55 protein-coding genes, 4 pseudogenes and 1 riboswitch (1 of these 60 running past the window's edge) are annotated in these 57,671 nt (G+C 31.0%); of the genes and pseudogenes, 12 read left to right on the top strand and 47 right to left on the bottom strand.

Translation table 11 applies throughout. The features are described 5' to 3' along the window. From BD821_RS00280 to BD821_RS13745, 3 genes are all read right to left on the bottom strand, one after another. Nucleotides 1-121 carry the 5' portion of an ABC transporter permease/substrate-binding protein gene (locus BD821_RS00280; protein ID WP_104408810.1) on the bottom strand. The gene continues 1,304 nt to the left of window position 1, outside the view, so the window shows 121 of its 1,425 coding nt (coding positions 1-121); its start codon is at nucleotides 119-121; its stop codon lies off the left edge, out of view. Between the two features lie 307 nt (nucleotides 122-428). Beyond that, nucleotides 429-632, bottom strand: coding sequence for a hypothetical protein (locus tag BD821_RS13750; RefSeq protein WP_278335132.1), 204 nt, complete (start codon nucleotides 630-632; stop codon nucleotides 429-431). A 57-nt stretch (nucleotides 633-689) separates the two neighbouring features. Continuing rightward, the gene (locus BD821_RS13745) at nucleotides 690-1,109 is read right to left on the bottom strand and encodes an ATP-binding cassette domain-containing protein (RefSeq protein WP_278335131.1); all 420 of its coding nucleotides are present in this window, start codon (nucleotides 1,107-1,109) and stop codon (nucleotides 690-692) included. A gap of 48 nt (nucleotides 1,110-1,157) precedes the next feature. Between BD821_RS13745 and BD821_RS00270 the strand changes: the two genes are divergently transcribed. Continuing rightward, a complete protein-coding gene (locus tag BD821_RS00270) occupies nucleotides 1,158-1,595 on the top strand; it encodes a hemerythrin domain-containing protein (RefSeq protein WP_104408809.1) in 438 nt (145 codons plus the stop codon). 80 nt (nucleotides 1,596-1,675) lie between these two features. On the opposite strand, the gene BD821_RS00265 is transcribed toward BD821_RS00270, so the two are convergent. From BD821_RS00265 to BD821_RS00205, 13 genes and pseudogenes are all read right to left on the bottom strand, one after another. After that, complete coding sequence (locus tag BD821_RS00265; RefSeq protein ID WP_104408808.1) at nucleotides 1,676-2,215, bottom strand: phosphatase PAP2 family protein; 540 nt, start codon at nucleotides 2,213-2,215, stop codon at nucleotides 1,676-1,678. A 56-nt stretch (nucleotides 2,216-2,271) separates the two neighbouring features. Then, nucleotides 2,272-3,114 carry a HAMP domain-containing sensor histidine kinase gene (locus tag BD821_RS00260; protein ID WP_242971435.1) on the bottom strand — a complete coding sequence of 281 codons (843 nt, stop codon included), beginning with the start codon at nucleotides 3,112-3,114 and terminating at the stop codon, nucleotides 2,272-2,274. A gap of 102 nt (nucleotides 3,115-3,216) precedes the next feature. After that, nucleotides 3,217-3,620, bottom strand: a pseudogene (locus BD821_RS00255) (response regulator transcription factor). A 75-nt stretch (nucleotides 3,621-3,695) separates the two neighbouring features. Continuing rightward, on the bottom strand, nucleotides 3,696-4,094 hold the full coding sequence (locus BD821_RS00250; RefSeq protein ID WP_104408806.1) for a PepSY domain-containing protein: 399 nt from the start codon (nucleotides 4,092-4,094) through the stop codon (nucleotides 3,696-3,698). 170 nt (nucleotides 4,095-4,264) lie between these two features. Then, nucleotides 4,265-4,894, bottom strand: a complete 630-nt coding sequence (locus BD821_RS00245; protein ID WP_104408805.1) for an HAD family hydrolase — start codon at nucleotides 4,892-4,894, stop codon at nucleotides 4,265-4,267. Nucleotides 4,895-4,954: 60 nt separating this feature from the next. Further along, nucleotides 4,955-5,746: an EFR1 family ferrodoxin gene (locus BD821_RS00240; RefSeq protein WP_104408804.1), complete on the bottom strand. Its 792-nt coding sequence runs from the start codon at nucleotides 5,744-5,746 to the stop codon at nucleotides 4,955-4,957. Nucleotides 5,747-5,957: 211 nt separating this feature from the next. Next, a complete protein-coding gene (locus BD821_RS00235) occupies nucleotides 5,958-7,127 on the bottom strand; it encodes a hypothetical protein (protein ID WP_104408803.1) in 1,170 nt (389 codons plus the stop codon). A gap of 302 nt (nucleotides 7,128-7,429) precedes the next feature. Then, nucleotides 7,430-8,602: a MalY/PatB family protein gene (locus BD821_RS00230; RefSeq protein WP_104408802.1), complete on the bottom strand. Its 1,173-nt coding sequence runs from the start codon at nucleotides 8,600-8,602 to the stop codon at nucleotides 7,430-7,432. A gap of 4 nt (nucleotides 8,603-8,606) precedes the next feature. Then, complete coding sequence (gene nhaC, locus BD821_RS00225) at nucleotides 8,607-10,076, bottom strand: Na+/H+ antiporter NhaC (RefSeq protein WP_104408801.1); 1,470 nt, start codon at nucleotides 10,074-10,076, stop codon at nucleotides 8,607-8,609. A 1-nt stretch (nucleotide 10,077) separates the two neighbouring features. Beyond that, entirely contained in the window at nucleotides 10,078-11,103 is a 1,026-nt protein-coding gene (locus BD821_RS00220) for an aldose epimerase family protein (RefSeq protein WP_104408800.1), read from the bottom strand. Between the two features lie 14 nt (nucleotides 11,104-11,117). Next, entirely contained in the window at nucleotides 11,118-12,623 is a 1,506-nt protein-coding gene (gene xylB, locus BD821_RS00215; protein ID WP_207655256.1) for a xylulokinase, read from the bottom strand. Nucleotides 12,624-12,682: 59 nt separating this feature from the next. Next, nucleotides 12,683-13,996, bottom strand: a complete 1,314-nt coding sequence (gene xylA, locus BD821_RS00210) for a xylose isomerase (RefSeq protein ID WP_104408799.1) — start codon at nucleotides 13,994-13,996, stop codon at nucleotides 12,683-12,685. Between the two features lie 117 nt (nucleotides 13,997-14,113). Continuing rightward, complete coding sequence (locus tag BD821_RS00205) at nucleotides 14,114-15,091, bottom strand: LacI family DNA-binding transcriptional regulator (protein WP_104408798.1); 978 nt, start codon at nucleotides 15,089-15,091, stop codon at nucleotides 14,114-14,116. Between the two features lie 914 nt (nucleotides 15,092-16,005). Between BD821_RS00205 and BD821_RS13600 the strand changes: the two genes are divergently transcribed. Then, a complete protein-coding gene (locus tag BD821_RS13600) occupies nucleotides 16,006-16,875 on the top strand; it encodes a PLL family lectin (protein ID WP_479723203.1) in 870 nt (289 codons plus the stop codon). A gap of 70 nt (nucleotides 16,876-16,945) precedes the next feature. Here BD821_RS13600 and BD821_RS00195 read toward each other — a convergent pair whose 3' ends face one another. Further along, complete coding sequence (locus BD821_RS00195) at nucleotides 16,946-17,923, bottom strand: CAP domain-containing protein (protein ID WP_226104479.1); 978 nt, start codon at nucleotides 17,921-17,923, stop codon at nucleotides 16,946-16,948. 335 nt (nucleotides 17,924-18,258) lie between these two features. Continuing rightward, nucleotides 18,259-18,708, bottom strand: a complete 450-nt coding sequence (locus tag BD821_RS00190) for a DUF2680 domain-containing protein (protein ID WP_104408797.1) — start codon at nucleotides 18,706-18,708, stop codon at nucleotides 18,259-18,261. 198 nt (nucleotides 18,709-18,906) lie between these two features. Here BD821_RS00190 and BD821_RS00185 point away from each other — a divergent pair, with 198 nt between their 5' ends. The 3 genes from BD821_RS00185 (at nucleotide 18,907) to BD821_RS00175 (ending at nucleotide 23,426) form a co-directional block, all read left to right on the top strand. Next, on the top strand, nucleotides 18,907-19,602 hold the full coding sequence (locus BD821_RS00185; RefSeq protein WP_104408796.1) for a response regulator transcription factor: 696 nt from the start codon (nucleotides 18,907-18,909) through the stop codon (nucleotides 19,600-19,602). Beyond that, nucleotides 19,592-21,028: a sensor histidine kinase gene (locus tag BD821_RS00180; protein ID WP_104408795.1), complete on the top strand. Its 1,437-nt coding sequence runs from the start codon at nucleotides 19,592-19,594 to the stop codon at nucleotides 21,026-21,028. The genes BD821_RS00185 and BD821_RS00180 overlap by 11 nt, the downstream gene beginning before the upstream one ends. Before the next feature lie 346 nt (nucleotides 21,029-21,374). Further along, complete coding sequence (locus tag BD821_RS00175; RefSeq protein WP_104408794.1) at nucleotides 21,375-23,426, top strand: bifunctional metallophosphatase/5'-nucleotidase; 2,052 nt, start codon at nucleotides 21,375-21,377, stop codon at nucleotides 23,424-23,426. Nucleotides 23,427-23,570: 144 nt separating this feature from the next. On the opposite strand, the gene BD821_RS00170 is transcribed toward BD821_RS00175, so the two are convergent. From BD821_RS00170 to BD821_RS00045, 28 genes and pseudogenes are all read right to left on the bottom strand, one after another. Next, nucleotides 23,571-24,179 (bottom strand): acetate uptake transporter, encoded by a 609-nt coding sequence (locus BD821_RS00170; protein WP_029450686.1) that lies wholly within the window; start codon nucleotides 24,177-24,179, stop codon nucleotides 23,571-23,573. 251 nt (nucleotides 24,180-24,430) lie between these two features. After that, nucleotides 24,431-26,416 (bottom strand): methyl-accepting chemotaxis protein, encoded by a 1,986-nt coding sequence (locus BD821_RS00165; protein ID WP_104408793.1) that lies wholly within the window; start codon nucleotides 26,414-26,416, stop codon nucleotides 24,431-24,433. A 197-nt stretch (nucleotides 26,417-26,613) separates the two neighbouring features. Then, nucleotides 26,614-27,348 carry an amino acid ABC transporter ATP-binding protein gene (locus BD821_RS00160; protein WP_104408792.1) on the bottom strand — a complete coding sequence of 245 codons (735 nt, stop codon included), beginning with the start codon at nucleotides 27,346-27,348 and terminating at the stop codon, nucleotides 26,614-26,616. Beyond that, nucleotides 27,338-28,120: an amino acid ABC transporter permease gene (locus BD821_RS00155; protein ID WP_104408791.1), complete on the bottom strand. Its 783-nt coding sequence runs from the start codon at nucleotides 28,118-28,120 to the stop codon at nucleotides 27,338-27,340. Before BD821_RS00155 ends, BD821_RS00160 begins: the two co-directional genes overlap by 11 nt. Before the next feature lie 80 nt (nucleotides 28,121-28,200). After that, nucleotides 28,201-29,016: a transporter substrate-binding domain-containing protein gene (locus tag BD821_RS00150; RefSeq protein ID WP_104408790.1), complete on the bottom strand. Its 816-nt coding sequence runs from the start codon at nucleotides 29,014-29,016 to the stop codon at nucleotides 28,201-28,203. A 329-nt stretch (nucleotides 29,017-29,345) separates the two neighbouring features. Continuing rightward, nucleotides 29,346-30,206: a PKD domain-containing protein gene (locus BD821_RS00145; protein WP_104408789.1), complete on the bottom strand. Its 861-nt coding sequence runs from the start codon at nucleotides 30,204-30,206 to the stop codon at nucleotides 29,346-29,348. A gap of 117 nt (nucleotides 30,207-30,323) precedes the next feature. Beyond that, entirely contained in the window at nucleotides 30,324-31,448 is a 1,125-nt protein-coding gene (locus tag BD821_RS00140; protein WP_104408788.1) for an NADH-dependent flavin oxidoreductase, read from the bottom strand. 41 nt (nucleotides 31,449-31,489) lie between these two features. Next, entirely contained in the window at nucleotides 31,490-31,777 is a 288-nt protein-coding gene (locus BD821_RS00135) for a putative quinol monooxygenase (RefSeq protein ID WP_104408787.1), read from the bottom strand. Between the two features lie 22 nt (nucleotides 31,778-31,799). Then, nucleotides 31,800-34,181, bottom strand: a complete 2,382-nt coding sequence (gene lon / locus BD821_RS00130; protein ID WP_104408786.1) for an endopeptidase La — start codon at nucleotides 34,179-34,181, stop codon at nucleotides 31,800-31,802. Nucleotides 34,182-34,322: 141 nt separating this feature from the next. Continuing rightward, complete coding sequence (locus tag BD821_RS00125; protein WP_104408785.1) at nucleotides 34,323-34,739, bottom strand: MarR family winged helix-turn-helix transcriptional regulator; 417 nt, start codon at nucleotides 34,737-34,739, stop codon at nucleotides 34,323-34,325. An 81-nt stretch (nucleotides 34,740-34,820) separates the two neighbouring features. Further along, complete coding sequence (locus BD821_RS00120; RefSeq protein WP_104408784.1) at nucleotides 34,821-35,798, bottom strand: helix-turn-helix transcriptional regulator; 978 nt, start codon at nucleotides 35,796-35,798, stop codon at nucleotides 34,821-34,823. A gap of 37 nt (nucleotides 35,799-35,835) precedes the next feature. Next, nucleotides 35,836-36,408 (bottom strand): GGDEF domain-containing protein, encoded by a 573-nt coding sequence (locus tag BD821_RS00115; protein WP_104408783.1) that lies wholly within the window; start codon nucleotides 36,406-36,408, stop codon nucleotides 35,836-35,838. Nucleotides 36,409-36,521: 113 nt separating this feature from the next. Continuing rightward, on the bottom strand, nucleotides 36,522-36,662 hold the full coding sequence (locus BD821_RS13350; protein WP_169993869.1) for a hypothetical protein: 141 nt from the start codon (nucleotides 36,660-36,662) through the stop codon (nucleotides 36,522-36,524). 170 nt (nucleotides 36,663-36,832) lie between these two features. Beyond that, entirely contained in the window at nucleotides 36,833-38,146 is a 1,314-nt protein-coding gene (thiC, locus tag BD821_RS00110) for a phosphomethylpyrimidine synthase ThiC (RefSeq protein ID WP_104408782.1), read from the bottom strand. 243 nt (nucleotides 38,147-38,389) lie between these two features. After that, nucleotides 38,390-38,498, bottom strand: a riboswitch (TPP riboswitch). A gap of 165 nt (nucleotides 38,499-38,663) precedes the next feature. Continuing rightward, nucleotides 38,664-39,485 carry a 3-deoxy-7-phosphoheptulonate synthase gene (aroF, locus tag BD821_RS00105; RefSeq protein ID WP_104408781.1) on the bottom strand — a complete coding sequence of 274 codons (822 nt, stop codon included), beginning with the start codon at nucleotides 39,483-39,485 and terminating at the stop codon, nucleotides 38,664-38,666. Between the two features lie 11 nt (nucleotides 39,486-39,496). Continuing rightward, nucleotides 39,497-40,294 (bottom strand): tryptophan synthase subunit alpha, encoded by a 798-nt coding sequence (gene trpA, locus BD821_RS00100; RefSeq protein ID WP_104408780.1) that lies wholly within the window; start codon nucleotides 40,292-40,294, stop codon nucleotides 39,497-39,499. After that, complete coding sequence (trpB, locus tag BD821_RS00095; protein WP_029450705.1) at nucleotides 40,284-41,465, bottom strand: tryptophan synthase subunit beta; 1,182 nt, start codon at nucleotides 41,463-41,465, stop codon at nucleotides 40,284-40,286. The genes trpA and trpB overlap by 11 nt, the downstream gene beginning before the upstream one ends. A gap of 5 nt (nucleotides 41,466-41,470) precedes the next feature. Then, nucleotides 41,471-42,073 carry a phosphoribosylanthranilate isomerase gene (locus tag BD821_RS00090; protein WP_104408779.1) on the bottom strand — a complete coding sequence of 201 codons (603 nt, stop codon included), beginning with the start codon at nucleotides 42,071-42,073 and terminating at the stop codon, nucleotides 41,471-41,473. Nucleotide 42,074: 1 nt separating this feature from the next. Continuing rightward, the gene (gene trpC, locus BD821_RS00085) at nucleotides 42,075-42,848 is read right to left on the bottom strand and encodes an indole-3-glycerol phosphate synthase TrpC (protein ID WP_104408778.1); all 774 of its coding nucleotides are present in this window, start codon (nucleotides 42,846-42,848) and stop codon (nucleotides 42,075-42,077) included. Next, a complete protein-coding gene (gene trpD / locus BD821_RS00080) occupies nucleotides 42,845-43,861 on the bottom strand; it encodes an anthranilate phosphoribosyltransferase (protein WP_029450708.1) in 1,017 nt (338 codons plus the stop codon). Before trpD ends, trpC begins: the two co-directional genes overlap by 4 nt. Before the next feature lie 3 nt (nucleotides 43,862-43,864). Then, nucleotides 43,865-44,275: pseudogene (locus BD821_RS00075) on the bottom strand (chorismate-binding protein); the annotation flags it as partial. Then, nucleotides 44,257-44,916 carry a hypothetical protein gene (locus BD821_RS00070; protein ID WP_423236754.1) on the bottom strand — a complete coding sequence of 220 codons (660 nt, stop codon included), beginning with the start codon at nucleotides 44,914-44,916 and terminating at the stop codon, nucleotides 44,257-44,259. The gene BD821_RS00070 and the pseudogene BD821_RS00075, both read right to left, overlap by 19 nt. A 518-nt stretch (nucleotides 44,917-45,434) precedes the next feature. Next, nucleotides 45,435-45,881, bottom strand: coding sequence for a threonine/serine exporter family protein (locus tag BD821_RS00065; protein ID WP_029450710.1), 447 nt, complete (start codon nucleotides 45,879-45,881; stop codon nucleotides 45,435-45,437). Further along, complete coding sequence (locus BD821_RS00060; protein WP_104408775.1) at nucleotides 45,878-46,657, bottom strand: threonine/serine exporter family protein; 780 nt, start codon at nucleotides 46,655-46,657, stop codon at nucleotides 45,878-45,880. The genes BD821_RS00065 and BD821_RS00060 overlap by 4 nt, the downstream gene beginning before the upstream one ends. Nucleotides 46,658-46,903: 246 nt before the next feature. Continuing rightward, a complete protein-coding gene (locus BD821_RS00055; RefSeq protein WP_104408774.1) occupies nucleotides 46,904-47,389 on the bottom strand; it encodes an ABC transporter ATP-binding protein/permease in 486 nt (161 codons plus the stop codon). A gap of 144 nt (nucleotides 47,390-47,533) precedes the next feature. Then, nucleotides 47,534-47,851: pseudogene (locus BD821_RS00050) on the bottom strand (peroxiredoxin family protein); the annotation flags it as partial. Between the two features lie 12 nt (nucleotides 47,852-47,863). Then, complete coding sequence (locus BD821_RS13895) at nucleotides 47,864-47,995, bottom strand: thioredoxin domain-containing protein (RefSeq protein WP_278335129.1); 132 nt, start codon at nucleotides 47,993-47,995, stop codon at nucleotides 47,864-47,866. Between the two features lie 87 nt (nucleotides 47,996-48,082). Beyond that, nucleotides 48,083-48,925 carry a nitroreductase family protein gene (locus BD821_RS00045; protein WP_104408772.1) on the bottom strand — a complete coding sequence of 281 codons (843 nt, stop codon included), beginning with the start codon at nucleotides 48,923-48,925 and terminating at the stop codon, nucleotides 48,083-48,085. A gap of 213 nt (nucleotides 48,926-49,138) precedes the next feature. Between BD821_RS00045 and BD821_RS00040 the strand changes: the two genes are divergently transcribed. The 6 genes from BD821_RS00040 to BD821_RS00015 all read left to right on the top strand — a co-directional run bounded on the left by BD821_RS00040 (nucleotide 49,139) and on the right by BD821_RS00015 (nucleotide 54,942). After that, nucleotides 49,139-49,510 (top strand): winged helix-turn-helix transcriptional regulator, encoded by a 372-nt coding sequence (locus BD821_RS00040; RefSeq protein WP_104408771.1) that lies wholly within the window; start codon nucleotides 49,139-49,141, stop codon nucleotides 49,508-49,510. Nucleotides 49,511-49,938: 428 nt separating this feature from the next. Beyond that, nucleotides 49,939-50,631, top strand: a complete 693-nt coding sequence (locus tag BD821_RS00035; protein ID WP_104408770.1) for a FadR/GntR family transcriptional regulator — start codon at nucleotides 49,939-49,941, stop codon at nucleotides 50,629-50,631. 221 nt (nucleotides 50,632-50,852) lie between these two features. Further along, on the top strand, nucleotides 50,853-51,641 hold the full coding sequence (locus tag BD821_RS00030) for an electron transfer flavoprotein subunit beta/FixA family protein (RefSeq protein ID WP_104408769.1): 789 nt from the start codon (nucleotides 50,853-50,855) through the stop codon (nucleotides 51,639-51,641). 17 nt (nucleotides 51,642-51,658) lie between these two features. After that, nucleotides 51,659-52,852, top strand: a complete 1,194-nt coding sequence (locus tag BD821_RS00025) for an electron transfer flavoprotein subunit alpha/FixB family protein (protein WP_104408768.1) — start codon at nucleotides 51,659-51,661, stop codon at nucleotides 52,850-52,852. 25 nt (nucleotides 52,853-52,877) lie between these two features. Beyond that, complete coding sequence (locus BD821_RS00020; protein ID WP_029450718.1) at nucleotides 52,878-54,275, top strand: FAD-binding oxidoreductase; 1,398 nt, start codon at nucleotides 52,878-52,880, stop codon at nucleotides 54,273-54,275. 304 nt (nucleotides 54,276-54,579) lie between these two features. After that, entirely contained in the window at nucleotides 54,580-54,942 is a 363-nt protein-coding gene (locus BD821_RS00015; protein ID WP_104408767.1) for a winged helix-turn-helix transcriptional regulator, read from the top strand. Nucleotides 54,943-55,086: 144 nt separating this feature from the next. On the opposite strand, the gene BD821_RS00010 is transcribed toward BD821_RS00015, so the two are convergent. Beyond that, complete coding sequence (locus tag BD821_RS00010) at nucleotides 55,087-56,238, bottom strand: iron-containing alcohol dehydrogenase (RefSeq protein WP_104408766.1); 1,152 nt, start codon at nucleotides 56,236-56,238, stop codon at nucleotides 55,087-55,089. A gap of 403 nt (nucleotides 56,239-56,641) precedes the next feature. On the opposite strand from BD821_RS00010, the pseudogene BD821_RS00005 reads away from it, so the two are divergent. Next, nucleotides 56,642-57,671, top strand: a pseudogene (locus tag BD821_RS00005) (hypothetical protein); the annotation flags it as partial.

Genomic DNA, 57,671 nt, shown 5'->3' with positions numbered 1-57,671 from the left:
CAAGAGGAACCGCAATAAGTACAGCTATAAATATTGAAATAAAGGAAATCTGCATATGTTGAAAAAGCGCAGTTACTAATTGTTCTTTACGTTCTTCAAGAGTTGAAATTAATGTAACCATTAAACATCACCGCCTTTTTCAAGTTGCATAGATATAAATTTAACCACATTATTAGAATCAATTGTTCCAATGATTTCTCCTTTATGCCTTACCAAAATTAATTCCTCATCTTTTAATAACTTAAGTAAATCTTCAAAGGATGATTCATCATCTATGCTTATATTATTATTTTGAGTTTTGTATTTATAATGATTATAAAGTTCTATATCAATTAAGTCCTTTACCTTATACTCTCCTTTTAGAACACATGTATTATATGCATTTCCTGACTTAAAAAAGTTTTCTACAAAATCATTTTTAGGGTTACTTATAATGTTTGTTGGTGTATCGTATCACATTGAACCACTTCTCCATCTTTCATGACACAAATTCTATCTCCAAGGGCCAAAGCTTCTTGCATATCATGGGTTACAAAAACAATAGTCTTTTTAATCTTTTTTTGAAGTTTTACTATGTCTTGTTGAAGTTTTTGTCTACTAATTGGATCTAATGCACTAAAAGGCTCATCCATTAAAATTATCTTAGGATCACCAGCAAGAGCCCTAACTACACCTACACGTTGTTGTTCTCATCCTGAAAGCTCTGATGGCTTCCTTTTACGATACTTATCAGGTTCAAGTCCAACACTTTCTAGAAGCTCCGTTATTCTTCCATTAACCTTTTTCTTATCCCATTTTTTAAGTTCTGGAACAATAGCTATATTCTCCTCAATAGTCATGTGAGGAAAAAGTCCTATTTGTTGAAGTACATATCCTATATCCCATCTTAATTCATGAATATTATACTCACTTATTTTTTTATTATTTATATAAATAGTACCCTCGCTAATATCTACTAACCTATTAATCATTTTAAGTGTAGTAGTTTTACCACAACCACTAGGCCCTATAAGTACAAAAAGCTCTCCATCTCTAATGTTTAAATTTAAAGATTTCACAGCTACATTATCATCAGGATAATGTTTAGATACATTTTCAAATTTAATCATATGACTGCTCCTTACATTTTTATTTAGATAAATAAAGTGAGGGGTAGTATGGATATTTTGTCAGAAATTAAAAAAGAGCACGAAAACTTTAGAAAAATTGCAGATGAGATTAGTAAAACTACATCCAGAGCTGAAAAGACTAGGGAAAAAAAGTTTAAAAAACTAAAAGATGACGTAAAAGCTCATCATGAATCTGAAGAATATGTGTTATTTCCTGATTTAAAAAATCATACTGAATCTAAAGAAATTACTCTTGAAGGAATTGAAGAGCATAAAGTTATTCATTATCTACTAGATGAAATTGACAAGATTAAAACTACTGATGAAACCTTTAGTGCAAAGTTCTCAGTTTTTAAGGAAATACTAGAACATCATATGGATGAAGAAGAAAAAGATCTTTTCGAAAAGGCAAGGAAAGTTTTAAGTAAAGATAAACTCGAGGAAATGAAAGATAGTTTTGAATCTAAAAAAACAATTGAAAAATAATAAATGTTCAAATATCAACTAAATGTAATGCTCACTGTAATAAGTGAGTGTTACATTTAATTTTATTTATTGTCCTTTATTTAATCATGTTTATAAATTGTTCTTTCAAAAACGTGATTTATTACCCAGCTACATAGTAACCCTAAAATTATACCAACTAAAACATCTGTAGGGTAATGTACATATAAATACAACCTAGAAAAAGCTATCAACGATGCTAATGCAAAGAATCCCACTGCATACTTTTTAAAATGCTTTGATAAAACACCTGCAACAGCAAATGAAGATGTGGTATGACCTGATGGAAATGAATAAGATAAAGGCTTTGCAATTAAAATATTAATAACATTAATATCACTTGATGGTCTCATACGGTGAACTGCATGTTTTAATATTCCTTCTCCTAAAATCGTACTTAGCCCTAATGCTGCTAAAGCCATAATCCCTATTTTCCTATACTTTTTATTAATAATTAAGGCTAATGCTATTATTATCCATATCATACCCATATCACCAAGCTGTGTGACCATAACCATGGCTCTATCCATAACAGGTCCATTTATGTTATCTTTTATAAAAATCAATATTGATCTATCAAATTTTTGTATTAAAGATATCATTTTTATTATTCCTCCTTTTATTTCTAAACAGTATCTCAAAGTACTTCTTACAAAACTTATAAAGTTTCTAATATAACCGTTACTTGTGTTCCTTTACCTTCTTCACTTTGTACATTTACCTCTCCCTTGTGTACATCTATAATCCATTTAGCAATAGATAGTCCTAACCCAGTACCAGCAATATCTTTTGATCTTGATTTGTCTGCAGTATAAAATCTTTCAAATATATTTTGTATTTCATCTTTTGGTATTCCTATACCGCTATCACTAATAATAATTTTTACTCTTTTGTCTTTTGTTTCTAAACTTATATCGATGTTCCCTTGTGCTGGTGTAAATTTAATACTGTTATCAACGAATATTCTAACCATCTGCTTTATCATTTTATAGTCTGCAAATATACTAACATTATTATTTTTTTCACTGGATATTGTATGATTTTTATCTATAAGGTTAGTTTCTGTAACCACTTCATAAATGAGTTCATTAAGCAAAAATTCCTTTTTCTCTATCCTTTGATTTTCAGTATCTCCTAATCTTTTAAGTTCATCATTTGGCCCGGTAATCTCAATTCTTTCTTTTAAATTATTAATACTGATATTATCAGCTGCTTTAATTATATGGTCTATAGGTCTTAACATTCTTTTACTTACAAAGTAGCCTACTATAATTGAAGCGATAATACCTATAAAATCACTGATAAGCATAAAAACAAATAAAATCTTCATAAAATCATATTCATTATCCATGTCTTTTATTATTTGAATGTATATAACACCATATTCCTTAGTTTCACTTCTCAAATTTTTATATATCAAGTGTTCATCATCGTATTTAAATTTCTTTGTTTTATTAAAAGGTTCTTTAATTTTAATATTATAATTAAATTTGTCTGACAAATTTAGTATCTTTCCATCTTCTTGTACTACCTTTATAAATATATTTTCTTTAGATGATACATTGTAACCAAGTTCTTTATCTAATAATTCTAAAATTCATAATTAATCACCTTCAATAACATACCCTACTCCCCTTACAGTATTTATAAGTTTATCTTCAAATCCATCATCTATTTTAATACGCAAATATCTTATAAACACATCAACTACATTAGTATCTCCTATATCAAGTCCTAAAACCTTATCTGATACATCATCTTTTGCTGTAAGCATAATTATAGGAACCTTGGAAAACTTTCTTATTCTTCTACAAACTTCAATTCCATTTAATTTAGGTATCATAATATCAAGAAGTATTAAATCATATTCTATTTCCTCTGATAAATTTAAACCTTCTCTTCCATCATAAGCTACATCACCGTATATTCTTCATGATTTAATTCCATTTTAATAAACATTGACATTTGCCTTTCATCTTCTACTAAAAGAATTTTAAAGTTCTTCAAATTAAACCCTTCCTTTCATAGCAAAATAGTGAGCTATTAGCTCACTATATATTTATAATATACACTATCTTTTTACTATTCACCATGCTGGTTATTATTTTTTCCATCTCTATTTTTATTTTCCCCTTTATCTTTTTGATTGTGTACTTTTAATATTGCACCACTTTCTGAATCCAACTTAACAATTTGAAGCATATTTTCTTTATCCTTTATTTTAAACTTATACTCATAAACTGCTTCCTCAATATTTAATTCTTTTTCTACCTTTATAACTTCACCTGGTACCTTTACTAATGCAATTTTTTGAAGATCCTCTTGACTATATTTTAAGTTAGCCTTTAACTTTGAATAAACTACCATTCCTGATATTCCAGCTACAATAACAACAGCAAGTAAGCTAATTGATATAACAGTAATTATCCTCTTTTTATAAGTTTTAAAAAACTCTTTTAGCTGTACAAAAATATTTTTCACCTTTAAATTACCTCCTACATTTTTTTCTTCTATTCTTATATATTACATATACTAAATTAAAGGAAGCTAAAAATCAGATTAAAACTACATTAAAATTAAGCACCTTATTTATAAATAAGATGCTTAATTTTAATCTATAACTCTAAATGCACTATTTAATCAAAAGAATCTTAAGACATTACTATTTCATAAACTTCTTCGAATCTATCAATTACATAATCATAGCCTGTAACTTCCCCAAACCCATATCTTGCATAAATAAAAGGTATGGAGGCAAATCTTGATGCTTTTAAATCTCCTTTAGTATCTCCAACATATATAGGGCTTTTTAAATTATTTCTATCTATTATTAAATTTATATTTTCACCTTTAAGAAGTCCTGTTCTACCTGGATTTTCATAGTCAATAAAATATTTACTTAACCCATGTGCCTTAAAAAACGCTTCAATATAACCACATTGGCAGTTACTGACTATGAATAGTTTATGTGTAGTAGCTAACTTTTTTAGATTTTCTTCTACTCTAGGGTATAAGATGCCACCCCTATTTTCTAAATAACCACATTCTTCTTCACAACATTTTTTAATGATTTCAAGTCCTTTTTCCTTGCTTAAGTAAGGGAAAAATTTAAGTGAAATATCTTCTATTGTAAATCCCATAATACCTTTTATATCATCTATTGTTAGTTTCTCTTTTACTTCACTATATTTACTTAATGTTTTATTAAATGACCTCACAACTTCAGCCGTTGAATCCCATAAGGTACCATCTAAATCAAATATAATACTGTCTAGCTTCATTGTTTATCCTCCAAGTTCTATATTTATCTTTTGTACATAATTAGGTTAATTTTATGTTCTTTACTTGTTTATCTTCATCTCATCTATAGTTACATTAGGATTTTTATATCTTCCTTTATTTTCTGTACCTTTTCCATATTGAATAGCTTGAACTGGACATAGATGAAGACATGCCAAACACTGAGTACAATCCTCTCCCCAGGTAGGTTTACCATTAACCTTTATGGTTTTGGAGTTACAAACGCTCTCACAAATCCCACAGCTTATACAATTATCCTTAGCATAAAACTTCTTTGTTTTGTTACTACCGTTACTAAAAAGTGGATTTATAACACTTGTTAAAAGTCCAGGCATAACTCCCTTTACCAGTTTAAATATACCCTTTTCTCTTTTATCTATAGCACCATTTATATACTTAAGTGTTTCTTTAGCTTCCGAAAGTTTTTTATCTTCTACTTCCTTTGAATCAACATCCCCCATAATAATATAATTATTAGGCATTATTAAAGAAAAACCACTGTGCAACTCAAGATTTCTTTTCTGTAATGCAAAGCTCATAGCCTTCATTGTGTTTCCTATATTAGCCCCACAAGTTGCTACAGAAAAGATGTAATTATCTTTGTAGTTATTAATCTTTAATTTTTCAATAAATTGAAGAACTATCTTTGGTGGTGCCCAGGCATAAACTGGATACACAAACCCTATAGTTTCATTATCTTTTAATATATACTCAAACTCAGTCTTACCACTATTAATCAAAGAGGCTATAGAAATTAACTCCTCATTATTATGCTTTGCAATGTCTTTAGCTACATCAAAGGAATTTCCTGTTCCTGAAAAATAAAATATCATATTATCCCACCTACCATCATATTTATCCGATGGCTACCATCCGTAACACCCCTTTCCCTCTTCAAGGTAGGTGATGACGTCTGCTACGCCCCTGGATAAGTTCTTCTAACACTTAGATGGAGAAATGTATACTTTATAATCAAACTCCACCCGAGTCTAAGAATCACTTGATAACTCTAATTATAACATCTTTAAATCTTTTTACTTATATTTAATTAGCCTTTTTATTTATTATAGTTTTTCCATTTGACACTTCACTAATTCCATCTCCTATAGTTGCCTCCATTTCTATCTTATATACCTCCTTATAATCCTCTGTGTTTGCTTCCATTCCTTTATTATCTATATCATCCTTTTTTTCAAGCTTTTCCTTACCCTCATTATTATGTTCTCCTATACTTACATCCATGTCTACCTTATCTATTTCATTATGTTCTTCCACCTCTATTTTTCCTATTTTATTACTCTCTTCAACTTCTAACTTTTCTATTTTATTAGGCTCTTTAACTTCTACTTTATCTGTTTTTTTATTAGCTTTTACCCTTTTAGTTATTATAACTGGATCCTTATCCTTAGAGGCCTCTTCCATGTTCTTAAAAATTTTAATTTCATTATTTATATATTCTTGTTTATTAACATCAGCTTTTATAAAATCTTTATCAGTTAGAAATGAATATGCATCTTCATTTTTAATTACAGTTTCTATAATGTTTTCCGAATTAATTAATTCCTTTATAATAATTTCAATCTTAGCAGTTCCAAATTCCTCTAAAGCCTTATCATATAAAGCAAATTCATTTAATAATATTGGCCTAAAAGATGACTTTATAGCATGTAAAACCCTTACTTTATTTAATATATACTCTACCTGTTCTTCCTGTAACTCCTTAAAGGGTTCTAGCTGAAATTTAGCTTTTTCAATTTCTTCTTCTATTTGAACCTTGTATATTTCAACTAATAAAAATTCATTAAACCTAATCTTAGGCCCATCTACATATTTAGTTACTAATCGATCCTCTAGCTTATTTACTATTTTTAAGACTACTAATTCATTTAGTAATCTTAAAAATATATCTTCATCTATATCCTTTAATACATTATCTGACTCTTTTATTTGATTAGCTGATAATTTAATGTTACAGTCAGATAATAACAGTTTTATTCTTATCTTATAGCAAAAGTTGTCCTGAATTTCAAGTGGCAGCTTTTCTAAAATGTGTGACATCTTATTAGTTATAATAAGTAACTTTTTATCTACATATAAGTTGTGCTTTTTTATCATTTCAATTTCGTCTTTTGTGTATTTGTTTATATTATTATCTTGGCTTTGATCTTTATTAGGCTCTTTAGTAATGTTTTTTAAAATATCAAAAATATCCATACACTCCTCCTAAATATCCTGTTTTTAAAATCTAAAGGTCTTTTCCTTCATATTCCTCTTATTATTATTATTATTAAATATCTTCAATAAATATGACCTTTATAGTTAGTAATACCTTGTTTTGTCTTAATTGAAAATTATGTAGTTACAAAACCTTTATGGTTTTAACAGTGATCTTATGAGTCCTATATTGAATAAATCCAAAAATATCCTCCATAAATAAATACTAACCTATAATGATGGTATCTTCATACCTCACTATAGGTTAGTATTTATATTTTATTATATTGTTCTATGTTTAACTAAAGAAATTTCTTTGCCTCTTCCATTCGATTTAAGACCTCTTGGATTATTAACTTTGAAGACGCTAAGTTAAATCTAAAAAATCCATCTCCACCTTGTCCAAAAACATCTCCCATATAGACTGATACCTTTGCTTTTTCTAAAAACCAAGTCTCTATTTCTTTTGAAGTTTTTCCTGACTTACTATAGTTAATCCATAGTAAGTAAGTACCTTGCCTAGGCATCACTTTAAATTCCGGGAACTTTTCTGATAAGAAACGTCTAACTAAATCATCATTCCCATCTATATATTCTTTCATTTCTTCATACCATTCATCACAGTTGTTATAAGCTTCTTCTACTGCTTTTACAGCAAATATAGAAGGATTATGCATTCCAATACGATCAATTTCTTCTTTTACTTTATCTCTTAATTGTTTGTTAGGTATAATTAGAAAAGATACTATTACACCTGGTATATTAAAAGTTTTGGTCATAGAACCTGCAACTATTAATCTTTCATTCAACTCATCTGATAAATTTATCATTGTGGTATGTTTGATACCATTAGCAGTGATATCTCCATGAATTTCATCACAATATAGTAGTATATCCTTTTCAATACAAAAATCAGATATTTCAACTAATTCTTTCTTATTCCAAACCCTCCCTGTTGGATTATGAGGATTACATAAAATCATCATTTTTGTTTTATTTGACACCTTTTTATTCATATCTGGCCAGTCTATTACATATAAATCATCTTCTAATTTTAAATTACTAAATACCTTATTTCTATTATTCTTTGTAATTGAATTTTGCAAGGGTCCATAAGCTGGTGTATTAATTATCACATCATCGCCTTCATTGCTAAATATAGAAACGCATAGACTTGATGATATATTAATCCTTGGGCAAAATACAATCCATTCTTTAGGAATTTCTATTTCATATTGCTTTATATACCACCTTTGTATGCTATTAAATAGACCTTCACTTAAATCAGTATATCCAAAAACCCCTTGATCAATAATTTCTTTAAATCCTTTAATAATTGCAGGTGGAGACTTAAAATCCATATCTGCAACTCCCATATGAATTATATCTGGATCTTTATAAAGTGTATCCATGGTATCCCATCTTCCACAATTAGTCCCTCTACGGTTTATTATTTCATCAAAAAGTGAATCCATTTTATTACACCTCACTTTCATTATTTAATCTTACATACTCTTCGTAATACTCGTCCCCTTCATTAATTTTTGCAATACCAAATCCAGTATATCCCCAAATGATTGCAAAAATCACTCCAGTATAACATATAATAGCCCAAGGTAAATATGAAAGAGTTGGGACTCCTAATGTTGTAGCCATATAAACCCCTGCTGCAGTCCATGGAACAATAGGTTCAACTACCGTTGCCGAATCCTCCAGAGTTCTTGATAAGTTTTTAGGGGCTAGTCCTCTCTTTATATAAGTTTTACTAAACATTTCTCCAGGAATTAATATAGATAACTGTCCATTACTTGTAACAAAGACACAGGTAATACAGGAAATGATAGTTGTTACAATCAATTGACCAGTACTCTTTACTGATTTCATAAGCTTTTCTAACACAATATCAAGAGATCCTGTTACTGCAAGTGTACCCGCAAATCCATAAGCACAAAAAGCAATTAATACAGTGCCTAACATTGACATCATGCCACCTCTTTGTAATAAACGAGTAATGTCAGGAATTAATGTAGTATAATCGACAATTGCAGGAGAAATCATTTCTAATTTGAAGCCTCCAATTGCTGCGTCAAAGCACTGCTTAATTGTGAATCCTTGAAATGCAATGGCATTCACAAAAGCAATTGTACTTGATAAAAGCATTACAGGTATGGTTGGTTTCTTTCTAATTGAACCATATAAAACCATCAATACTGGTATAACTGTAAAGATATTAAGTGAAAAAATCATATTTAAGGAGCCTAAGATTTCACTTACTATTGAAGATCCGCTATTAGAAGCACCTGATACCATATTAAATCCAACAAAAGTATATACTATGCAACAAATAACAAAGCCAGGTAATGTTGTATAAAACATATGTTGAATATGGTCATAAAGTTTAGATCCCGCAGCAATAGGTGCTAAATTTGTAGTATCTGATAGTGGGGACATTTTATCGCCAAAATATGCTCCTGATACAATTGCACCTGCTACAATTGGAAGAGGTGCTCCCATTCCAGAAGCCACTCCCATAAGTGCAACACCTATGGTACCTGCTGATCCCCAAGATGTCCCTGTGCAAACTGAAACTACTGCTGTCACTAAAAATGATGTAATCACAATATATTTAGGATTTATAATTTTTAATCCATAGTAAACCATCATAGGAATTGTTCCACCAATCATCCATGAACCTATTAAAAATCCTACGATAATTAAGATAAAGATAGCTGGCATTGTCTTTGACAACTTTTGTACAATGGAATTCATAATATCATCCCATGTATATCCTAAGTAAATAGCAATTATTCCAGCTACAGCAGCTGAACATAGCATTAAAACTTCCGCGGCTAATCCCATAACACCATAGCCTATGCCTAAAAATAATATCATTGTAATAATTGGTAACACAGCTAAAAAGAAACTAGGTTTTCTCTTTTCTTTATTCATTTTATTCCCCTCCGTTAAATTGATATTTAATTATTCTTTGATACTTCTCTCTCTTTTTAATTAGTGGACTTGACATCCAGGGTGAATTAATAGCATTAGGTGCGAGTTGTGGTTCAATACATATTCCTTGATATGATTTATATATAGATTTTTCTTTTCCTAAAACATTATTTATGCTATTTCCTGTATATAGTTGAAAACATGGAGCATCTGAATATATTTTTAAACAAACCTTCTTATCTTCACTCCATATCTCAGCCAAAATTCCTAATGAATTGTTACTTTTATCAACAATATAGTTATGATCATATCCTTTACATATTCTAATCTGCTCATTATTTTTATCATTAGGTTTTTCTAATTGACATAATTCTTCAAAATCAAAAGGTGTATCTTTCGTAAAACAAATCCTATTATCTGGTATTAAGTCTTCCCTACAGGGCATAAATAATTTAGCATTCAACTTCAAGTAATGAGTAAATATATTCCCTGAATTGTGTCCATTTAAATTGAAATAACTGTGATTGGTTAAATTTATTAATGTATCTTCATCTGATTCAGCATAATAGTGAAAAATAAGTTGCTCACCTATAAGTTCTACAGTTATCTTTATTTCACTAGTTCCTGGATATCTATCTTCACTTTCTTTACAAGTGGTCCTTAATATAACTGATTTCCCTTCAACTTTTCCTTTCCAGAGTTTCTTATGCAATCCAAAAGTTCCACCATGCAGATGATTTTGCCCATCATTTTTCTCTAATTTAACTATTTTTCTTCCTTGTATATAGTTTGCAGCTTCAATTCTATTGGCACAACGACCAACAGTACTTCCAAAAAAGCAGGTATCTTTAATATATCCTTCTAAATCATCATAACCTAATACAACATCCCGATTTTCTTCTTTCATGTAAATCTTAGTTATTGTTGCACCATACTCTATTATCTGAACTTGAATCTTTTCATTTTCTAAAATAAACCCATATATAATTTCACCATTATAAGTTCCAAATACCACCTTACTTATCATATTTCTGCTCCTTATTAAAGAGAATTTAATTCTACAAAAGTTTGTTTCAAATCATGATATAGCTTCTTATATATTTTATAGTATTTATCATAAGCTCCCCTATTACGTTGGTTAGGTTTGTAATCATCCTTAAAAGATACAGCCCATTTACAAACTTCTTCAACATTGTCGTATAATCCTACTCCTACAGAAGCTAATATAGCTGCTCCTAATGTTGTACCTGAATCTTTAAATGTACTGCTAATATCACAGCCATAATTATCCGCTATCATTTGAGACCATATTTTATTATTGGAACCTCCACCAGTTATTTTCATTGTGTTTATTTCAATTCCAAGTTCGCTTACCACTGAATAGCAATCTCTTAAAGAGAATGTTACCCCTTCAATTACTGCCCTAAGCATATTTTCTCTTTTATGTTTAGCTGATAACCCAATAAATGCCCCTCTACATTTAGAATCTAAATGAGGAGTTCTCTCCCCCATTAAGTATGGTAGGTAAATTAATTTATCACTTCCAATTTGTACTTTACTCAAGATATCATCTAGTTCCTCAAATATTACCTTTTCTGAAACATCTTTATAGAAGTTTTCTAAAAACCAAGTAAGTGATAATCCAGCTGCTTGTGTTACCCCCATAACATGCCAAGTCCCTGGTACAGCTGCACAAAATGTGTGAACTCTACCTTTTTTATCAATCTTAAATTTAGAAGTATGGGCAAATACAACTCCACTAGTTCCTATTGTAGTAAATGCCATTTTATCCTTTACTACACCACATCCTACAGCTGCAGCAGCATTATCGCCTGCCCCTGCTACTACTAATGTTTCTTTATCTAATCCAAGTTTAGTTGTAATATGCTGTTGAATCCTACCCGTAACTTCTATAGACTCATAAACCTTTGGCAAAATCCCCGGATCTAAATCCAACTTTTCCATTAGTTCTATAGACCAAGTTCTACCTTTAACATTTAACATTTGCATTCCACTAGCATCAGATACATCGGTTGCATATTCCCCCGTTAAATATAATCGCAGATAATCTTTGGGTAATAAAATGTGCCTGCAACGTTTATAATTTTCTGGTTCATTTTTCTTAACCCATATTAATTTTGATAATGTAAACCCTGGTAAAGCTGGATTTGCAGTCTCGTTAATCAAAAATTCTCTACCTAAAACTTCAGTTATTTCTTCACATTCTAAACTTGTTCTTTGATCACACCATAAAATTGCTGGTCTAATCACTTTGTTTTTTTCATCCAACATAACTAAACTATGCATCTGTCCGGTTAAACCAATGCTAATAATATCTTTTGGGTTAACCATGGATTGTTCTAATATCTTTTTTACACCCTTATCTAGGGCAGTTATCCAATCTTCTGGATTCTGTTCAGCCCAACCATTATGTGGTTGATTCATTTCATATGCTTCTGAAACCCTTTGAATTTCTTTGAATTTTTCATCATATAGTACAATTTTTAATGATGATGTCCCTAAATCCATTCCTAGTAAATATTTCACTTTAACACCTCCTTTCTAAATGAATTATAAAAATATCACATTTTGTTTTAATTTTTTAATTATTTATATAATATTTGATTTAGTATTGTTTCTAGGTATTCTTGTCTGCCACTTTCCATTGGTCTTTCTTTATTTTCAAGAGTGTACGCTTCTAGCTCTTCTAATGTAACTTCGTCATTTAAAATTCTCTTACCAATTCCTGACTCATAGCTTGCGTACCTTTTTTCAATAAACTCATCAATTCTACCATCTTCAATAACTTCATAAGCCTTTATCAATCCTAGAGCAAATGTATCCATACCGCTTATATATCCATAAACAATATCTTCAAAGGTGAAAGAGGGTCTTCTTACTTTAGCATCAAAATTTAATCCACCGTTTATAAATCCTCCAGCCTTAATAATTTCAAGCATTGATAAAGTTGCATCCTTAACATCTGTTGGAAATTGATCAGTATCCCAACCTAAAAGTGAGTCTCCTTGATTTGCATCCACACTTCCAAATACTCCATTTATTCTAGCTACTGCTAGTTCATGAGGAAATGTGTGTCCAGCTAAAGTTGCATGATTAGCCTCAATGTTTAATTTAAAATCATCCATTAAGTCATATTTTCTAAGAAAACCAATAACTGTTGCGGCATCGAAATCATATTGATGCTTTGTTGGTTCCTTTGGTTTAGGTTCAATATAAAAATCTCCATTAAAGCCTTTTTTTCTAGCATACTTAACAGCCATCTTCATCAACCTTGCCATATTATCAAGTTCAAATCCCATATCTGTGTTCAATAGAGTCTCATAACCTTCCCTTCCACCCCAAAAAACATACCCACTTCCACCTAATTGTATTGTTGCATCAATAGCATTTTTAATTTGAGACGCTGCATAGGAAAATGAATCTGCATTACAGGATGTACCGGCACCATGCATATATCTTGGGCTTGAGAAACAGTTTGCTGTTCCCCATAATAGTTTAATATCAGTTCCTTTCATCTTTTCTTCAATGTAATCAACAATAACTGATAAATTTTCTTTAGTTTCTTTAAGGTCTTTTCCTTCTGGAACAATATCTACATCATGAAAACAAAAATATTTAATGCCAAGCTTTTTCATTAGTTCAAATGCAGCGTCAACTTTTGCTCTTGCTATTTCCATAGATTCTGTTTGTCCATAATTTCTATCTATTGTTCCTGCTCCAAAAGGATCTGTTCCCGTTGCAGTCATTGTGTGCCACCATGACATTGCAAACTTCAAATGTTCTTCCATACTCTTACCATCAATTACTCTTTTTGCATCATAAAATTTGAAAGCAAATGGATTAATTGAATCTTTTCCTTCGTATTTAACTTCTGGTATGCCTTTAAAATATTCCTTCATATCTGTCTTCCTTTCATATTGTTTATTTTAATCTTTACGTTTCGCACAAAAGTCTATTATTTTTAAACCAATCAATATTAATGTGTAATATCGCTAATTCAGCCTTAAAAGCATTAATTACGTAGTCTCCCTTTGAATTATCCTAGTTGTTATTAAATGCTCTTTTTCATAAACCTCCTTACCATCAATTATTTCAAACAATAATTCAATACAACGTTCCGCAATACTAATTATTGGTTGTTCAATAGTAGATAACCTTGGACTTAAAAGGTCACATATATATGAATTATCAAAGCCTAAAAGTTTAATATCTTTAGGTACTTTTATCTGCTTTTCATTTAGATACCTCAACATTTGTGCTGCCACAATATCATTAAATACAAATATTCCATCATATTTCTTCATATCGTAATTATCTAAAACACCATCAATGTAATTTTTATTTTGTAAATCAAAATCAGTATCAAAGTTAATTATTTCTGGTTTGATACCTTTTTTATTAGCTGAATCTATAAATCCTTCATACCTTAATTGGGTTGCTTCAAAGCTTGTAGGTCCTTTAATGTGTAATAACTTTCTGCAACCCTTTTTATAAAGATGTTCGAATGCCTGAGCCCCTCCTTTATAATTATCCGCAGAAACTGTTATGATATTATTATTCTCAACTGTACTCTCATAAGAAATCATTGGTATGTTTATTTTATTTAATTCATTCTTGCACTGAGATCTTCCCAAAATTATACCCTCTACTCTAAATCCTTTTAATAACTCTAATGCTTGTAATTCTTTTTCTCTACTATCCTCAGTGTTACAAAGAATAATTACATACCCCTTTTCTTGAAGTAAATGCTCAAAAATAGTTGCTAATTCTGAAAAGTATGGATTAATTAAGCTTGGAAATACTAATCCGATAATTTTAGATTTACTATTAAATAGAGCACGAGCATGTTGATTAGGGGTGTAGTTCATTTCATTAATAACCATTTGGATCTTTTTAGCAGATTCTTCACTAACATATCCTGTAGAATTTATATACCTAGAAATTGTACCTATACTTAATCCACTCTCTCTTGCTATATCTCTAATATTTGCCATATGACTCACCTCCTTATGTAACATGTTACATATACTGTGTAACATGTTACATGTTTATAGAAAAAGTACTTCTTTCTCATATTGTATATCGTTTACATACCATTGTCAAGATTTAGTGGTCTATAATAATAGTGCAATATGTTCAACTTCTTATCATTCTATCTAATATTTCTGTAACAGCTTTAGTCTTTAAGAATACAATATAACTGATGAGAATTTAAAATTCGCAGCAAAATATTAGGAGGTTTCTAATGTATAATCCATTCTTTTATTGTCCCCTTGCAGATAATCAAGCTTTTAATTCATTATTAGATGAGCAAATGAGGAGTTTTTATAGGGTTGAAGATGATAACACCTCTAAAGTTTTTAATAGCCCTAAAGTTTTAGATGATCTTGAAAATTCTAATGATTTTGAAGTTTTTAATGATACTAAAGGTATTGAGGATATTTATGCTTTTAATAGCTTGGAAAACCTTGATGAAATTAGAGATTCTAATGAACTTCAAGATTACAATTTAATTGAAAACTTCAATGAACCTAAATTTATGGAGATTCCTCATGAAAATGATCATTCAAATGACTCTAGATCTTTAAATGAAAACTATGATGTATCTCTAGAAGATACTAGGGCTCCTCAACAAGATGTAAATAGAATACTTGCACTTCTTAACATTCAAAGGCCGCACCTTGTAAGAAACTTTGAAAGATTTGGAGTAAGTCGTGCACTTACTAACATTTACTTTAGTATTGCAATATCCTATACCATAGACAATGCTAATAGGTATAGTGGAAACATAAATCAAAGAACAAATGCTATATTTAATAATTTCAGAAGAAGTTATACTTGGATATTTGTTTCTTTACGTTCTAGTGGAGTACCTAATAATATAATTGACAGCACCTTTAAAGAGGTAATAGAATTTACTTTAATAAATACTAGTACACCTACTCCTACTAATCCACCTAACCCATCTAATAGATGGAGTAATTGGGAAGACCTTGGTGGTGTCTTATCTTTTGGTCCTGGTGTTTCTTCATGGGCACCTAATAGACTCGATACCTTTGTAACAGGAACTGACAATGCCTTATATCATAAATGGTGGAATGGTTCAAGATGGAGTAATTTTGAAAACCTTGGTGGTGTATTAACTTCTGCACCTGCTGCTGTTTCATGGGCAAACAATAGAATTGATGTATTTGGAAGAGGTACAGACAATGCTATGTGGCATATTTTCTGGGATGGCTCAAGGTGGAGCAACTGGGAAAGCCTTGGTGGTACTTTAACATCTTCTCCTGCAGTTTCCTCTTGGTCTCGTAATAGACTTGATACCTTTGTACGTGGCACTGATAATGCTTTGTATCATAAGTGGTGGAACGGTTCAAGATGGAGTGATTGGGAAAATCTTGGTGGAAGGCTAACTTCAGCTCCTACTGCTGTTTCCTGGGGAAATAATAGAATTGATGTTTTAGCTCGTGGAGATGGCAATCGTTTGTATCACATATTCTGGAATGGCTCTAGATGGAGCAGCTGGCAAAACCTTGGTGGAAATATAACTTCAGCTCCTGCAGTATCTTCTAGAGCGTCTAATAGACTTGAAGTATTTGCAAGGGGTCAAAATAACCAACTAATGACTATGTCATGGAATGGCTCAAGATGGAGCAATTGGAGTAATCTTGGAGGAACCATCACCTCTGATCCATCAGCAGTATCTTGGGGTTCAAACAGAACGGATGTATTTGCTAGAGGCAGAAATAATGCAATGTGGCATATTTGGAGAAACTAATTAATCTATAAAAATAGGGCTCTAAAGATAGAATTAATTCTATCTTTAGAGCCCTTACAATACTGTCTATTTATTTGTAAAATTCTTGAGTAGCATAGTATCTATTTCCTGATTTATAAATTCCAACTCCTATGCTTGTAAAGTTAGATGATAATATATTTGCTCTATGACCTGATGAATTCATCCAATTTGTCATGAACTTATCAGCAACAGCATTTGCATCAGAAATACCACCTATATAAGCTATATTTTCACCCCAAGCCCTATATGATACTCCATCTTTAGCCATTTGAACAGTTATAAGTTGTCCTTCTGGATTCTTATGATCAAAATAACCTCTATCAGCCATGTCCTTTGATTTAATCCTTGCATATTTCTCCATTGTGCTATTGTAGCTTAACTGAGACATTCCCGCTTTAGCTCTTTCTGCATTTACCCTATTAAATATTAGTTGCTCAACTTTTGCTTCAAAGTTTGCATCATTTGTTACTACTCCTGTGGATGGTTTAACAGGCGCAGGTGTAACCACGGGTGCCGGTGCAGGATTTGGCGTTGGTTTAGGTGTTACTACAGGAGCTGGTGCACTAGGCGTAGTATTTGGTTTTGGTGTTACAGCTGGTTTTGCACTTACATTTCTCCTTGAAGGTCTGTACACCATTGAATTTCTATTTGATCTTAATAACTCAATAGAAAATTCATTATCTTTACTAGCTTCATTAATATTGTCTTCTAATTTAACATCATTATCTAGTGTAGCTTTATTAGAAACCTGCTCCTTCTTTGCTTGTCCATTAACTACCAATTCAACAAATTCATTAGTTTCATCATTTTTAACTTCTTGTGTAGCAACTTCCTTTGTAGTAGAATTTTCTTCAACTATAGTATCCTTTTCTACTACATTGCTTTCTTTATCTTGCTTTACGCTTTCTATTCCTAAAATGGCCCTTAGCGGATTAACCCACTCCGTGCCACTTTTAATTGTTCCTCCCATTAATCCAGTACCTGTTAATGCACCACATATAATTAGTGTAATAAACTTTTTTCTCATTAGTTTCACTCCTTTTAATTTGTGTTGTCATTAGTTATACCACAAAATCAATGATTTTTTATTAGTAACCTGATTCCTGTAATTCTATAATAATCCCTTAGTGGTTAATTCAGTCTTTAACTCATAAATTGTTACCTTTTTCCTATATCCATTTGTTATAGCTTAGTATTACCTGAACCACAATGTCTAAGGTAAATTACTTATTACTAAATATCAATATAATTATAACTATAAATACAAATTAGACCACAAATTTCTATATATTAAAAAGCCCTAATAAAATTAGGGCAACAATTATCATATTTATTCTCTTTAAGATATAATATTACATTAATTTATTTTACATATCCAGAACCTATGCACTTACCATTTCTATTACCAAGACCTTCACCAGGGTTTACTCTACCTTCTCCAGATTTTCTAGAACCTTTTAGAGCACCTGTTCCATCACAGCTCGCTTGTCTTTCTTCCACTTTTGTGATAATTAAATCAGCCTTTTCCTGTGTTATTGTTCCTTCTTCAACCTTTTTAGCTAAAGCATCCTTTTTCATTTCAAGAACCTCAGCCTTAAATTCTGTTAGCTTTCCAGCGTCCTTTGCAATACCTCCATAAGTTTTACCTTCTTCAGACCTTTCAGCATTAACACTTTCTACAGTTTTCCCTGTTAATCCTGCCACTACCTCAGCCCGTGTAGTATAGTTAGATGCAGCAAATGCAGTAACTGATGTTGCGCCTATTGCAAACACTATTGCGCCTAAGGATACAATTTTTTTTATATTTTTCATATTAAATGACCTCCTTATAATTTTATACTTAGCATCTTATTGTTTGCTATGATTATAGAATATATTAAAGCTATGGCAAAATTGTGTTTTTATTCTTTTAAATTTGTGAACATTTGAGTTTGAAAAAACATACTTTTGTCACAGTATTTTTTTTTAATATGTTATAATTAACATATTAAAAAGTTACGAGGTGATGCTATGCCTGTTATTTTAATTGCAGATGATAATAAACAAATTACCTCTATTTTAGGGGAATACGCAAGAAAAGAAGGATTCATACCTAAAATTGCACTAGATGGCTTTGAAGCAATGGACCTTTTCCAAAAATTCCAGCCAGACCTTATATTGCTTGATGTAATGATGCCCAAAATGGACGGCTTTGAAGTGTGTAGAAATATCCGCAAGACCTCTAATGTTCCGGTTATAATGATTACAGCACGAGGGGAAGATTTTGAAAAGATTATGGGCCTTGATATTGGTGCAGACGATTATATTGTAAAGCCATTTTCTCCTGGTGAAGTTATGGCAAGGATACGTGCAATTCTACGAAGAATAACTCATGTAGACCTACAAAATCAACAGATTTATTCCTTTCACAATCTAACTATCAATTTAGATGATTACATTGTAACAATAGATAATCAAAATGTATCTTTAACAAAAAAAGAAATGGAACTTTTATGGGCCCTTGCCACCAATAAAAACAAGGTGTTTTCTAGAGATAACCTGCTTAATCTACTTTGGGGATATGATTATTATGGAGACAGCCGAACGGTAGATTCCCATATTAAACGTCTTCGTGCAAAACTTGAAGAATTTCATCATAGCAGCTGGGAAATAAAAACAATATGGGGCATTGGCTATAAATTCGAGGAAAAATTAGATGAAAAATAAAATTGCATTTAAACTAATAATGTATTTTTCTGCTACACTTTTGTTATTTTCAATAATTATAGGTAGCGTTTTTATGACCCTTTTTAAAAATCACACCATGAAAATCTACAAGTCTGATTTAGGGAAACGTGCGGTAACTATTGCAGATACACTTTCTAACCTTATAAGTGATTCAGGGTCCTCTACTAATATTATGGGTGGGAAGCATCTAGGGTACGGTTCATATCTTCGACTTTTAGATGATATTGCCATGACAGATGTATGGATTGTGGACGAAAACCTTGATCTTATTACAAGTAGCCACATGGAAAGTAAAAAGTATAATTATGCTGATTTACCAGCAGATGCCGAAGCCGTTGTTAAAGAAGTTTTTCAAGGGAAAACAACCTTTAGTGAGGGTTTTAGTAATCTTTTGAATGCCCCTACACTTACTGTAGGCACACCTATTGAGATTAAAGGAAAAGTTATTGGTGCCCTCCTTCTGCATTCTCCTGTAGAAGGAATGAATGAAGGTGTCTTAAAGGGATTTAGTATTTTAACATTGAGCATCTTAGTTGCTCTTATCTTGTCTATTATTTTATCTATAATACTTGCAGTAGCTTTTACAAAGCCTTTAAAAAAGATGAAGGATTCAGCACTGCAGCTTGCAGCAGGGGATTATAGTAGCAAAACAGGTGTACGTCAAAAAGATGAAATTGGAGAGCTTGCATCTGCTATTGATGTGTTAAGTGATCAGCTTGACCTTGCCAGCCAGGAACGCCAAAAGCTTTATAGGCTTCGCCAGGACTTTATATCAAATATTTCTCATGAACTTAGAACACCAGTTACAGTAATTCGAGGTTCTCTTGAAGCACTCTGTGAGGAAATAGTAACAGATCCTGATCAAATAAAAATATATCACCATCAAATGCTACGTGAAAGCCTGTATCTCCAAAGACTAGTAAACGACTTACTTGATTTATCTCGTCTTCAAAATACAGATTTCAAAATAGAAATGCAACAGATTAACCTTTGTGATGTGATAAATGATGTGATTCGTAGTGCAAGTCAAATTGCTAAATTAAAAGGTGTTAATATAAAGCAAAATCAAGATACTCATATATTTGAAGTATTGGGAGATTATGGTCGTTTGCGCCAGATGTTATTGATTATTCTTGATAACGCTATAAAGTTTTCTCCTAAAGGTGGTGTGGTCACACTTACACTTAAAAATAGATCAGTATCAATTAAAGATAACGGAATTGGAATTTCAAAAGAAGACTTACCCTATATCTTTGACCGCTTCTATAAGGTAAAATCAGAGGCAAATAAAAACGGCACAGGTCTTGGCCTTGCTATTGCAAAGCAAATAGCAGACAGACATAATATTAATGTTACCCTTAATAGTAAGCAAAATGAAGAAACACAGTTCAAATTTCAATTCTAACATAATCTGTAAAATAATCCTATTTTATAAAAACAGCTGAAATATACGTTAAACTTTCATCCTATTACTCTTAATTTTTCACTAGACTTATAAAACTTAGTACTTAAACTTTTCAATATGCTAATTAAAAGGGGATGTATCAATATTTTTATTATCTATATCATAATATCTAAAATCCACCTATATATACCTTAAATTTTATGTGCCAAATAGAAACAGATTTCTAAGCTTCAGAGGTACTTTTTACTCCCACTGAAACCATAATGTAAATTTATTTTGTATTTTAGTTAATTTGAAGTATAATTATAGTGACAAAATTGTATATCATAAAGGAGGATAAAAAAAATTGAATAACAAAAAATTATTGAGCCTTTTTGTAACCCTTTCCTTATCCCTGTCTACCGTTACTTCATTTAATTTAAAATCAGCAAAGGCTGAAACTATTAATGAGGATGTAACCATTACCATTTTACAAAGTTCTGATGTCCATGGAAGATTCATGCCTTGGGACTATTCAGCAGATGAGGCTAATATCAAAGGAAGCATGACACAAATAGCTTCTATAGTGAAGGATGTACGCTCTAAAAATCCTAATGTTATATTAGTAGATGCAGGAGATGCCATTCAGGATAATTCTGTAGAAACTTTTAATAAAGGTGCTGAGCAGCCTATGGTGACTGCTATGAATTATTTAAACTATGATGTTTGGGCCATGGGTAATCATGAATTTAACTTTGGCTTAGATACTTTAAAGAATGTAACTAATCAATTTAAAACTGGACAAGCAATTGTAGGTAACTTATATAATGAAGACGGAACTAGATTTATGCCTGCTTACTCCATAGTTGAAAGAAGTGGTATAAAAATAGGAGTTATAGGTATGACTACCCCACTTATTGAAAAGTTTGAAGCTGGAACTGATCATTTAAAAGGTGTTCATACTACAGATCCTGTAGAAGAAACTAAAAAGGTAGTAAAAGAACTTGAAGGAAAAGTAGATGTGATGGTTGGACTTATTCACATGGGCGAAGATAATGAAAATGAGATTACAAATACTGGTGTAACTGACTTAGCTAATGCTGTGCCTGAGCTTTCCGTTATATTTGCAGGTCATATGCATAAACAAATCGATGGAAAACTTATAAATGGAGTACTTGTAACAGAACCTTCAAAATATGGAGAACGTTTATCTAAGGTAGATTTAACCTTTAAAAAGGAAAATGATAAGTATCTTCTTAAAGATAAGAAATCCAATGTTATAGATGTATCAAAATATAAATCAGATAAGGAACTTGAAGATAAATTACAACCTTTCCATAAGGCTTTAAGAGATGAAGCAAATAAGGTTATAGGTGAGCTTAAGGTTATGCCTTTAGTACCTGATGAGCAAATTAAAGGTATACCTGAAATTCAAATAGCCCCAACAGCTCTTACTACATTTTTTAATGAAGTTCAATTATACTATAGCAAGGCTGATGCAGTGGCTATAGGCATAGAAAATGAAAAAGCAAAATTAAATATAGGACCTATAAAGAAAAAGGACATAGCCTTTAACTATAGATATACTGGTGGTGAAACTACAGTATATGAAGTTACAGGAAAAGACCTTAAAGATTACATGGAATGGTCAGCTGCCTACTTTAATCAGCTTAAAGAAGGTGATATCACTCCAAGCTTTAACCCTACTAGAAGAAATTCAAAGTACAGCACTAATGATATCTTTGGTGGAATAAACTACAATATTGATCTATCAAAACCTGCTGGAAATAGAATAGTTAATTTAACTTATAGAGATGGAAAAGAAATCAAAGATAGTGATACCCTTAAACTAGGTCTTAATTCCTACCGTATGGATCAACTCTTATCAAAAGGTGGAGCCCTAGAAGGAAGATCTAATATCAAAAAATTGTGGTCATCTAAAGATGAATATGGGGAAGATGCTGGAACCATAAGAAATCGTTCTATAGATTATATAATGAATGTTAAAGGTGGCCTACTAGATGGACACGTAGCTGAAAACTGGTCACTTTTAGGTATAGATAAACTTTCTAAAGAATATGATCTTGTAACAAAGCTAGTACAAAAAGGAATATTAAGTGTTCCAACTAGTGACGATGGAAAGTATACAAATATTGCTTCTATAAATATAAATGATATTCCAAAAGAAGAATTAGATAATCTTTATACTAAAAATGAAGATGATAATGAGTTACCTATTACTTTTGATAATAATAACGACAAGGTGGAATCTTCAGAGCCTTCAAATGATTCTTCAAAAACTAATATAAATTATAGTGACTTACCTAAGACAGGATCTCCTATAGGATTATCCCTTATAATCATCTTAGGTCTATCATTAACCGCTACAGGTGTCTCGATACTAAAAAGAGGTAAATAATTCTTTTAATATTAAGGCTTATAAAAAAATAGCAATATAAAAAGTGATGAAAAAAGGTACTCCATAATTAATTATAGAGTACCTTTTTTATACCACAATTTCCGTATTGTAATATTAAAATCCTACATTAGACTTAAAATCACCTTATTTAAATATTCCAAAAGGCTTACCCACTGGTAAAAACACCTTACCAAAGTGAGTATTTAATAATGCTGCAGCACTGCCATAAAAAGATAATATTGCTATTGTAAATTCTGCATAAGCCGCCATACTATGTGAAAACTCTTTCATTATTCCAAATGAACTTAATGTAAGTCCTAAAAATAAGAAGTCAATGCCTACAAATATAAGGAATAAAACCTTATGAGTCTCCATTGCTCCTATAGTCATAAATGCAGTAAATATTAAATATGACAAAAATGCAAACCCTAGTTGCTTAGGATCAGCCTTAGATGCAAGCTCTGCGCCGAAAACCCCATTTTGTATAAGCCATGTAAATCCCATAGCAAACCAAAAGAATGCATAAGCTGCAAATGCCGTAGCACCAAAAGTATTGTTATGTTTAAAATCATTTATACTTGCAAGTAATTGAGCAAAGGCCCCTAAAAATATTGCCCAAGGTAAAACAAAAGAAACATCTTGTGTAAATCCAAGCTTTTGGGAAGATGCCACTAAAGTTATAACTGCAAGACCAAATAAACCTAGTGCAGATGGATCTGCTGTAACTATCTGTACCTTATTATCATTATTCATTTTTTCCCCCTATGTACTAGTAAATTACATAAGTTATATACATTGTTATCCTACCATTTAAAATATAATAAATTAAAGCATTAAAATCCTCTTATTAAATAAAAATAACGTATAAAACAAATGCCTCTATAATTTATTATAAATTTCGTGCAATGTCAATGGGTAATCTATATTCTTTTGCGAATTTTGGATCCATCTGACTATACATCTGAATATTTTAGTTTACACTAAATTAAATCCTTAAGTTAATTTTAAATTTTAAACTTTTGCACCATTTCATTAAGTTTCTCAGAAAGAGTTGTTTGCATTTCAGCTGTCTTAGCTACTTGCTTTATAGCCATTGTGGTTTCATTCATGCTTTCTTTTATGGTTTCTGCTTTTTCACTAGATCCTTGAGAAGCATTTGCCATATTTTCAACTGCCTCACTTACTTGCCCAACCGTTGCTGTTATTTCTTCTGACATCTTAGTTACGAAATCAGCATCATTATAATACTGATTTCCAATTTCCTTATAACCATTAAATTGCTCATTTACATTTGTATTTATAAATTCTAATATATCTTTCCCTGTATCAATACTTCTTTTAAAAGCCTGTTGAACTTTTAAAATAGTATCTTGAATATTTATTACTGATTGCGATGATTGTTCCGCTAGTGTCCTTACTTCCTCTGCTACTACTGCAAAACCTTTTCCTTGTTCTCCAGCTCTTGCAGCTTCTATTGCAGCATTTAATGCTAATAAGTTAGTTTGTTCAGCTATACTGCCTATAGTATCTGCCATAACTTTTATGCTATCTACTACTCTTCCCTCTTCTATAGCAACTTCCATATTTCTTTGTTTTTCAGCATATAGATTTTTAGTTTCTTGAATAGCTTTTTCACTATTATTTTTAACAGAGATAGCTCTCAATTTAAATTCATTTGAATTATTACTTCCTTCCATAGCTTTTGAAGATAATATATTTATACTTGAATCTACTTCCTCCATTGACGCACTTATTTCCTCTGTAGTTGCACTTGATTCTTGCATACCATCTGAAATAACACCTACTGCATCATCAATAGTTTCTGCTTTTAAAGATAATTGTTCTACCGTAGCCAAAAGTTCTTGTGAAGATGCACTAAGGTTTTGTGAATTATCCATTATTTCTTTTATTAATGAGGTTAATTGTTTTTGCATTTTATATAATGAATTATTTATCTTTCCTATTTCATCCTTACTTTTTATGTTTATTTTTAGATCCTCAGATGAAAAATCCCCTGTTGCAAATTTTTCTATATTATTAACTATTGCTCCAAAAGGCTTAAATATTTTAATTAAAACAATAGATAATAAACCACTCATTATAACAATACTTAATACTGTTAAAATAATAAGTTTATGTAAAAGATCTTTAATGGGCGCCATTATGTAGGTTTCAGGCACCGCAAATCCAAATATCCAATTTGAACTTTTAACTTTAGAAGTTACAAAATATTTATTAGTATCATCATAATCTTGTACAAGATTTAATGTATTATCCTCATTAAATTGTTCGGCTATATGACTAAATCTATCATTTAGTACCTTTTCAAAACTTATACTACCTTTTTCCGTTGGTTTAAATTCCTCATTAGGGTGAACTACATAATTTCTATTATCATCTAAAAGAAATGCATAAGAATCTTCACCTGCATTTGCATCTTTAGTCAAATTCACTAAATAATCCACAAAAACATCTGCTGCTGCAACCCCAATTACTATTCCATTATCCCTTACAGGCTTTGCAATAGTTACTACCATATTATCACTAAAAGCATCTATGTACGGTGCTGTAAATATAAGCTTGTCTTCCTTTAAGGCCTGTTTATACCACTCCCTTTGTGTGGGGTCATAATTTTCTGGTATATTTGTTGAGGAATTAAATATAACCTGTTTGTCTTTAAATCCAATATAAAGAGCTGAAAACCCCTTGTTATTATCAATTTTATTATTTAAAAAAGATGTTAAAATTTCATTGTTGTAACCCTCCATCTTTTCCAAATCACTACTAAGCTCATCCACAACCTTTCCTTGAGTATTTAACCAGCCATCAAAATTAATAGAATAAGTATCTGCTTGAAACTGAATTTTTGATAATGTTTCTTTTTTAATGTTATTTTTAGATGTACTATAACCCATTCCTGATACTAAAACGATAAAACTTACGGATATGATTAAGGAAATGCTTATTATCTTACCTTTAATAGAATTCACTTTATTACCTTCTTTCTAAGCTTATTTTAATTTGTTCACTCTTTATTTATACATTAGTCTCAATTTTAACCCTTTCTTTAATCGTTATCAACAATTTTTTACTTATTTGTATATTCATAAACATTTCATTGTTAAATTTAAATTGAACACTAAAAGAAAAAAACACCTATCTCTAGGTGCTTTACTTATATATCCTTTTATTTCCACTCTAATATTTTATCTAAAAAGTTTTGTAGTTCTTTTGTTTTTGGCGCTGAAAACACCTTGCTTGAATCTCCCATTTCTTTTATCTTTCCCCCTGATATAAATATAAGCTTATCACAAGCCTGCCTTGCAAATCCCATTTCATGAGTTACTAGTATCAAATCTTTATTAGCTTTTTCTAATTCTAATATCATAGCTAGTACCTCAGATGTAAGTTCTGGATCCAAAGCTGAGGTAGGTTCATCAAGTAATAAAAACTCTGATTTTATAGCAAGTGCTCTTGCTAAAGCAACTCTTTGTTGTTGTCCACCAGAAAGCTTTGAAGGCCTTTTGTCTCTATGTTCACTTAGCTGAAATCTTTCTAAAAGTTCTTCAGCAATCTTTGTAGCCTCTTCACCCTTAACCTTATGAATCTTTTCTAATGGTAGTACTATATTTTCTAATGAGGTAAGGTGTGGAAATAAGTTATAGGCTTGAAAAACAACACCTATAGACTTTCTATATTCCCTAATCTTTTTTTCTTCAAAATCTAATCTTTTATTATTTATATATATTTCTCCTGAATCTGGCCTTTCAATTCCTGCTAATATCCTAAGAAGTGTAGACTTTCCTCCACCAGAAGGTCCTATTATAGCTAAAGAGTGAAATTCTTCTAACTCTATAGATATATTATCTAAGACTACTTTGTTATTGAAACTTTTTGTAAGGTTCTTTATGCTAATTTTCATAATTAAACTTCCTTTCTAGTCTTCTTGATAACTGTGAAATTGGAAGTGTAAGTACTAAATATAGTATAGCTAATGCTATATAATTTTCCATGGTAGCAAAATTTATAGCATCAACTTCTTGAACATTTTTTGTAAGCTCACTTACTGCAATAACAGATAATAATGATGAATCCTTAACCAAAGAAACAAACTGCCCTGCTAGAGGTGGCAGTATAGTTTTTACAACCTGTGGTAATATTATATACCTATACTTTTGGTAGCTAGTAAATCCTAAAGACATAGCCGTTTCTAACTGGCTCTTTTCAATACTTTCAACTCCTGATCTTATAATCTCACTAACATAGGCTGCAGAAAACATAGATAATATTATTGTACCCATTATATAACGATTCTCAAGCTTTGCAGCTGCTGCAACTATATAGAAAAATATAAAGATTTGAACAAGTAAGGGTGTTCCCCTTATTATTTCAACATATATCCTTGAAAAATAGTTTAACACAAGTATCTTTGAATTTCTAAGGCTAGCTATTATAGTACCAATAACAAGACTTAATATAAGGGAAAAGAAGCTAATAACTATAGTCATCATAAAGCCTGTATAGAACTTATATCTATATTTTATTATCTTTGAAAAGTTAAAAGGATAACCTAACTTTTTAAAAGAAATAAACACTATTGCCATTAATAATATGATTACAATAACTATATTAACAGCCTTTTGCAAAAGGCTTATATCTTTATCCTTTTTTACAAACAAATCCTTAAATTTCATAATAATATCCTCTCATCCATAACCAAAATTAAATTACAATAAAATATTTTTAACCTATGCTAATATCTAATTTATATACCTTAGAAAAAGAAAGGTATATCTCTTGATTTAAATTCTTCCTTTATATCTGATAGATACTTATCTGATAGCTTTTCAAAGCCCCCATTTTCCTTATACTCTTTTATAAAATCATTAATTTGTTCCTTTAGTTCTTTATCTTCTTTTCTAACTCCCATGGCCCACTCTTGAGGTTCTTCTTCAAATGGAGTTAAATTTGCTCTTGTCTCATTTGGATACTGTTGCCAGTTTTTGAATATAGTCATTTGGTCATAAATAAAAGCATCCGCCTTACCTTGAACTACTTCTAGTACGCAAGCTGTTTCTTTATCAAATAAAAGTACTTCTGCCTCGGGTAAAAACTTTTCAGCATAAACCTGAGCAATAGTTCCTTTTTTAATTGCAACTTTTCTTCCCTTTAAATTCAAATCTTTAACTTCATTAACTGGTGAATCTTTATTTATTAGTAAAGTTAAATAGGCATTAGAATAGGCATCAGAAAAATCTATAACCTCTAGCCGTTCTTCAGAAATAGTCATAGAGGATAAAATCACATCTATCTTCTTTGATTGTAATGATGGGATTAATCCTGCATAGGCCATGTTTTCAATCCTAACAGTTCTTCCAAGATACTCTCCAAGATCTTTAGCTAAATCTACACTCATACCTGAAGGATTGCCTTTTTCATCAGTAGTCTCAAAGGGTGGATATGCAAGTTCCATACCTATTACAAGTTCTTTATTTTCCTTATCTTCTTTTTTATCTCCTACACTTGAACATCCTACAAGCGAGATAGTAAGCATTAATGCTAATAACAAGCCTTTAATTATCTTATTCATACTTATACCAATACCTTTCACAAATAAATTTTAACTTAATGACATTCTATACTTTTTAGTAAAAAAGCAACTTTGTTTTTATCTTATTTTGTCTGATATACCGCCATATTTATCAGATACACCCTAGATAAATAATTGCGCAAGTTTCAATCTAATTAAATTATATCATGCCTTATTTAATATTACTAGCAATAATTCTTATCCTTTAGGTATATAATGTGATTAATAATAACTATAAGTATATTCTAAAAAAACACCTACTAAAAATGCTTAATATAAAGCAATATTTATTAGGTGTTTTTACTTTATTATTTATATAATTATTAGTTTTACTTAATCTTTTCCCATGTCAGATCATAATTTGCCTTCTTGTCATTTCCAGAATAAACAAGTATATAGTATTTACCTTTCTCTAAAGTTTCTTCGCAGTAAGACACATCTCCGCTTACATATTTTGGATAACTTATATAATTCACTAAGTCACCATCTTTATATAATAGATAAGTTAAATTATCACTTTGTGATTTATTCAAAGATATCTTTACCTTTGTTGTATTAATAGCCTCCATTCCCATATCATCAACTACCTTTAACGTTACAGTGTATTCTCCTTCTTTTGTGTAAACATGAGTAGGGTTTTTTTGATTACTTGTTTTGTTGTCACCAAAATTCCATTCATATTTAGCAATATTTCCATTTTCAGTTTTTGATCCTTCACTAGAAAAATTAATAGCTTTTCCTGCCTCTCCTGAGTAAGGTCCGTTAATTTGTACTACAGGTTTTGATGGCTCAACACTTCCGTTACTCTCTGATAAGTATCCTCTAAATACAATATCAAATTGATAGTGGTAATTTTCATCAAGTCTCCAGTTAACAAAATAACTTGTAGTTGTTTTATAACCACTCCAGCCTTTTTCATCTAAAGCTTTTAAGTAATTATTAGCAACTTCCGACATCTTTTGAATATCTATAAGCTCTCCATGATAGTATTCTCCTGTGTAAGTTCCTCTAACTTCAAAGGTATTGAAAAATTGAGACTTACTTTCTGTGGCCTTAATATCTGTTATTCCACCTAAACTTTCTATATCCCTTTTAACTTCCTGTAATGATCTATTTGAATGTTCTTTAATATAATCATCAGATATTAGTGGAATTGTAAACTTATCGTAGTCATTATATAACTTGCCCATAAACTCTTGATAACAAGAATCCCTTTGATTCAAATCCAAGCTTTATAAAGATATTCAAAATAAAAAGTGCCAGCAAAGTCTTTTAGTTTTTTTGACCTTGCTGGCACTATACTTAAATTATTCTACGATTGGGAACCAACCTTGTGTATTCATAATTACATTCCAAAGTGGTTCTGGTATTTTTAATAATTCTCTATCACTTTTCTTTAAGTTAGTACGTATTTCTGAGCTCTTACCCATTTCAACTTTTGTCATCCAATCTGGTTCCATAATTATCTCTCTACCAAGAGATAAAAATTCCACTCCAACATCCAATGCTTTTATTGCATCATCTGCTGTGTATATGGATCCAACACCTATAAGAGGTACTCTACCATGAATCTGATTTAATATTTTAGTTATGATAGGTTCTACATTTGATTTATCTCTCATAGATCCTTGCCAAAAATCTGATAGTGAAGCATGTAAGTAACTTAACCCTTTGTCTGATAATACATCGATAAATGAAAGTGTATCTTCAAGTGTTATACCTGGATTTTCAATTTCCTCTGGTGAGAAACGATAACCTACTATGAAGTCATTTCCTGCCTTTTCTTTTACAACTTTTTTAACTTCTTCTATAACAGCTAGTGGGAAGTTCATTCGTCTTTCTAAGTTTCCTCCCCAATTATCTTCTCTACGATTAGAGTGAGGTGAGAAGAATTGTTGTAATAGATAGGTATTAGCACCATGAATTTCTACTCCATCAAATCCTGCCTTTATAGCTAATTCTGTTGTTTTACCAAAGGCTTTAATTATATCTTGAATTTCCTCTTCTGTCATAGCTCTTGGTGTCATAGCCCCTGGTCTTTCAGCTGCTACAGCACTTGCACTAATAGTTTGACCTGTTGGTATTTCATCTGGAAGTGCCATTCTGCCCGCATGGAATATTTGCAAAATCGCTACTGCTCCTTCATTTTTTATAGTTTCTGCTAACTCTTTTAAGCTGTCTAAAAAACTATCATCGTAAGCAGCAAATTGCCCTTTAAAACCCTTACCTGATGGGATTACATAAGTTGTAGCAGTAATAACCATACCTACACTCTTTGCTCTTACCTTATAATAATCTAATTCTGCCTTTGAAACTGTTCCATCATCATTTCCTGAAAAAGTAGTCATTGGAGCCATAACTATAGGATTTCTTACATTTATCTTTGAATTTAACATTCTCTTTTCTAATAACTTATTATTTTTTGATTCCATTTTAATCTCTTCCTTTCAAATTAATTTCTTTTAGACAATAATTAAATCAACTTTTTGCAAACACTAATTTCTGAATCTTTCTCTCTATATTCACCTATTTTAGGAACTATCCTTTTAAAATGTTCTGAGGCCATGTGACTATTCAAATCTTCTATAGTCTCCCATTCTTCTATCATTATTAACACGTTCGGATCTTTGATATCTTGATACATCTCATACTTTATACAACCATTTTCCTTCAATGTTTCTTTCACTAATTCTTTTGATAATTCAAGTATATTTTCTACTTTACCTTCTTTTGGAAAACTTTTTGCTATAACCTTTATCATATGATTCCACCCCTTTTATAATTTATGCACTAATTTCTTTTTTATTTCTTGATACCATTTCAATAAATGCTGATTTTGGTAATTCAATTCCTATTGTCTCTTTAATTACATCCTCAATAGTTTCAACAAGAATGAACTCTAATTCGTTTTGTACCTCTTTTGGAATATCTTCTATATCCTTTTTGTTATCCTTTGGAAGCAATATTCTCTTAATTCCTGCACGATGTGCTGCTAATACTTTTTCTTTAAGTCCACCTATAGGTAAAACTGCACCCCTTAAGGAAATTTCACCTGTCATTGCTAACTTAGGATCTACTGGATGTCCTGTTACTAGCGATGCAATAGTTGTAAATAAGGACACCCCTGCTGATGGTCCATCCTTTGGAATAGATCCTGATGGCACATGGATATGCAAGTCATATTTATTGAATTCAAGTCCCTTTTGGTTAAATACAAGTCTTGATCTAACTAAACTTTGAGCAATCTTAGCTGATTCTTTCATCACATCTCCAAGTTGACCTGTTAGTATTAACTTACCATCTCCTGGCATCATTGCCCCTTCAATAAATAATATATCACCACCTACTGGTGTCCATGCAAGACCTGTTACAACTCCTGGAGCGTTGATTTTATTTGCTCTATCATAAAGAGCAACTTCATGACCTAAAATATCAAATAACATATCTTCTTTTATAATATAAGGCAATGGCACTTCGTCTTCAACAATCTTTTCTGAAACCACTCTTGCTACTGTAGATAATTGACGTTTTAATCCTCTTACGCCAGCTTCTCTAGTGTATTTTTCTATTATTGTCTTTAATGTGTCATCTTCAAATTGTAATTGCTTTTCATTTAATCCGTTTTCCTCTAACACAGAAGAAATTAAATGATTTTTCCCAATATGGAACTTTTCATAACTTGTATAACTACTAATATCTATAACTTCCATACGATCTATAAGTGCTTCTGGAATATCTCTTAAAGAATTTGCAGTTGCAATAAATAACACATCGGATAAATCATATGGCACTTCTAAGTAGTGATCTGAAAATGTACTATTTTGTTCTGGATCTAAAACCTCTAATAATGCACTAGCTGGATCTCCATTTGCAGAAGACATCAATTTGTCAACTTCGTCTAATATAAATACTGGATTTTTCTCTCCAGCCTTCTTCATTCCTTGAATTATCCTTCCTGGCATGGCCCCTATATAAGTTCTTCTATGTCCTCTAATTTCAGCTTCATCTCTTACTCCACCAAGACTTATCCTAACATATTTACGTTGTAAAGCTTCTGCTATACTTTTCCCTAAACTAGTTTTGCCTGTACCTGGAGGTCCCACTAATAATAAAATTGAGCCTTGCTTGTTTTGTTTTAATTTCATTACTGTTAGATGTTGAATTATACGGTTTTTTACTTTTTCAAGGCCGTAATGTTGCTGATTTAAAAGCTCTCTTGCAGCTTTAATATCTATATCTTTAACATCACTTTCACCCCAAGGTAGAGTTGTTAAAAGATCCAAGTAATTTTGAATTACGCTACCTTCTGAGCTATTAGGACCTTGGCGCTCTAATTTACGCAACTCATCTAAGGCCACTTCCTTTACATCATAAGGCATCTTTGCATTTTCTATTAATTCACTATAATCCTTTTTCTTTTTCCCACTAACTCCATCCGATTCATTTAATTCTTCCTTAATAGCTTCTAGCTGTCTTCTTAGCATATTCTCTCTGTGGTTTTTATTAATATCTTCACTAAATTTTGATGCCATTTCCATTTGAAATTCTATGGATTCTTTATGCTCAATCAAAAGATCTAAAAATCTTAAGCTCCTCTTTTTTAATGAACGAATCTCTAAAAATTCTTGCCTTTCCTCTAAAGATAAATTCACATAAGGAACTAGGGATGCGATAATACTTGTTATATTATCTATCTTACTTATATACTCTACATAAGCCTCAGATCCTCTAAAGTTTTTACTTATTTCAGCTGTTAAATTTTTAATATAACCTAACATTTCTTTATTACTTTTTTCATCTAAGTCCATAATGTCAGGCTCCAAATTGTAAGTAGCTCTAAAATAGCTTCCATCTACAGTAAAATCTTCTACCTTAACTCTCTCTACAACATCTATATTATATTCATAGCTATCATTTATCTTTTTTCTATCTTTTATCCTTATTAATGTTCCAATTTTATAAAGATCATCTTCCCCGTAAGCTTCTTCATTCTTATTACTTTTCAATGTTAAAGCTATGGCGTAAAAATTCTCTTCCTTAATCTTATTATAATATTCTTCGTTAAATCTTTTGTTTAAATTCACTGTAATTTCTCCACCATGAAACAAAACTAAATTCGGTATATGGACTACAGGCAACTCTTTATTTATATCTAATTCTTTCATAATTATTTCCTCCTACACTGTTTCTATTATGTTTTACAACATTTCTTATTAAGTCCTTATCAATATTTTCTATATCAATTATAGCAACAAATATAATTAGTTTTAGTTAACCTAACTTCATTTATTTGATTTATTAATGTATTATTTAACCTTTAACAATATATTTATTAAATCATTGATTTCATCTTCATTTAGACTTGCTGCAATCTTATCTACTAATCTTTTAATTTCTAGATCTTCAAAACTAGCTATACTCTTACCTCTTTCCGTAAGAAATATATATTGTACTCTTCCATCATCTTTACACTGTTTTTTATAAACACAATCTAACTTTACGAATCTTTTAATCATTTCCGTAATTGATGGTTTAGATAAATTTAAGACCTCAGCTAGCTTACTAATTGTAAGCTCATCATACTTTCCAATTTTTTTTATATACTCAATTTGTCTTAGTGTGAGTTCTGACATATTAAGTTCATTAATTAACTTGCAGGAACACTCTCCCTTTACCTTCATAAGCCCACTGTAAGTTTCATATAATTTATCTTTACTATCCAACTCATCACCTCTTTTTTTATTTAGTTAGGTATTGCCTAATTACATATTAAGTCTTCTTGCGCTATTTGTCAATAGCACTATTTAAATATAATTATTTTTCATTTTTTCAATGGTACTTTTTATTTCTTCTCTAAATTCTATTGGTTCTAGCACTTCTACAAAGCTCCCTTGACTTAGAAGCCACATCTTTATGCCTGTACCAAACATTTCAGTTTCTATTATATACTCACCTTGATTTTCTTCTAAAACCTTTGCATTTGGTAGCCTATCTAAAACAGCTTCTAAAGAGTTCCCAGTGAATTTAAATCTTATCTTTTGAAGATTACCTGTGTGCATAAATTGTATAAGCTTTCTAAACTCTCCATCCTTAAATCTATTGCTATAATCTATAGAGAAGTTTCTATTTGTACTCTCAAAACTCTCTATTCTATCTACCCTATAAATAGTTGGAAATTTATATTCTGTCCCCTCTATAAATGCAGCTAGGTAGAAATAATACTCTGAAAACATTATACTTAATGGTTTAATATTTCTCTTAGTTGCTTCACTTTCTAATTTACCATTTTTACTTAATTTAAAGTACTCTATTTCAATGATATCCTGATTATTAATAGCAATACTAAGATCCCATAACTTATCTATCAATGGCTTACCATGATTCGTAGGAACATAGTTAAATAGTTCATTTGCTATAATGTTTTCTACTATTTTTTTATCTTCAGATACGCAATCACACAGGAGTTTATTTATAACTTTTTCTATTTCCTCTTTAGAAAACCCTTTACTTTCAAGAAGCACCTTGCATATTGATAAGATATCCTTTTCATTTAAAATTTTTGTATCTTTGTACTTTAGTTCATAAAGGCCGCTTTTTCTGTTGTAGATTATCTTATTATCTATGTATTCTTCCTGAAAATAATTATTTAAATCCTTTATATATCTAGTTACAGTTCTTTCACTTACATTAAATTTATCTACAATATATTCTTTAGTAAATGACTCATTATTTTTCACTTTACTATACATATGCAATAGCACTGACGATTTAAATCTTTCCATAATCACTATTCCTTTTTATATAAATTATTGTAATATATTAATTAGACCTCTTATTACTATACATATTTTTATCGGCATTATGTAGCAATTCTTTAATAGATAGTGGTTTTTTTCTACTATACTCTGAAAATCCATAGCTTAAGCTAATATTATACTTATAGTGAGTTTCTTTATTCAATTTATTTATCTCATCATAGATTCTTTCCCATAATATATTAGCATCATCTATTTCAGCATCACAAAACACTATAACAAATTCATCTCCACCAATCCTCATTACAATATCTGTTTTCCTTACATTGTCTTTTAAAACTTTCCCTATATTCTTTAGAATCTTATCTCCCTGGGCATGTCCAAAGTTATCGTTTATATCTTTAAACCTATCAATATCTATAAAACATACAGTTAGGCTTTTATTATTAATTTTTGATATATCCATTTCTTTTTCCAGTAAACTTAAACCTGCTCTTCTATTTAGTAATTCTGTTATAGCATCTCTATTTGCATAATATAAACTTTCCTTAAGTTTTCTCTCAAGTTCTCTTATAATATCATCTTTTTCTTTTATAGATTTTAAAAGTAACTTTGTGTCCATATCCTCATAATTCATCTTTTTCAACTCCCAAATCCATTATCGTAAATATTATGTTATTACCATAATACAACCTTCAACGTGACAGGGACTGTCCTCTTTAATTTAAATATACCCCATAAAGAAGACTTTTACATTATCTTCTTTATAGGGTATATCAGTCCATATAATATCTTTTGTTTTATCTTTAAGCCTTTAATGCTTACACCTATTACAAATAACTCCATAGGTAGATATTTGCAATATCCATGTTGGTTTTTACCTATAAGCATTATAATATTATATTGTGCTAATTCTTTTAGGTCAAATCATTACAACTATCCCATTAGCCCCAAAGATTTAATTTAGTGGATAGTAGCTCTTTACAGGAAATCATGTTAAAATTTTGTGATTATAATATTTTTAAGTCAAAAAACAATATCCTATTAAATGACTAGTACATCTAGTCCTCCGCTCTTAATATATTTATATCTTTGCCTTCCATAATTCTGTTCATATTTCTCATAGAGCACATTTTACCACACATGGTACAGCTATCTTCATGTTCTGGAGTAGACTCCTTCCTATATCTCCTAGCTTTTTCTTCATCTAAACTTAGGGCAAACATTTCTTCCCAGTCTAGCCTTTGTCTAGCTTCACTCATCTTTAAATCCCATTTTTCTGCTCCTTCTATGCCCTTAGCCAAATCTCCTGCATGAGCCGCTATCTTTGAAGCTATAATTCCTTCCTTCATATCTTCTAATGTAGGTAATCTCAAATGTTCCGCTGGTGTTACATAACATAGGAAATCTACCCCATGACTTGCTGCTATAGCTCCACCTATTGCTGAGGTTATATGATCATATCCTGGTGCTATATCTGTAACTAATGGGCCTAATACGTAGAAGGGTGCTCCATAACAAAGTTTCTTTTCTAAAATAACATTTGCTTCAATTTCATTTAATTTCATATGTCCTGGTCCCTCTATTATTACTTGTACATTTTTATTCCATGCTCTTTTGGTTAGTTCTCCTAGTACCATGAGCTCTGCTATTTGTGGTGCATCTGTTCCGTCTGCTACGCTTCCAGGTCTTAAAGCATCTCCTAGACTTATGGTCATATCATGCTCTTCACATATATCTAACAATTCATCGTAATGTTCATAGAAAGGGTTCTCTTTATTATTTAATTCCATCCATGCATAAAGCAAAGAGCCGCCTCTTGAAACTATATTAGTAATTCTATTATTTTTCTTAAATACTTTAGCTGTATCTCTATTTAGTCCTACATGAATAGTTACAAAATCAACCCCATCTTCTCCATGCTTTCTTACAACATCTAAAAATTCTTTTTCTGTAATATCTTTTAATTCCTTATCATAAAATCCTACTGCATCATATATTGGAACAGTTCCAATCATAGCTGTAGACATGTTTACTAGTTTTTTTCTAAACTCTTTTGTCTTTCCAAAGGAACTTAAATCCATAATTGCTTCAGCCTTCATGTCTATTGCACTTCTTACTTTATCTAATTCTATATCTACATCCGGACAATCTCTAGATATGCCAAGATTAACATTTATCTTAGTCCTTAACCCTCTACCTACACCTTCTGGATCTAAAGATTTATGATTTTTATTTGCTGGGATAACTACATGTCCTTTTGCTATTCTCTCCCTTAGTATTTCTATGTTCATATTTTCTTTTTTACTGACTATTTCCATTTCTTTAGTTATAATTCCTTTTCTTGCAGCATCCATTTGAGTTGTATAGTTCATTTTTATATCCCCCTTGTATGATGTAGTTATAACATTTGATAAAAAAACTAATGAAGTTCTAACAAATATTAAAGCACATCATTATTTTATTATTTTTATTTTAATCTCTTTCATCGCTAGTAATCCTTTACATTCTCTAGAATTTTGTTTATGTTGCTCTTCATTATTCTAGCTATATTTGTTTTTTCACCTCCTTTACAAAAACAAAAAAACTGTATACCAATAAAAGTATACAGCAAAATACAAGTCCTTTAGCTACATCCCTTCGTTGGCATTATCCAAATCAGGTTCTTAGGGTCAGAAATAACATTTCTATCTCAGCCTATTAATATAAGCTCCCCTTATAAATCAATATTTATTTTTTCATCTATACAAAACATATCATATAATCATAATATTTACAACTCATTATTTCAGAGTATGTGCCTAGTTTAATACTATCATCATCATAATACAGTAATCCAAGATTTTTAACAAATCACCTCTACCTCTTATTGTCAATATAAATTCAACCTACTTATAATTCTTTATTTTCAATATTTGCAATAGCTCTTAAAGATTTCATAAGTTTATCGAATTTATTAGGTGTTATAGATTGCTCTCCATCACACTTGGCCTTTGTAGGATTATTGTGAACTTCCATGATAACACCATCTGCCCCTGCAGCTATAGCCGCTTTTGAAAGAGGTTCCACTAGCCACCATAATCCCGAAGCATGACTCGGATCTACTATTACAGGAAGATGACTTAGTCTTTTAAGTATGGGCACGGCACTTAAATCCAAGGTGTTTCTTGTATATTTTTCAAATGTCCTAATGCCTCTTTCACACAAAATTACCTTTTCATTTCCTTCAGAAATAATGTATTCTGCAGACATTAATAGTTCTTCTATAGTTGCAGAAATCCCCCTCTTTAAAAGTATAGGTTTATTGGTTCTTCCCAATTCTTTTAAAAGAGGATAATTTTGCATATTCCTTGCCCCAATTTGAATAATATCCATCTCATCTATAAATCTAGCTAAATATGCTAGAGACATAAGCTCCGTTACAATGGGAAGTCCTGTTTTTTCCCTAGCTATCTTTAATAATTCTAATGCAGGTTCTCCAAGACCCTGAAAACTATAAGGTGAGGTCCTTGGTTTAAAGGCGCCACCTCTTAAAAATGTGGCACCTGATAATTTTACACTCTCCGCTATATTTACTATCTGATCTTCACTTTCTACAGAACAGGGACTAGCTATTATTGTTATCTTATTGCCGCCTATAGTATTTTTCCCTACATTTATAATAGAATCCATAGGATGTGAATCTCTACTTACTTTATTACTACAGCCTTCCATCTTCCTACCCCCTATTCATCTATTGCTTCCCTTAAGCTTTTTACAAATTCAAAAACCCTTCCTTCTATATTCCCTAGTTCTATTCCTTTTTCTATTTCTTTAATAATTGCACTACCAACTATCAATCCATCTGCTAAATCCTTTAGATTTCTTACACTTTTTGCATCTGATATTCCAAAACCAATAGCTAAAGGAATCTTTGAATATCTCCGTACATCCTCCATAAAAGCTTTCAATTCTTCGTCAAAAGTTTCCCTAGTGCCAGTAACTCCTTTAGACGAAATACAATAAATAAAGCCACTGCTGCCTTCCACTATTTCTTTTATTCGATTATTAGAAGTTGGGGCAACTAAAGCTATTAAATCAATAGGATAATCTTTCATCATTTCATTTAATATTTTTCTTTCCTCTAAAGGAAGATCTGGAATAATCAAACCATCTATCCCGCACTCTTTGCATCTATTTAAAAATTCTTCTATTCCATATGAAAAAATCGTATTATAATATATCAAAAAAACTAAAGGAATTTCTGTTTTACATCTTAGATTTAAGACCATTGAAAAAATATAATCTATATTAATTCCCTTACTTAAAGCTCTTATTGAAGCCCGTTGTATAACAGGTCCATCTGCTAAAGGATCTGAATATGGAATACCTAGTTCCATAATATCTGCTCCTGCCTTTTCCATGGTCAAAACTAATTCCATAGTTTTATCTAAGCTAGGGTCTCCTGCTGCAATATAAGTAATTAAGGCCTTTCTTTTCTCTTCTTTAAGTTTATTTAACTTTCTACTTATTCTACTGTCCATTTTTTATTCCCCCTAGTATATTGGATAATGTATCCATATCTTTATCTCCTCTTCCAGATAAATTCAATACAATAATATCATCTTTTTTTGTTTCTTTAGCAAATTTCATTAAATAAGCTATGGCATGAGCACTTTCTAATGCAGGTATAATTCCTTCTACCTTAGTCAAGTATTGAAAAGCTTCTATAGCTTCATCATCATTTATGGCTACATACTTAATTCTGTTAATAGAATGAAAATAAGCATGTTCTGGTCCAATTCCAGGATAGTCAAGCCCTGCGGATATGGAGTAAACTGGCTTTATTTGTCCGTGTTCATCCTGCAGCAAATAAGTCATCATTCCATGTATAATTCCTAGGCGCCCTTTAGAAATAGTAGCTGCATGATATTCTGTATCTATTCCTTTTCCTCCTGCCTCAACTCCATACATCTCTACTTTGTCTTCAATAAATGGATAAAATAAACCCATAGCATTACTACCTCCACCTACACAAGCTATTAAATAATCAGGTAGTCTACCTTCCTTTTCTATAATTTGTTTCTTCACTTCATCCCCTATAATTCTTTGAAAATCTCTTACCATTGTAGGATAAGGGTGAGGTCCTACTACAGATCCAATTACATAAAAGGTATCTTCCGGATTAGCAGCCCAATGTCTAATAGCCTCATTTGTAGCATCCTTCAAGGTTTTTGTACCAGATGTTACAGAGTTTACTTTAGCCCCTAACATCTTCATCTTTAAAACATTTAAGCCTTGTCTTTCTATATCCTCTTGTCCCATAAACACTTCGCAGGGAATATCGAACATAGCACAAATAGTAGCTGTAGCTAGACCATGCTGTCCTGCACCGGTTTCTGCTATTACCTTCTTTTTACCCATTCTCCTTGCAAGAAGAACTTGACCTATTACATTATTTATCTTATGAGCACCCGTATGATTTAAATCCTCTCTCTTTAGATAAATCTTGCCTCCACCTAGCTTTTTAGTTAGATTTTCCGCATAATATAATGGAGTGGGTCTCCCAGAATACTCATTACAATAATACATATATTCCTTTTTGAAATCTTCATTTTCTTTTATCTTAGTAAACGCCTTTTCTAGTTCAATCAATGGATTCATTAAAGTTTCAGGTACAAACTGCCCTCCGAATTGTCCAAACCTTGTATTCATATAAATCAACCCCTTATCTTTTTTATTAATTGTTTTATTTTTTCAAAATCTTTAACTCCATTAGTCTCTACTCCAGAGCTTACATCTACTATAGCAGGCTTAACTATTTCTATTGCTTTTTTTATATTTTCCGGGAATAATCCTCCAGCTAAAACTATAGATTTAGTTTTACCAATGGTTGTAGCTAACTTCCAATTAAACTGTTGTCCTGTCCCTCCTGCCGCTCCTTCTATATAGGTATCCAAAACATATTTACTCACCTTATACTTTTCTAATAGCTCTAAGCTCTTTTCATCTTTAATAAGAAAAGCTTTCCATACTTCTGTTTCAAAATTATTACAATACTCAATGTCTTCATCTCCGTGAAATTGAAGTACGTCAAGATTGCAAAGTCTTTCTATTTCTTTAACTTCTTTTATAGAATGATTTAGAAATACACCAACCTTTTTTATACTTTTATCAAGACCACCTATTAATTGTCTTGCAACATAAGGATCAATCTGCCTTTTACTTTTTGCAAATACAAAACCTATATATTCTGGCTTTAATATATTTGCATAGTCTATATCTTCAGCTCTTCTCAATCCACAAATCTTTATTTCTACCAAATCATTCACCTCTTAATTCTTTTATCTTATCCTTTATAGAAATAGTATTCATAAACGCCTCTCCAATCAGAACCCCATCTACCCCTGCATCTTCTAGATATTTCATATCCTTTCTTTTGGAAATACCACTTTCACTAACAACTACAATATCCTTTGGTAGATGATGTATTAATTTTTCTGTAGTTTCAATATCAACCTTAAATGTATTTAAATTTCTATTGTTAATTCCAATTATATTAGCACTTGTCTCTAGTACCTTTTCTAATTCTTTTAAATTATGGACTTCTACTAGACATTGAAGATTAATGTCTTTGGCTACCTTTTGGAACTCTACTAATTGTTTTTTAGTTAAAAGAGCTCCAATAAGCAAAATAGCATCTGCGCCTAAAAATTTAGACTGATATATTTGATATAAATCAATGATAAAATCCTTTCTTAGAATGGGTACTCTCGTTTCCTTCTTTACTAGGGATAAATACTCACCATTCCCTAAGAAGAACTCCTCTTCAGTCAATACGGAAATTGCATCTATTTTATTTTCATCATAAATCCTACTTATATCCGCAGGATTGAAATCTTCTCTTATAATTCCCTTTGATGGCGATGCCTTTTTTACCTCTCCTATTATGTTTAATCTTCCATTTCTTTTTATAGCCCTTTTAAAATCTCTAGTATCTACATTTGTAATTTGTTTTTTTAAATCTTCAATAGACATAATAGATTTTTCTATTTCTAACCTTTTCCTTCTTGATGACACAATCTTATCTAATATCATTGCTTCATCTCCTGACTAAGATTAATTAATTGATTTAATTTATCTAATGCAAATCCTTTGTCTATCATTTCCCTTGACTTTTCTATTCCTTCACCTAAAGTACTTACTACATTTCCTACATACATAGTTGCACCTGCATTTAACAAAACCATATCGCGCCTAGGACCCTTTTCACCCTTTAACACATCTAATAAAATTCTAGCATTTTCTTTTGGATCTCCCCCTGTTATTTCTTCTAACTTTCCAAATGTTATGCCATAATCCTTTGGATTTAAATAATATTCCTTTATTTTTCCGTCTTTTAATTCTGCTACCTTTGTTTTTGTAGTAATAGTTATCTCATCTAATCCATCCATACCATGTACTACCATCCCCCTTTCTAAACCTAATTCCATTAGCACTCTTATCAATGTAGATGTAAGATCTTCATCAAACACACCTAGCACTTGACCTTTAGGATTTGATGGATTAGTCAATGGACCTAAAACATTAAATATAGTTCTAATTCCTAATTCTCTACGAGAATCTACAGCATGTTTCATAGTTTGATGAAAATTTGGAGCAAATATAAAGCCTATTTGTAACTCATCTATACACCTTTTAACATCCAAAGGTGAAAGATTAATATTAACACCTAAACTTTCAAGTACATCTGCACTACCACATTTGCTTGAAACAGATCTATTTCCATGTTTTACAATAGTCAAAGATGATGCTGCTGCTACAAAAGCTGCTGCTGTTGATATATTAAATGTATTGCTTTTATCCCCACCTGTGCCACAAGTATCTACTGTATATCTATTATTTGTTTCAATTTTTATAGATTTGTCCCTCATAACTTTAACTGCACCAGTGATTTCTTCAAGAGTCTCTCCCTTCATGCGAAGTGCTGTAAGAAAACCTCCTATTTGTGATGGGGTAGCCTTACCTTCCATGATTATACTCATCACCCGAATCATTTCATTTTCAGTTAAATCTTTATAATTTATAACTTTATCTATTGCCAATTGCATACTCTACACTCCTTTTCTAATACATTCCATAAGGGCTCTTGCTTTGTTTAAAGTTTCCTCGTATTCACTTTCAGGATTTGAATCTTCAACAATTCCTGCACCTGCTTGTATATATGCCATATTATCTTTAAATACTATAGTCCTTATGGCAATACAAGTATCCATACTTCCATTAAATCCTAAGTATCCTATAGCACCTGCATATATCCCTCTTTTTTCATTCTCAAATTCCTCTATAATCTCTAAAGCCCTTACCTTCGGTGCTCCAGATACAGTTCCTGCAGGTGCGCAAATCCTTAAAGCATCATAAGCATTTAAACCTTTTTTCATCTTTCCTACTACATGAGACACAATATGCATTACATGGGAATACTTTTGTATCTTCATAAATTGATCTACCTTAACTGTTCCGTAGCTTTTAAAACATTTTCCATAAAGTTTTCCTTTGTTTCATTGCTTGTATACTTAATTTCTTCAAAAGTTGCTTCGGTATCTTTTTCTAAAGAAACCTTTGTTTCTATTATTTCTTTTTTTATTGATTGTAATTTTATTAAGCCTTGTTCATATATTTCTTTCAACGAGTTTTCTATTTTTACATTTGTGACAATCTTTATCTTTTGCTTCAAATGGTCATAGATAATAATATCTTTAGTTATTAAAAGATGTAAATCCGGAGTTCTTATGCTGTCCTTATTTATGTTTTCTATTCCACAGATATTTTTTATTAAATCATAACCAATAAATCCTACTGCGCCACCTATAAAATTATCCATACCTTCTATTGAAACCATCTTATATTCATCCATAATTTCTTGTAATATAAGAAGAGCATCACCCCTTCTATTTATTATTTCATCATCTTTAATTATTGTAATGTTATGGTCATAAGCTATGATTTCTATAAAAGGATTTCTGCCTATATAAGAGTATCTTCCCCACCTGCTTCCTCCTTCAACACCTTCCAATAGAAATGCCTTCTTTTCTTTGCATAGCTTGTTAAATAAAGAAATAGGAGTTTCAATATCTCCATCTATCTCTAATGAAATAGAAACCATTTTTCCTTCTTTACTTAATCTTTTGAATTCTTCATAATCTGGATACATACTCTAATACCCCCCTTTTTTAAGTACAAAAAAAGCACCTCATCCTCAATATAAGGACGAAATGCTTAACATTCCGTGTTGCCACCTTGTTTAGATAGTAATCTACATTTGTAACAAAAAAAACATTCCAATCCTAATCTAGGACGAAATGTTATAATCGCTTTGCCACCTAATATAGATAGTTTCCTATCTCACTCTTAAGGTACGGAAATACTAATATCTCGATACCCCGTCTTTATAACGTAAGACACTCGGCTAGTGGTACTCTCCTAAGATTTAACACCGCTTCTCATGGAACCATTCAACAACCTTTCCGTATCAGGATTCCACCGTCCCCGACTCTCTAAACCTTCAAGAATTGCTTACTTTTCCCAATCAATGAATTTACTAACTATGTTTTCATAATCATAATATACAAATATATTCTTGTCAATAGTTTTCATTCGACTTTTTTCATTCTTTAAATGTTATCAATATGAAGTGGTTCTATTGTTTTTGGAGCGGTAAATAAACACAGTGGATACAAGTACACCAAAGGCAATGCCAAATGTTGTCTTGATCGTCTGTAAACCATATTCACCTATCATACCTATATTTCCTTGTACAATGCCGCTCATTGTGTAGTACAAAGCTCCCCCTGGCAATAATGGCACAAGAGATGGCAACATAAAAACTGTGGAAGGTGCTTTCAAAATTCTTGCTATAACCTCTGAATATATGCTTACAACAATAGCTGAAATCATATTGCAAATAAAAATGTTATATGTATAATGGTAGCATAAAAGATACACAACCCAGGCAATGAAACCACCAAATGTAACAACCAATAGTCTCTTCTTTTTTACACGAAAATATAACCCAAATCCTATAGTTCCTATTATAGCTGATATAATTTGTACTATTTCTGATTGTGTCATAAAATCCCTCCTAAAGTAACTAGCGCAATTGCAAACCCACCTGCAATGGAAAGAGCTATAAGAATAGCTTCTGTCAGCTGTATCATACCTGCAATAGTGTCTCCCAAAAATATAGCTCTCAAAGAATTAACTAATACTAGTGCAGGAATTAAGAGCATAATATCTCCAATCATAATCTTATCTACATGTACACCAATTCCTATCTTAACAAAAAGTATTGCAATAATCCCCATGACAATAGACACAAATACTGTATACACAATACGATTAACATCTGGTTTTTTTATAAATGTATCAAAAAGAAACATTAAAAATGCAATAATACAAGAAGCAACGGCATCCCATCCATTTCCACCAAAGAAAACTGTAAATCCTCCTGCTGCACAAAGATATCCTATGCAAAGATCCCATTGGATATGCTTATTTTGTTTTTTTGGAGATTTAATTTTTAAAAGTTCCTTCTTAACTTCATCTGTAGAAATCTTGTTTTTACAAATATATCTAGACAAAGCATTAGCATCTTCAATTTTAGAAAGATTTGTTCCATATATTTTTACTCTTCTTATCTGCGTTGCTACTCTTCCATCATTACATTTTGCCGAAGCTATAATCAATGAGGTAATTGCAAACACTTTTACATTTTCCAACTGATATGCATTACAAATTCTTGTAATAGAATCCTCAACTCTTCTTATTTCAGCACCACATGACAGCATTATTTCTCCAAGGTCAAGAGCCAATTCCAAAATTTCCTCTTCATATATCACTTTATCCATATAAACCTCACTATATATTTTTATCAAACCTTATACATGTACACATATAATGTTATTATAAAAATCTTTTTCATTAGTTAAATTGTACCATGAGATTTCTGAAATGGTCAATGAAAATTAACGTGATTAACCTAGTGAAATCAACTATTTAGTGCCTCTTTTGAGGTAGTTTAGTATTCAATCATAAAGATATAACTTCATCTAGATTCTTTTTTGTCTCCTCTGTTAATTGATGAGTTATCATAATTACTGTGAGTTTTGGATCTTCCAGGACCTTATTGACAATCCATCCTCTAAGTTTGTGGTAGACTTAGCAATTTGTATATTCATTTTATCTATACAGTTTTCTGATAAAAACACTCCAAATCCTAACATGATATTCTTAATTTTACTAGTAAAGATACCACTCTCATGGCTATAATCCTCTGCTACATTTTGCATACGAGGTGCTAGGTATTTAGGAGTAATCATGGTTACTAGTAAGCTCACTGGAAAAATAATAATAAATGACCAATGAATCATTGTGGCTCCAATAAGCGATGCTATCACTGAAATTATCTGATTAAGCATCATATAAAAAGGTTTTACTCCATTATTCAATACATAATCTACGTCCTGAGTTAACCAAGCTACATACATCCCACTATCTTTTGAATTATATTCTTCATAATCATATTCCATAAACTTTTTCGCAATATCAGCTCTTAAATCTATGCCAATAGCTTTAACCATTTTTGATTCATAAAATTCGACATTTTATAATGTTATTATTTCAAATAAGTATACTAAAAGGGTGCGCTAAATACTAACTTTTATAGTTAGTATAAAACGCACCCTTTGTTTTTTATAAAAATAAATTCATGGATATATAAGTGTTTACAATGTATCTATAAGGTGAAGTATTTCCACATTTTCAGGAATGTCCTTCATAGAGCTTCCGTAGTGTACATATCTTAGTATCCCATTTTTATCTATTACCATCTGTGCAGGCATTCGGCCTAGCTTAAGTAAGTTTACTTTCTGCTCATATAGGTCTAGCACAGAATGCTTTTCATCTGGAATACCATAAAATTCAAGACCGTTTTCTTCAAAGTATGCTTTAAAAGCCTTTGCATTTTCAGGTCCTAGTACAACTATTTCAGTGTCTCTTTTTATAAACTCATTGTAATCTTGATGCAACTGCATCATATGCTTTTTGCAAAAAGGTCAAGCAAAACCTCTATTAAATACCACCAATACATTTTTCATTTTTCTAAAATTAGAAAGCTTAATTTTATTTCCTTTAAAATCATAAATTTCAAAATCTGGTGCTTCTTTATTTAATTCTATACTAGCCATTTTGCCATCTCCTCACTTTATCTTAATATACATTTAAATTAACTAAAGTTCTATAAATTATTTAACTTTTTAATAAATCATAATGTTTTATTCTCTAGTCCAAGAGAATACATACTCCATATTCTCTGGCAATTTTAATTCTGGTTCACATGTTATATCAAAAGAACCTTTAAGTCCTTTTTCTTTAACCGCATGATCAAAGTGTGCTGCTGCAATGCCTATATCAACTCTTTGAATATCATATTGAAATCTATCACTGTATCCTGGTTCTTTATATTCATAAAAGTGACATGAATTATCTTTTAATAGAATTCTCCAAGGTTGCTTATTTGATGCCGATGGTGCCAAACGAACCATTTCTAGAGGAAATTCTAAGTCTTTAGCCTCTTCTTTGGTAAGAGTTGAATTAAAGTCATCTTTATAAAATAACATATCCCATTCTTTACGCTGGTCTGCTGAAATTGTTTTTCTCATCATAATTTCTTTCAAATGTTTCTTCGTAGCAGCATAACCATAGGGTGTTATGATTGGAAATATTTCATCTTCTCCTATATTCATTGCTTTTGCAAATCCTTTACGATTAAATGTTCCACCTAACCAACAAGTCCCAATGCCAAGATGAGCTAAATAAAGAATCACAGATTCAAGTTCATACCCTAGTGCTTCTAATGCCATTGGCTCTAATTTTATAGTAGTTCCAATATATTGCCTTGCTCCCTTAATGACACCATAAGTTCCAAGTGCCTTTCCACTTTCCATTCCTTTGTTATCAAGATAATGAAAATTCACCTTCTTTCCAAAAGGATTATCCAAAGAATTTACAAATGATTCTATTTGGATCTTTTTATCTGCTTCAATTTCTTTCTCATCATAGTTTCTTACGCTATATCTCTTTATTACTGCCTTTTCTAACGGAAAATCAATATTCACTTATATTTCCCCTTTCTAACAATAAACAATTTCTGATTCTAATATTTATTTTGTAATATCTTTTGAAAGCTTTTTTATATTATCTGTTTTTATAAACTTCTACCTTGTGTTACAATAATAACACTACATTATGTTTAATATAAGTACTATCATTAAAGATAGTGTCCTTAACAATATTAACTACATAAAATAGCTATTAGGAGATGGCTTATAATGAATAAAAAGTATGAAGAAGAATGTAAAACTTGTGAAATAGATTGTAATACAAAAAGTGAATTATGTTCCTTTTGCCTGGCTCAAAAAATCATAAAAGGAAAATGGAAAATGCTGATCTTTTGGCATTTGCAAAAAGGTAACGTCAGATTTAATGAATTGAATAGGCTTATACCAACTACGCCCACTACACTTTCTAGACAATTAAAAGAATTAGAAAATGATGATGTCATAGAACGAAAAGTCTATAATGAAATTCCACCTAAAGTAGAGTACTCTTTATCTCCTATAGGTAAAGAATTTACAACCGTTATGGAAAGTATGAAACAATGGGGAAATTCTTACATTCATAATCTTAATATTAAAAACTAATTTTTATCCTGCTGGAAGATTCTAATTCATTACCTTTGTTTTATCTACTTATAAAATAACTATATCTAATTATAATAGTATCACTAAATATAGTACACATTTTTTATATAAAAGTAACAAAGTTTCGCTACTTTTAATGTTAAAAAGTGTATTATAAAACTATAATTATTATGTTATAGTGTATATAATATATAGGCTTTCAGTATTAGAAGAGAGCAATATATAATAGATCAAGTGATTCTTAGACTCAGGTGGAGTTTGCTTATAAGGAATACATCTCTCCATCAAAGGCTAGAAGAACTTATCCAGGGGCGTAGCAGCCGTCATCCCCCACCTTGAAGAGGATATGGGTATTACGGATGGTAGCCATGGGATAAAATCACAAGCTTTAAATGTAACTATTTAGAGCTAAATCTAGGAGGAATACCATGTTTTATCCAATAAAAAACACGAAGGTTTATGAGCAAGTAATCGAGCAAATAAAGCAAATGGTTGATGACGGTACTCTAAAAAAAGGAGATAAGCTCCCTTCTGAACGTGATTTAGTTGAACAATTAAATGTAAGTAGAGCTTCAATTCGCGAAGCACTTAAGGCATTAGAAGTCATTGGATTAATAGATTGCAAGCAAGGTGAAGGTAATTATATAAAAACAAGCTTTGAAGATAATTTATTTGAGCCCTTATCAATTATGTTTATGTTAGAGGAAAGTGACCCTGAATCAATTTGGGAGCTTAGAAAAATCATGGAAGTGGAGGCAGCAGGCCTTGCTTCAAAGAGAATAAATAATAAGGATTTAAAAGAGCTAAAGGAACTTACTGAAAGATTCTTAGACCTTGATAATGAAGAAATCCATGCTGAAATTGATAAAAAGTTTCATTATAAAATTGCAAAATGCTGTGGTAATATTTTAATATATAATATCCTTAAAACACTTTCAAATCTTGTAGATCACTTTATTAAAGATATAAGAAAATCTATACTAGTTGATAAAGGAAATAAAGAAATACTTTTTTCTCAGCACCATAATATATATTTATCCATGGAAAGCCATGATTCAAAGGCCGCTCGAAAAGCAATGCGTGAACATTTTGATTTTGCAAATAAATATATGAATAAGTGAAAAAATAAAAATATATATAGCTTTATAGAAATCCAAAAATGACAGTATGTCAAGTATTACTGTCATTTTTATTTTTTAAATACTGTAAATCTCAATGTTAACTATTTAACTATTATATAAAACTTTTTAATATTATGGTAATATTATTTTGTGTGGTGGTCAGACCATCATACCGTTTAATTGTTTTTTTGCTTTTTTACAAAAAGATTGGAGGAATATATATGGAAATTTTAGTTTGTATAAAACAAGTTCCAGGAACTTCGAAGGTGGAAGTAGATCCTGTTACAGGTGTTTTAAAAAGAGATGGTGTAGATTCCAAAATGAATCCTTATGATTTATACGCCTTAGAAACTGCACTTAAGATTAAAGAAGAAAAAGGTGGTTTAATTAAGGTTATAAGTATGGGGCCACCTCAAGCAAAAGATGTTATAAAGGAAGCATATATGATGGGTGCAGATGAAGGCGCATTGGTTACTGATAGAAAGTTTGCAGGAGCAGATGTGCTTGCTACCTCTTATACAATTTCACAGGGTGTGAAGAAAATGGGTACATTTGATATTATATTATGCGGAAAACAAACAACAGATGGTGATACCGCTCAGGTAGGACCAGAAATGGCTGAATATCTTCAAATTCCCCATATTGCAAACGTTTTGAAAATAATAGAGGTAAAAGAAAAGTCTATTATCGTAGAAATGGATATGTCAAATACAGTTGAAATAGCTGAAGTTCAATTCCCTTGCCTTTTAACTGTAGAAAAAGATATATTTCAGCCAAGACTTCCCTCTTATAGGAAAAAAATAGCTACAAAAGATAGAGAAATAAAAATTATAACATTAAATGATTTTGAAGATAAAGATGAAAATAAATATGGACTTAATGGCTCACCAACACAGGTTGAAAGAATATTTCCACCAGATATAAATAATAATAGAGAAAACTGGATAGGTAATAGTACAGAGCTTAGTTTTAAAATAGCTAGAAAACTTAAAGAGTTAAAGTTTATATAAAGAAGGGTGGAATTCTCATGAGTAAGCTAATTTGTAATCAAGAAAAAGTAAATGACTCAAATGCTATAGAGTTAACAAAGATTTGCCCTTTTGGTGCAATTCAATACATAGAAGGTAAAATTGAAGTTAGTGCAGCCTGTAAAATGTGTAGGATTTGCGTTAAAAAAGGTCCTACTGGAGTAATGGAGTTTGTTGAAACAGAATCTTTAAAGGTGGACAAGAGTTTGTGGCGTGGTATAGGCGTATATGTAGATCATGTGGAAGGAGAAATACACCCTGTAACAATGGAACTCATAGGAAAAGCTAAAGAGCTTGCCTCTGTCGTCAATTTTCCAGTATACTGTGTATTTATTGGCTACAATATAAAGCAGAAGGCAAAAGAATTACTTCATTATGGTGTGGATGAAGTTTTTGTATACGACTACGAAGAGCTTAAGGATTTTAGGATAGAGCCTTATACTGCTGCCTTTGAAGACTTTATTAATAATATAAAACCATCTTCATTACTAATTGGAGCTACAACTGTTGGTAGATCCCTTGCACCAAGAATCGCTGCAAGATTTAAAACAGGCCTTACAGCAGACTGCACAATACTTGAAATGAAAGAAAATACAGATCTTGTACAGATAAGACCTGCCTTTGGTGGTAATATTATGGCACAAATTATATGTCCAAATAATAGACCTCAAATGTCAACTGTAAGATATAAGGTTATGAATGCCCCTAAAAGGCAATCTGATTCAAAAGGTAAAATCACCTTATGTGAAATAGACAAATCAAAACTTACATCAAATATTGAGGTATTAAACATTACAAAAAAAGAAGTTGAAGGAGATATTTCTGATGCAGAAATAATAGTTGCAGTTGGTAGGGCCCTAAAATCAGAAAAAGATATGGCTATGATTGAAGAGCTAGCAAGTCTTCTTAATGCTAAAGTAGCTGGAACAAGATCATTAGTTGAAGAAGGATGGATAGATGCTAAAAAGCAAATTGGTCTTTCTGGTAGAACCGTTAAACCAAAGCTTATAATAGCCCTTGGAATTTCTGGTGCAGTTCAATTTACAGCTGGAATGAATAGTTCCGAGTGTATATTTGCAATAAATAAAGATGAAAATGCTTCTATATTCAATATATCTCATTATGGAATAGTTGGAGATATTTATGAAATAGTTCCTAAGTTAATTTCAGATATTAAAAACTCAATAGCTTAGTATTTAAAATCAAGGAGGTTTTTTTATGGATTATAAAAAGGTTGATGCTAAGGATATAGAATTTTTAGTATCTATATTAGATGAAAATAGAGTATTTAAAGGTGACTCAATAAATAATGATTTCAGCCATGATGAGATGGGTGGAATCAGCCACATGCCAGAGGTACTAGTGGAAGCTTTTTCTACTAAAGAAGTGTCAAGTATTATGAAATATGCCTATGAAAACATGATCCCTGTTGTGGTAAGAGGTTCTGGAACAGGACTAGTTGGAGCATCAGTACCAATTTACGGTGGCATTATGATAAGTATGTCCAAAATGAACAAAATACTTGAAATTGATGAAGAAAACTTAGCCCTAACCCTTGAGCCCGGTGTACTTTTAATGGAAATAAGCAAATACGTTGAAGAATTTGATTTGTTTTATCCTCCAGATCCAGGAGAAAAATCTGCTACAATCGGAGGTAATATAAATACAAATGCAGGTGGAATGAGGGCTGTTAAGTATGGCGTTACTAGAGATTATATAAGAGGTCTTGAAATAGTGCTCCCAAATGGAGAAATACTTAACCTAGGAGGAAAAGTAGTTAAAAATTCTTCTGGATACAGCATAAAAGACTTAATTTGTGGTTCTGAAGGAACTTTAGGTATAGTTACAAAAGTTATCTTAAAACTTATACCACTACCTAAAAAAGCTATATCTTTGTTAATACCCTTTCCAAATCTTGATATGGCAATAGGTACAGTTCCCAAAATAGTTAAATCAAAATCTGCACCAACTGCTATAGAGTTTATGCAAAGAGAAGTTATCCTTGCTGCTGAAGAATTCCTCTTGAAAAAGTTCCCTGATAATTCTTCTGATGCATATCTTTTATTAACCTTTGACGGTAATAGCACCGAAGATATAGAAAAGGCCTATGAAAATGTAGCTAACATTTGCCTTAATGAAGGCGCTTTAGATGTATTTATAATTGATACAGATGAAAGAAAAGATGCTGTGTGGTCTGCAAGAGGAGCTTTCCTTGAAGCTGTTAAAGCATCCACAACTGATATGGATGAATGTGACGTTGTTGTCCCAAGAAACAAAGTTGCTGAATTCATTAAGTATACAAGTAAACTTCAAGAACAATTTGATGTAAGAATAAGAAGTTTTGGACATGCTGGTGATGGTAACTTACATGTTTATGTATTAAAAGATGATCTTACAGATGACGCATGGAAAGATAAGATAGAAGAAGTATTTGAAGCCATGTATAAAAAGTCCAGAGAACTAAAAGGCTTAGTGTCTGGAGAGCATGGAATTGGTTTTGCTAAGAAAACATATATGCTTCAGCAGTACGGCTACGAATATGTTAACCTTATGAAAAATATAAAATTAGCCTTTGATCCTAAAAATATATTAAATCCAGGAAAGGTTTGTGAGTAAATAAGCTAAAAGTAATTAAATCTTCAACGAAGCTATCACATGACACAGATAGCTGCCCCTCACTTGCTTTATTATCATGATATATCATACACAGCCATATCAATATATCAAGAAATTTATTAGCATTAAGTTTTTTGATAATTCCTGTGATATAATCTATTTAGAGTAATATATAAAGATGAGCAAGTTGTGGATCATCTTTATATATATTTGCAGTGATTAAATGAATTTGTCATGCTCTCAGTTCAAAGTTTTTTTGATTTTTACTCATGGCTATAATAATATCAAAAGGAGTGATTATCTTATGCCAAAAGACCGAAATAACAAGGTAAGTTGCAATAATTACGAATGTGAAATTGAAATATTTTTAGAAATAGTCGGTGGTAAATGGAAGTCATTAATTATTTGGGAAATACATAATAATGAAATTATCCGATATAATGAATTACGAAGAATTTTGCCCAACATTACTCAAAAAATGCTGACACAGCAGTTAAGATCTCTTGAAAATAATGGTATTATTGACAAAAAGGTGTATAATATAACTCCTCCGAAAGTAGAATATTTTTTGACAGAACTCGGAAATGCGTTAATTCCTATAATGGATCAAATGGATAAATGGGGTAAAAATTATATTGTCAAATACGAAAGCGACGAGCTTAATTAAATATTCTATTTAGAGCAAAAGATGCAAAGGCAAAATAGCTTGAACAAAATTAAAGCTAGCGCTTTTAAGCGCTAGCTAGTAACAGAGACTTAAGCCTTTAAGGAAGCCACCCATTTGACAGATGGTCCTCATTTGCATTTTGATTTATTTTCCGTAATATGCAAAAGTGTATAATTCCTTCATCTCTTCAACAGATATTTCTCTTGGATTAGTACCAGTACAAGGGTCTTGAACTGCTATCTCAGCAATAGAATCAAGATTACTCAAGAAAGTAGCTTCTTCAATTCCGTAATCTTTCAATGTAGCTGGTATATTAAGAGCAATATTCATTTCCTGAACCTTTTTAATCAAAGAGTTTACTAATGCTTCTTCAGTATCTCCTGCAAGATTAAGACGTTTTGCTATCTCAACGTATTTTTTTGGTGCTGTTTTAGCATTAAATCTAATTACGTAAGGTAAATAAATAGCATTTATACATCCGTGAGGTATATCGAAAATAACACCTGATTTATGAGCCATGCTATGAACAATACCTAAAATTGCATTAGAAAACGCCATTCCTGCCAAGTTCTGTGCAATGTGCATATTTCCTCTTGCCTCAGGATTTTCATGGTAAGAATCAATCAAATCTTCACCAACCATTTCAATTGCCTTTATAGCAACTGCATCTGTTATAGGGTTTGAAGCTGTTGAAACATATGCTTCAATTGCGTGTGTTAATACATCCATACCAGTATGTGCAACCAATGTAGTAGGCAATGTCTGCACTAATTCTGTATCAACAATTGCAATATCCGGAGTTAAATTGTAGTCAGCAATAGGGTATTTAATTCCTGTTTCATTATCTGTAATAACAGAGAATGATGTTACTTCTGTTGCTGTACCGCTTGTTGTTGTTACCGCTAAAAATCTTGCTTTATTTCTAAGTTCAGGTAAACTAAAAGGTTTAGCCGCTTCTTCAAATGTTAATTCTGGATGTTCATAGAAGATCCACATTGCTTTTGCTGCATCAATCGGAGAACCGCCACCAATACCTATAATCCAATCAGGTTGAAATTCCTGCATGATTTTAGTACCTTTTTTAACTGTTTGAACAGATGGATCATGCTCAACACCTTCAAATAACCTTGTTTCTATATTTGCTTCTTTCAAATTAGCCATTACCTTATCAAGTGCGCCATTCTTTTTAACAGAATTACCACCTATAACAACCATAGCCTTTTTGCCTTTTAAATTTTTTATTTCATCTACCGCATCTTTACCGAAGTAGACATCTCTTGGAATCGTAAATCTCATACTTTTTCTCCTTTAAAATCTTATATTTTTGTTTTGAAAACTTGTTTGTTTTCTGTTGACTATTGAAGTATATTGCATATTGAATTACTCTGCAAGAAGGCACTTTTTGGTATGACACGCACCAAAAGGTATGATTTTAGGATGATGGCTTAAATTTATAGTTCAAATTAGTACACATAATTCTTGATTCATTATCTGCTTTAGAGTTTCCATTAGCTTTTTAATATTATTTTATAAAACCTTAATTTTTTATTTCAATTTTGGGTTCGTGGATGTATCACATACTAAACCATAACTATATTGTAAATAAATTTAAATATAAAACAAAATACAAGTAATTGTTTACATATGCATTTTGATGTATTAATATATATCTAAATGAAAATAATGGTAGGAGGAATTTATGAGAAAGATTAAAGCACTAATAAGATATAACTTTTTAAATTTGCACAGAATTTTTATCATAATTATAATGATGCTATTATTCCTATTTGGTATCCAGCAACAGTTATGGGCTTCAAGAATATCTGGTGCATTTCACATAAATCTTATTACATTTTTAAAGACCTCTTGGCTACCAATCAATTTAATATACATACCAATTTTGATAATAAATGAAATAATAAGTAGTAGTGATCAGGAGATATTTCATGTACTTAATATTTCTAAAAAGGAAAGATTTTTAGGCAAGTTTTTCACAAGCGCAGTTATAAATTTAGCTATAATAATAGTTAATGTTGTAATATTAGTTGTAGTTGCAATTATAGCAAAAGCACCCCTTAAATATTCATTGTATCTCATTTCCATGTTTTTATTAAATATATTTACTGGACTTTTTTGTTCTAGTGCCATTGGTCTATTAATTGGTGAAACAATATCAAAATTCAGATATAGGGTTCTTTCTTATGTACTAATAATTTTGTTTTTTCTAGGTACAAATAATTTCTTTAAAGAGCCTAATATACTTACGCCAATTATGAAATTCGATCCATTATCAAGCACCTTTGAGTTATTTTCTTTAGATAAACTAACGCTTTATCATTTTATGATTTGGAACTTAATAGGCTTACTCGCAATGTATTTAATATATAACATTAAAGATTTACAATTTTTGAAGTTTAGAAATAAAATAATATTATGCTTTTTAGTAGTTTCTATTTTGTCTTGCCTCTTTGTAGGTTCAAAGTATAATCCTCAAAGTTATTTTATTCTAAAAGACAATATTAATGAAAACTACGAGAAAGAGTCTAAGCTAAGTGAAGGATTTACAATTGAAAGTTATAATATGAAGTTACAGTTAAAAGATAGAGTTTCTAATGACTGTAATATGGAAATTACAATTAATAATAAAAACTTAAATAAATTAACTTTAAGCTTATACCACACTTTGAAGGTATCAAGTATAAATGTAAATGAAAAAGAGGTTGAATTCT

It is taken from the genome of Clostridium algidicarnis DSM 15099 (assembly GCF_002934235.1).
GTDB classification, from domain to species: Bacteria; Bacillota; Clostridia; order Clostridiales; family Clostridiaceae; genus Clostridium_L; species Clostridium_L algidicarnis.
This window is presented reverse-complemented; position numbering and strand designations above follow the sequence as displayed.

Coding starts and splice junctions, on each gene's coding strand:
- BD821_RS00150 (WP_104408790.1), bottom strand. CDS start 29,016: ATGAATAAGATAATTAAAGGCTTGTTATTAGCATTAATGCTTACTATC.
- BD821_RS00235 (WP_104408803.1), bottom strand. CDS start 7,127: ATGGATATTTTTGATATTTTAAAAAACATTACTAAAGAGCCTAATAAA.
- BD821_RS00155 (WP_104408791.1), bottom strand. CDS start 28,120: ATGAAATTTAAGGATTTGTTTGTAAAAAAGGATAAAGATATAAGCCTT.
- BD821_RS00065 (WP_029450710.1), bottom strand. CDS start 45,881: ATGACACAATCAGAAATAGTACAAATTATATCAGCTATAATAGGAACT.
- trpB (WP_029450705.1), bottom strand. CDS start 41,465: ATGAATACAAGGTTTGGACAATTCGGAGGGCAGTTTGTACCTGAAACT.
- BD821_RS00055 (WP_104408774.1), bottom strand. CDS start 47,389: ATGGTTAAAGCTATTGGCATAGATTTAAGAGCTGATATTGCGAAAAAG.
- trpA (WP_104408780.1), bottom strand. CDS start 40,294: ATGGACAGTAGAATAAGTAGAAAGTTAAATAAACTTAAAGAAGAGAAA.
- BD821_RS00230 (WP_104408802.1), bottom strand. CDS start 8,602: ATGGATTCACTTTTTGATGAAATAATAAACCGTAGAGGGACTAATTGT.
- BD821_RS00010 (WP_104408766.1), bottom strand. CDS start 56,238: ATGAGATTTACGATTCCAAGAGATGTCTACTTCGGTAAAGATGCGGTA.
- BD821_RS13750 (WP_278335132.1), bottom strand. CDS start 632: ATGGATGAGCCTTTTAGTGCATTAGATCCAATTAGTAGACAAAAACTT.
- BD821_RS13745 (WP_278335131.1), bottom strand. CDS start 1,109: ATGATTAAATTTGAAAATGTATCTAAACATTATCCTGATGATAATGTA.
- BD821_RS00205 (WP_104408798.1), bottom strand. CDS start 15,091: ATGGCAAATATTAGAGATATAGCAAGAGAGAGTGGATTAAGTATAGGT.
- BD821_RS00270 (WP_104408809.1), top strand. CDS start 1,158: ATGGATATTTTGTCAGAAATTAAAAAAGAGCACGAAAACTTTAGAAAA.
- BD821_RS00145 (WP_104408789.1), bottom strand. CDS start 30,206: ATGGGCAAGTTATATAATGACTACGATAAGTTTACAATTCCACTAATA.
- BD821_RS00025 (WP_104408768.1), top strand. CDS start 51,659: ATGAGTAAGCTAATTTGTAATCAAGAAAAAGTAAATGACTCAAATGCT.
- trpC (WP_104408778.1), bottom strand. CDS start 42,848: ATGATATTAGATAAGATTGTGTCATCAAGAAGGAAAAGGTTAGAAATA.
- BD821_RS00180 (WP_104408795.1), top strand. CDS start 19,592: ATGAAAAATAAAATTGCATTTAAACTAATAATGTATTTTTCTGCTACA.
- nhaC (WP_104408801.1), bottom strand. CDS start 10,076: ATGAATAAAGAAAAGAGAAAACCTAGTTTCTTTTTAGCTGTGTTACCA.
- BD821_RS00160 (WP_104408792.1), bottom strand. CDS start 27,348: ATGAAAATTAGCATAAAGAACCTTACAAAAAGTTTCAATAACAAAGTA.
- BD821_RS00070 (WP_423236754.1), bottom strand. CDS start 44,916: ATGGTTTCTATTTCATTAGAGATAGATGGAGATATTGAAACTCCTATT.
- aroF (WP_104408781.1), bottom strand. CDS start 39,485: ATGGAAGGCTGTAGTAATAAAGTAAGTAGAGATTCACATCCTATGGAT.
- BD821_RS00195 (WP_226104479.1), bottom strand. CDS start 17,923: ATGAGAAAAAAGTTTATTACACTAATTATATGTGGTGCATTAACAGGT.
- BD821_RS00170 (WP_029450686.1), bottom strand. CDS start 24,179: ATGAATAATGATAATAAGGTACAGATAGTTACAGCAGATCCATCTGCA.
- BD821_RS00040 (WP_104408771.1), top strand. CDS start 49,139: ATGAATAAAAAGTATGAAGAAGAATGTAAAACTTGTGAAATAGATTGT.
- BD821_RS00030 (WP_104408769.1), top strand. CDS start 50,853: ATGGAAATTTTAGTTTGTATAAAACAAGTTCCAGGAACTTCGAAGGTG.
- BD821_RS00035 (WP_104408770.1), top strand. CDS start 49,939: ATGTTTTATCCAATAAAAAACACGAAGGTTTATGAGCAAGTAATCGAG.
- BD821_RS00135 (WP_104408787.1), bottom strand. CDS start 31,777: ATGATAAAGGTTATAGCAAAAAGTTTTCCAAAAGAAGGTAAAGTAGAA.
- BD821_RS00060 (WP_104408775.1), bottom strand. CDS start 46,657: ATGGATAAAGTGATATATGAAGAGGAAATTTTGGAATTGGCTCTTGAC.
- BD821_RS00245 (WP_104408805.1), bottom strand. CDS start 4,894: ATGAAGCTAGACAGTATTATATTTGATTTAGATGGTACCTTATGGGAT.
- BD821_RS00185 (WP_104408796.1), top strand. CDS start 18,907: ATGCCTGTTATTTTAATTGCAGATGATAATAAACAAATTACCTCTATT.
- BD821_RS00265 (WP_104408808.1), bottom strand. CDS start 2,215: ATGATATCTTTAATACAAAAATTTGATAGATCAATATTGATTTTTATA.
- BD821_RS00220 (WP_104408800.1), bottom strand. CDS start 11,103: ATGATAAGTAAGGTGGTATTTGGAACTTATAATGGTGAAATTATATAT.
- BD821_RS00140 (WP_104408788.1), bottom strand. CDS start 31,448: ATGGAATCAAAAAATAATAAGTTATTAGAAAAGAGAATGTTAAATTCA.
- BD821_RS00115 (WP_104408783.1), bottom strand. CDS start 36,408: ATGAATTATGAGGATATGGACACAAAGTTACTTTTAAAATCTATAAAA.
- BD821_RS00020 (WP_029450718.1), top strand. CDS start 52,878: ATGGATTATAAAAAGGTTGATGCTAAGGATATAGAATTTTTAGTATCT.
- BD821_RS00240 (WP_104408804.1), bottom strand. CDS start 5,746: ATGATATTTTATTTTTCAGGAACAGGAAATTCCTTTGATGTAGCTAAA.
- BD821_RS00120 (WP_104408784.1), bottom strand. CDS start 35,798: ATGGAAAGATTTAAATCGTCAGTGCTATTGCATATGTATAGTAAAGTG.
- trpD (WP_029450708.1), bottom strand. CDS start 43,861: ATGCAATTGGCAATAGATAAAGTTATAAATTATAAAGATTTAACTGAA.
- BD821_RS13350 (WP_169993869.1), bottom strand. CDS start 36,662: ATGCTTATAGGTAAAAACCAACATGGATATTGCAAATATCTACCTATG.
- BD821_RS00190 (WP_104408797.1), bottom strand. CDS start 18,708: ATGAAAAATATAAAAAAAATTGTATCCTTAGGCGCAATAGTGTTTGCA.
- BD821_RS00015 (WP_104408767.1), top strand. CDS start 54,580: ATGCCAAAAGACCGAAATAACAAGGTAAGTTGCAATAATTACGAATGT.
- lon (WP_104408786.1), bottom strand. CDS start 34,181: ATGAAAGAATTAGATATAAATAAAGAGTTGCCTGTAGTCCATATACCG.
- thiC (WP_104408782.1), bottom strand. CDS start 38,146: ATGAACTATACAACTCAAATGGATGCTGCAAGAAAAGGAATTATAACT.
- xylA (WP_104408799.1), bottom strand. CDS start 13,996: ATGAAGGAATATTTTAAAGGCATACCAGAAGTTAAATACGAAGGAAAA.
- BD821_RS13895 (WP_278335129.1), bottom strand. CDS start 47,995: ATGGCTAGTATAGAATTAAATAAAGAAGCACCAGATTTTGAAATTTAT.